Source organism: Corynebacterium sp. UMB4614 (assembly GCF_030217065.1).
Lineage (GTDB): Bacteria > Actinomycetota > Actinomycetes > Mycobacteriales > Mycobacteriaceae > Corynebacterium.
The window spans coordinates 1-56,536 of record NZ_JASONC010000005.1; the positions used below are offsets into that span (position 1 = coordinate 1).

Genomic DNA, 56,536 nt, shown 5'->3' on the forward strand with positions numbered 1-56,536 from the left:
GACCACCAACGAAGAAGAAACAGCTGCCTAACTATGAGGTAGCTCCACTACGTGTCCACCATTTGCGGGCAACCCCAGGTGCGTCGCTAAAAACCGCTGTGCGCGAAAAACATAAAGGGTTTACGGACCCGGTCCCAGACCCCTCAATACTCTGAGCCGGAAGAATGGAAAGTGGAAGGTTGATGTATCCCCACTATTTATTTTTTCCGTTTTTCGGAGTACATCGGGAACTACAACTGCGGACCAGCTCTGTGTGAACTAGATGAGAAGGCGCAGCAGCGAATCATCGACGCTGGACAGTTGGTGCTGCGGGCACGCGAGCGGCACCCCCAGCGGTCACTCGCGGAGCACTACAACCCGTTATCGATGGACCCAATTCTGCTCAAGGCTCACAACAACTTGGACCGGGAAGTCGATAAGGCTTTCGATGTGGCACGCAAACTCACCAACGAGCGCCAGCGCCAGGAGCTACTGTTCGCCAGCTACGGGGAGTTGGCGAGGGGCTATGTCTCCTCGCTTTCATCAAAATCGAAACCACCAGCAGGGTCGTTCCCCGTGCGGGTGATTTTGATCGGTCCCGCTGCTGGGTGTAGAACCCTGTCGCTGGCAACGCCGGGAACTATGACTGTGCCCGACGAGAACACGTCACTGCCATAACGCGGCTCACGGTAGACGAACATGGGTCGTTCACTACTACTGGTGGATTTCGGTTTTGGCGGTGGGGGGATTACCGCCGCCGGCCTCGATTTTTCCGTTGAGGAGGGCGTTGACTACTTCCCGATTGTGAAATGGGCCGATGGCGCGGTGAAGAGGAACCAGTCACCTGGAAGAGATCGATCCAGTCGCTGGTGTGCAATCTGGGAGGTAGGGTTGCGGGGTCGATTCCTCGCGAGCGCAACCATGATTGTGTCTCTGAACGTGATGAAAACAACCCTGCCCTTCGGAGAATTTCCCCTATCCCGCGTCCCCGGGCGGTGAAAACGGTGTGCACCATCGCCTGAAAGGCTTTGCGTTGCTCTATCGGGATCTTCGGGTCACCCACCCGGCGGATCACTAAGATCCCCCCGTCAACGTTTGGCTGTGGCCGGAAAGCAGACCTTGGTACTCGGGAACCAAGGTGAAACGTGAACCATGGGGACCACTGAGCCGTCATCATCGTGCTTGCACCTACCCCGGCCCGGCGGCGAGCGACTTCCCACTGCATGAGGAGTACAGCGTCAGTCCATGCCGGCGCATGCAACAACTTTCGAAGAATGGCAGTGGTGAGGTGAAAGGGAATGTTTCCCACAATGACGCAGGGAGTGGCGGGTAACCGGAAGTTAAGGAAATCATCATGGACCACTTCGACCGCCGCCGAGGCGGTCTTTTTTGTGAGTTTGGCAGCTAGTTTTGCGTCTACCTCAACTGCCGTTATCGCCCTCCCCAAGTGGGCCATCGGGTGAGTGAGGGCACCGCTTCCTGGCCCGATCTCAATGATGGGGCCGGAGGTTTGTTTCACAAGATCGACGATGGAGTTGATGATCTTGTGGTCTGTGAGAAAATTTTGGCCATGCTCGTGACGGCCGTATCCGTATGCAGACATCAGGTGTGCTCCTTGGAGTTGAAACGGAGCCGGGCATGACAAATAGCCGCCCGGCTAAAGGACCGGAGCGGTTTCTAACCTGCGGGAGGGAGAAAACCGCCTTAGCGGCTGGTGAGCGGCCGCATGAAAACGGAACCTGAAATCAACATGGGCCTATCGTATCCAATTAATTTCGCAGGGTCCAATACGGTGAGAAAGAAGACAACCGCACCGCAACAGTGCAAGACCTCTCTGGATTGGAATTTGTCCTACCTTCGGCTCGTCGTACAGACGCCACTGGCGTATTTTGTCTCTGGGCAACGAGGGGGAGTTACCCCCACCTCCGGATGTTTTTAAGGTGCACCCCTTATTACGCTGTGGTGCGGGAGTAGTTTTGTCCGACTGATCGGACTACCCACCGACGTGGGGCGGGTAGTTCGAGGTCCCAGCAGATGATCGCGTCGATTTCGCCGCGTTCAAAGGATGCCACCATGGCGTCGTAGTCGGGGCGAGCCACATTCTTCTTTGACGCGGAAATGGACTGATCGGCGTAGTTATGTCCTATGTCCAACGTCCAAGCCACGCTGCTTTGCAATGGCTTCACAGTCCTGACGCTGCCGGTCGATGGTGAGGCCATCCACGTCAGCGTCTCGCGAGATACGAAGGTAAATAGGAGCGCGTGTTGCCAAACGCTTTTAATAAGGCCCTTAGCTAACATTGAACTTAAACTCGACCACGTTCCGTAGCCGAATAACCTTTGGAGCCGCGCCGTCAGTTAGCAGAGATGTGGCACCGCAGCGCCTAGGCAAGAGGAGGCAGATGAGTATCGACGATATCGCGGACCACGTCGATGTCGACGCCGAAATACTGGTGCACCAGGATGTTGCGGAAATCCCGAATCTGAGGCCAGACGATCTCAGGGTGCGCGCCGGTGATCTCATCGGGAAGATGGTTCACGGCTTCGCCGGACTGCGACTCACAGCGGCACCGCCTCGGCGAGCGTCGAAGCGGATACCGGGTGCCTGAGCAACTGGGCAGGAAACACGTCGATGCCATCGCGCCCGAACAGAGCGCGACTCTCCTCGAGCAGACCAGACGCACGCATCAGGAGACGTCCCTCCGCAGGGTCCATCCCGACGAGGATGTCGATGTCCGATCCTGCAGACGCGGTGCCGCGCGCGACGGACCCGAACAACTTCGGGTTGGTCGCGCCGTACCGATCGATGAGCACCTGGAACTAGTCAAGACGCGCAACGAGAATCCCGCGTAGGGCAAGCGTCTCAGGCGTCATGACGGTCTCAGACATGCTTCCGGGGGAAACGGGCCCGGCAGCACGTCGACATGGAGCTTTGACATTGAAGCGGAACTCCACCGCGTTCTTAAGGGCCGACGACATTCTCCCGTCTCACCGCCGCACCAGGCGGCACTGACGCGCTGCCACCACTTACAGCCGGTCGTCTCGCCCGCCCGCCATGACGCACTCAACGAACGAGCGATAGAGCAGGCTTACACGCGTCTCGCACTAAACGACCGGGCAGCAGCGTCACGGAGGTTCCGAAGTAGCGGCTATCGCAGTGCACCTAAGGGTTTGGTGAGGGAACCAGCCATTCGGCAGCGGTACGGAACGTAGCCCTCAGTTGCGGGTGCTCCCGCACGATCTCTCGCTGCCGCTCCGCCGGCAACCCGAGCTCGTGCAAGACGTTGAGGATTACGACCGCGGTCGTCACCTCGACGACGGCGATCAGCTCCTCGATGGAATGGTTGGGCGTTCTGCCCTCGTGCGCGAGGTCATTGCGGGCGCGCGTCGTCCACTTCGCCCAATGGTCGACATCCGGTAAGAGCTGTGCGATCGCTTCCTGATCGGGTCGCGCGGCGAGGGCATGGAGCCGATCACGGAGGGTCGGGTCGTTGCGGATCGCCCCCTTGAACCTGTTTCGGTGCTCATCGGGAACCTGCGCCAGCATCGCCTCTCGCATCGCCCTGAACTCCGCGTTGGGGAACGGTTTCTCGTCGATGCGGAGGTTGCGGTGCAACACCTCGGCAGCATCGACTGCCGTCAGAAGATTGTTCTCAACAAAACGGGCCGGTGCGTAGCGCAAGCCCAAGATCATGTTTGTCGCTGCCTCCAGGCGGCCATGGGCCTCGCACCATCGGGGCATGACCTCCTCAAATGGGATCGAGCCGCAGGTGAAGAACATTCGGTGGTGATCGACGACTTTCGCGTCGTGTTTTCCAAGCGCGGCCGGTGAGTAGAGCACATCGGCACGTCGGCGCGGCAGCGGGCGGCCATCAGGGAAGTGCGACTCGGTCCCGGCAACTTCCAGTCGGAGCCAGATCACTCCGGCCGCGCGATGCGTCGCCAGGGAGATCAGGTCCTGCACCAGGCTCGCCTCCTGCAGAGCAACACTCAGAGAGAATGGTTCGGCTGGCACGACGCAGATGGACACCGTGTCCCGCATACGTCCGACGCTTCCTCCCTTGCGCTGGTCGAAGAATGGAAGCGTGTGCGTGTGCTGAAGGCGATACTCAGTGTCGTCGACCACGACCGATTGCGCCTCGACCGGCTTCACCGAGATACGCCCGGTCCCATCGATCTTGCCGTCGGGAGCCCCGAGGGATCCTTCGAACACAGAAGACGCCGCCCAGAGACTCAGATCCTCGACTGAGACTTCTGCCCTAGCGAACGCCGGATCCGCGTCACCGCTGACATGCGCGCCGATGATGGCGACCGTCGCGGTCACGGTCTGCTTATCAGGGCTCGCCACTCGCGCACCCATGGTCCTTCTGGTGCTCCTAGGAACACAGCCAAGCAGTGTGATCTCCCTGAGCTCGGCCACACCGTGCATGACTTCCCAGGTGCGGGTTCCTTCGTGAACAGCAGTCCATCCAGACGAGTCCGTCGTCAAGATCCGATCCTCGAAGGTGCCGATCAGCGACAGAGAGAGACCATCTTCCGGGTCGTACCGTAGGACACCCGGGACCTTCTCGCTAGGGGCTTCCGGCAGCCACCACACGCCAGCCCACTCGCCGGCCTTGTCGAGGTTGAGAGGATCATTAGGCATCGTACTCCCGGTCCCGGGCTCCTTCCTGTCTTGCGGCCAGATGTCAGGTCGAAAATCTTTACTCCACCACATGCCCCCCACGTAGGACAATCTACAGCGAGATCATGGTCAACTGAGATCGGATGCGGCGACTGGCACACAATCGCAGTTCGACGCGACGGCACAGCCCTCGCAACTGGCAACAATCAGCGAGGGCAGACCGACGTCGCCCGGTGGACACACGTGTCCGGGGTCTCTGCCGGCTACCTGCACACCGTCGGCTTACACGAAGACGGCACCGTCGTCGCCGTCAGCGACGACAGCAGAGGCCAGTGCGAGGTGTCATCGTGGAGAAGCATCACCTCAGTGGCGGCCGGCTCCGTCCATACGCTCGCGCTGAGCCAGACCGGAAGGGTCTTCGGAACGGGCGACAACCAGTTCGGCCAGTGCGATGTCCAGTCATGGACCGGCATCACAGCGATCGCAGCCGGAGCGAGACACTCGCTCGGGCTGCGCGCCGACGGAACAGTCGTGGCTGCGGGCGACCACACCGAGCAGCAATGCAATGTCAACGCCTGGGCCGCTCGACCACAGATGAACTGAAGTCCAGCGTGCCCGATAATCGGCCGTCGATCACACGTTGAATCTAAACTCCACCGAGTTCCGGCACATAGGTACATCTGAACACGGGGTTCACGTGCTCCCCCTCCCCACGGTCAGTGCTCGCTACTGATCAGGGGACACAGGCTCACCCTCGACGTGGGTCAGCCTGCAGGACGCCACGAAGGAGGTACCGCGCCATCACGCCGGCAGGGAACCCGGCTGAGACGCCACATACTAGGGATCTGAAGAGGGCTCAACCATGCCAGCGGTCGGCCCCTATTCCTTCGCGAGCACGGCGTTATCCGTCAGGCAGAAGTCATCGTTGATCTTGATGACCAGCGCAACGAGTAGGCGGAGCGCTGTTAGATACGTGTGGCGGTGAACGCGGTCGTCGTCACCGTCTCCCTGTGATCCATGGAGGTAGCGGTTGCGCAGGCTAGGTCCGTTGCTGAACTCCTTATCGTTAAGGAAGTAGTTGAAGTAGCTGACCTCCGCGGCGCTGAGCAGCGTTGATCGATGCACCAGCCATCCGGCGCTCACCATCTCGTCAATGGCTTTCTGGCCGGCCGCCGAATGATGGAGACAGCTCGTCACCTCGTACTCCCAGAGTTCCTTGAGCACATGCAATTGTGGCGCGCTTGCAAACGCAATTCGGTCACGATCTCCGGTCAGGATGCCCTTCTCGACCAGGAAGTCGATGTTGCGCTGTTGGTACTCGTGGAACTGGTCGTAGGCGATGTCATTGGCGATGACCAAGTGGAGGAAGCTCTCTGCCTCCAGATCGCTGCTGATGTGCACCAATCCGGATTGGTCCGAGAAGAGCAGGTGCTGAATTCCTTGGATGTCCGCGTTGTTGGCAACGTAGGCGTACTTATCCACAACCTGACTCGGGATGTCGCCGTAGGAAAGCTGCTCCGATGTGATTGTCAGCAGCTCCGGGTCAACCTCGCCGTAGTCGACATGCAGCGTGAACTGCTTGAGGACGCTCTCCATCTCTGAGAACAGATGGCGGCTCTTCTCAAGGTAGGTAGCGGTCGGGCTGGAGGCGCGGTACTTCAGCCCCTTGGCACCGAACTCCTGCTCAAGGTAGTCCGTGAAGAACCAAGCGATGACCGACTCGAGCTCTATACCTTCGGAGCTGAGGAAGCGCTCGTACATCAAGGTCTGAAGCAAGGACGCCTGATCCTTGAGCCTGAACACCGCCCCCGTCCGGTAGTCGCCCTTGCCCGGCGTACCCATGAACCGCTCGAAGACGCCAAGTTGCGCTCCGTAGGAAGGGAGTTCCAGGAGCATATGGTCGTTGGCGAACTGGAACAGGTGAACAAAGTTATTCAGAATAGTCGGGTGGTCGAGGTTCTCCGTGAGCCAGGTTCGACTGTAGGAGTACTTGCCAACCATGCCGTCCAAAGACTGGACGACCTCTTCGACCTGATCGGCCGAGATGCCCACTTCGCAGCCGGTCTTGATCCCCTCCGTGGACTCGAACATCTTCTTCGTGAGCGCATCTACCTTGCGACGAGCCTTTAGCTTCAGTCGTGCATCGACGCCGGTGTTCTTGTCAGCTCGTGCGGATGCGATCAGCTTGACGAAGTTGAGGTTGGGCTCTTCCTCATCGAGGTAGCGGTCAAACAGACCACGCTGATCCGCGGGAGTGAAGCTCTTCGGAAGATGGATTGGATCCCGCCCCTCGGACTGGAGGAACTCCCGCGCAAGCAGCTCAGCATTGCGCGGCTCATCGAGTAGCAGGGCCCGAATCTCCTGGTCGTAGGCACGCACGAGTGCCTGGCATGAGAGCAGATCGTGCGGGTGGAAACTCTGCTCTTGAAGTGCAGCAAGCACGATCGAGTCAGTGCAGCGCTCGAAGACCTTGTTTTTTTCCGAGAAGATCGAGGACGTCTGTGCGGTACTGAAAGTCAACGTCCTGAACGAGCGTTGAGAAGGTGGCGTCAGTCACTTTGCCGAAAAACCTGCCGATGACTTCCCGGATCTCGGGGACGTGTGCCAGAGGCGCGTCTCGCTCTGCTTCGGCCAGGTCCTTCGGGAGAACTTTGTGTTCTAGGAACAACGCGAGATGATGCAACTCAACGATGTCGTTTATGCCCTGATCGCCACGAGTAGCATCGAATTCACGGACGAGCTCTAGGAGGCGGTCGGCCTGCCAGAAGGTTCCGTAGTCGCTGAGGCCGAAGAACTTCAGTCTCTTCTCTGGTCCGCTTTCCGACACTCGAATCTCCCTCCCGGTAGGCGTCACTCTATACAGTTCGGGGGCGCCTAGTGGCACGAATTTGAAGCTGTTGTCTGATCGTGCAGCAGTCCCCTTGGCGGAGCCGTCGTCCACGTCGATCGTCGCGCCGGCTCCTCGTTCTGTCGTGGAAGCGAGCCGAACTAGCGGCGCATCACCCCGAGGCGGACACGACCTACGTCTTCATGGGCATAGTCCCGCGCCCCATCGGACTCCTCCCCACCGCGGAGCGGCGCACGACGGACGAACGGACCGCGCTTCAACCTACTCCCCCAATAACGCGAAGCGTCATTAACGACCGGCGTTAGACGTTGAACTTGAAGTCCACGACGTGTCGGCGCAAAGAAACCTTCCCGCTAAAGACAGCAAGTAAATCCAGAGAAGTACCGCAGGATGCGGTCATGGCGCTATCGCTCCCGGAACATCTAGCAACTCGGGAAGCAGTAGGGCACGGGAAGATGCGCGTCAAATGTACACCGCCCACCAGGTCGAGTTGGGCACCAAGGTGCGCAAGCTGCTGGCGGACAAAGGCTACGTCTCCGTCGCCGTCCCCGGCTTCGAGGCCACCTCCATCGTGGTCATGTACGCCACCGCCCCGGAGCAGGCCAACGGATCCGCGTTCAAGCAGGCCGGCGTCCAGATCGCCAGCGGTGTTCCGCTGCAGGTCGGCGAGCCGGAGGGCTTTTCCACCTTCCGCATCGGTCTGTTCGGCTTGGACAAGTGGGGCGATGTCGACGGCACCGTCGCGCGGTTCGCCGAGACGCTGGACAAGGTTGTCTCTGCCTAGCCGAAGGTCAACGAATACAGTTTCACGCCTGCCGTGGGCCGGATGTGCAGCACTCCCTCAGTGGGCGTGTCGCCTTTCACAAGGTCGAGGGTTCCATCTGTGACCGGGAACGACTTTGTCGCACCGTCCGGATACTCGACCTCGATCTCGCCTTCACCCGAAACCACGAGCTGGACCCACTTGGCGAAGACGTTGATGTCCAGGAGTCCTCCACTGGTGCTCTGTACTGATTCCTCCTCGAGAATCCACGTCCCGTTCAAAGTGAACATGCCGCGCTCCGGAGCGGCCGGTTCACCGAAGTCGTGCTCACCGTCGGTGTAACCGGGCTGCTTGGTGTACTCGGCGCGCGCAGTACCGAGATAAGTTTCCGGGTTGCGGCCCTTTGTACCGCCTGCTGCTTCGCCGCCTTCGACCGGTTCGGGGAGGTTGACTTCGGTGTTGGCGTCGACAAGCAATTCACGCACGAGCTTTTCTGTCTCGGCGTAGCTTCCCTCCCCTTCCACGATCTGCCGGACGTTGCCGTGCTTGTCCACCAGGTAGCGGGCTGGCCAGTAGCGGTTGTTGAAATTCCTCCACGTAGCAAAGTCATTGTGGGCCAGTCATCAGATGGACTAATCAATGTTGACGAACGGTTGAAGAAGTTGAAGGCGGGTTCGCTGACGATGATGCGCACGGACGATTTGACACCTACGGATGAATTGTTAGGAGTAATTGGTGTTGATTAAGCATGTTGCAACCCGTGCTTACAGCATGGTTTGTTCGACGTATCCTGGCAAAGATTGGGACGTAGAGGTATGTGTACACCCAGACGGAACCGTTGCAGTGTTTCCAGGGGAGAACGCAGATGATGGGGATAGCGCCGCGCTGGTGAAGTCCGACGGCACGGTGGAGCTACTAGGAAGTTCCCCTGTTGATTTAACAGCTTTTGTTGAAGCTGGGGACTGGGTAACCACTCAATAAAACTGACCGCCAACCAATATGTCTCATACTCACCTCCGTTACCACCAAGGCGTGGAACACACCCAACACCCCACGGAGGAGACAAACCACATGTCGGATGAAAACACCACCCCCGCAGACCTCGCATGGGGTAACCTCAATTTAACCGTCTCTGTGACCATGAGAACGCGGGTGTGAACGTGAACTGACCCGGCTTATCAACTGGGCTACATCCGCTGTGTTGAAGTACACAGCTGTGCGGGCGTTCACTAAGACGATGATTGAGAAGTGGGTCAGAGTTAAGGCAGCAGGGTGTGTTCGATGCCGTCTAGGATCACATCGATGACGAGGTCGTAGTATTCCTCGGACATCGCTTCTTCTTCATCAGGGTGTGAGAGAGGCTCCAGGTAAGAGTTGACAATACTGGTCAGTCCAACAGATTGAGCCATCATAGGCTCAAGCCTGACAAGCATTTCGTGCAGGTTGTGGCGAGGCTGGATTTGATTGGATGCGCGCAGGTTTCTCGCTCCGATCGTGTGGATGATCGAGTTCGCGATAATTGTGTAGGCCACAGGCGAATTGTCACCAAACCCAGCTTCTTGTAGTTTGGCCCAGGCTCCATCGATCATCGGCAAAAACTGTTCGGTGAACTTGCCCCGCGCGAACCTGTCGGTAATCCCCGGATATGCTAACAATGCGGGGCGTAGATTGTGAGCCATAGCTCGAAACCAGGCTTTCCATTCAAGGTCCGGGTCGGGAACTTCAATCCCGACACATACCCGGTCTACAACAGCATCACAAATGGCTTCCTTGTTTGGAAAATAATGATAAATCACTGAGGGAACCACGCCCAGTTCACGGGCAATGTCCCGTACTGACCATCCCTCAACGCCACTGATCGCGCTTAACTGTACAGCTTGTTTGACAATCAGCTCGCGTGATAGCCCAGCCCTTCGCCCCGTTAGCACAGTGTTCATAAGGTGACCCTAACTTATTCCTTGACCCTTACTAGAACACCATTCTACAATATCCCTAAGTGAAACAGTGTTCTAGTAATGGAGTGTAGTGATGCCCGACCCTCATAGTAATAAGCCGACACAGAGCTCTATTGATCCAGCAGCGCAAGCGAACCTGGTAGTGGGAATCGTTTTTCTCGCCTTTATGGGGCAAATGATTCTCAATCCGATCATCGCGCCACTGTCACGACAGATGGGATTGCGGGAATGGCATATTGGCGCCACTATCTCTTTGGCAGCGATTGTACTAGCGAGCTTGAGTGCTTATTGGGGGCGAGCTTCCCAACGTGTCGGCGCTAAACGTGTACTCGCTGCTGGGCTTGTGATCGCGATCATCGCTTTGAGCGCCTTCGGTATTGTCTCCTACCTGGGGATGAACCAGGTAGTTGGCGGTGTCGGACTAGTTTTTGGTGTTGTGATCACTCGTGGTTTGCTCTATGGTGGAGGGATTTCAGCGATCGCCCCGACCGCGCAAGCCCACCTGGTCACGCATGCTGCCAGCGAGAACGGGCGGGTAAAAGCACTGGGCATGATTGGAGCGGCTCAAGGGATGGCCTCCATTGTTGGAGGTGTTACTGGAGGTGTGTTAGCCGCTGCTGGTGGCCTGCTCTTGCCCTTGGTGGTCATGCCCGTTGTGATGGTGATTGGTCTGGTTGTTCTCTTGGTGAGTTTCGCACCTCAAAGCCGAGGGCAACTTTTTGCAAAGCCTCAACGGATTCGCTTCACTGATCCGCGTGTAGCTCCCTGGCTAGCAACTGGTCTGGTGATGTTTCTTGTGTTTTCTTCTGTTGCTACGATTTTTGGATTCACTGTCCAAGACCGCTTCGCCCTGTCGGCAACTGCGACCGCAGGTATTTCCGCGATTTACCTGACCATCATGGGCGTGACCATGATCATTGCCCAAGCGGTGATTGCTCCAAAGACAGGGTGGGGAGCAGCGAAGCTTTTACGTACTGGTCTGGCCATTACACTAGTTGCAACTGTGCTCATTTGGCCTACCTCCTCGCACGCTTTACTGGTTGTCGGGTGTATCGTGCTGGGGGTAGGTATGGGACTGGCGATGCCCGGGTACAACACTGGCCCAACCTTGAAGATGAGTGCAGATGAGCAAGGCGCAGTGGCTGGCGTCATCAACGCTAATAATGGGTTGGCGTACGCGATTGCCCCGCTGGCTTCGACCGCCCTTTACGGGTGGAACCCGCTGGCACCCTTCGCCGTCTGTATCGCCTTGATTGCAGTGGTCGTCATCTACGCCCACACCGTACCCGCACTACGCCAATAACTATGAGCGTGCCTGAAGTAGCCGTTCCATCACGTTATCCGCAGGAGTCGGCCCCGAGTAGTCCACCAGCGAGTTGTCTTTGACGACATCGAAAATCTCGTACCAGAGCGTATTCGCCTGCTTGCTAAACGACTGAGACATGGCCACGAATGGGGACGCGATAGCTGTTAGGACCACGGATTTAGTAACGCTGTGGTGAGTATCCAGTAATGGTTTATTGTCCTGCGCCACCGGGTAGTGGATACCTTCCTTTTCTACGGCGTTGCGGACATTGCCCAGGTCGTGCTCGAAAGCGTACTCAGGGGAATGGACGCCGACGACGGTGAGGCCGGAATCTCGATAAGTGTCGTAAAGCTTCGTGATGTGCTCCCCCGCACGCTGACAGTTGATGCAGGCGTACGCCCAGAAATCAACGAGCATGACACCACCGTCCTGCGGGCTCGGCGGCTGGTCGGCGTTGATCCAGTTCGTCAGCCCCGCGAATTCCGGTGCCGGGCCACAATCCTGCAGCTGCGCGGGGTCGGCGCGGCGGCACGACTGCAGTGAACCGCTCCCAGTTGGTCCGACCTTGTTGAGAGCGTCATTGGCCAAGTCTGAATTCTCAAAACGGTTCGACAGCGACGACGTCCAATTCGGCAGCGCACGCTGGATCGCCGCCGGCGCGTCGAGAGCAAACGCCGCAGTGAAGACCAGGATGAGCACGCCGATGGCCTTACGGTGGCGCCGCACCGCGTCTACCTTGTCACCGATCTTGTTGCTCGCCAGGGCGAACACTAACAGCGGCAGCGCGGGCCCAATCGCGAACGCAACAGTGAGCACCACCGTGTTCCAGCCGATATGCCCAGTCGGGCCCGCCACCGTCACCGCTGCAAGCACCGGGCCCGCGCACGGAACGTACACCGCGCCAAGGGCCAGACCGATGAGAAAACCTCCCTTGCCGCGCGTTTTCTCCTGCAATGCCGTGGGGCGCGGAAGCGCGTCAAAGGGCTTCTGCAACACCTCCCCCACCGGCGGGAAAATCATTCCCAGCCCCACCCATGCCAGCAACACCACTCCCGCCCAGCGCAATACTGACTGTGGCAAATGCAGCGCACTAAGCAGAATCGTACCCAGCAGCGCGATCGCGGCGAAGCTCACGACCAAACCTGTCACCACGTGCGACGGTTTACGCCCGACGCTGACACCCAGCACCACCGGCAACACCGGCAAAATGCACGGCGACAATGCCGTGATCAGACCTCCGATGAATCCGACAAGAATCACGCTGATCATGAGTTTCCTCTACTTTCCGGTTGCCTTTCCTACACCCAGCACTACGGAGTGAGCACCCGCACCGGATTGGTCCAATCCGCATCAGCCCCCGGCTCCGTAGTACTCAGTGACGGGCCAGAAATACTGCGCCTGCGAACCGACAAAGTGAAGGAGACAAAATGTCTATCAACCGCGCAATCGCCGGCGTCAGCGCCATCGTCATCGCCGCCGTCGGCCTCGTTGCATGCAACGACTCCGGGGAGAAGATGGAGGACAAGATGGACGGCTCCATGGCCCCGTCTTCCGAGGCGATGATGAGCGACTCCATGGCCCCGTCTTCCGAGGCGATGATGAGCGACTCCATGGCACCGTCCTCCGATGCCATGATGAGCGAAGACAAAATGATGGAAGAATCCAAGTAGCACATGACCCAGGTGTTAGATTTGGAATCTGTGGATCCTGACCGTCTCTTAGAAAGCGTGCGCGCGGGCGATAAAGTCGCTTTCGCCGAGCTTTACGACGTTCTGGCCCCACAGGTTCTCGGTCTCACCACCCACATCTTGCGCGACCGGGCCCAAGCGGAAGAGGTCACCCAAGAAGTCTTCGTGGAGGTATGGCTAAGCGCCCACACCTTCGACCCACACCGCGGCAGCGCCAAGTCATGGGTACTGCGGCTAGCCAAATCGCGAGCCATCGATCGGCTGCGGAGCTGGCGCAGCTCCCAAGCCCGCGACACCGACGATTTCAACAGTCAACTGACCACGTGGGTCGCTGCCGCTGAGGACGAAGCTCAACAGCAACTAGAGTCTGAGGAGCTACAAGAACTCATTGATTCAATCGGAGAGCCCCATCGAAGTGCGCTCATGCTCGCGTATTTTGGGGAACTCACCCACCAAGAAATCGCCGATGCCACTGGCGTCGCTCTCGGAACAGCCAACACCCGGGTACGCGACGGGTTGCAAAAGCTTCGCAAGGCCGTGTCGTTGAAAGGGGGCCTGTGATGGATAAAGATATCGAGGACCTCTTCAATTCCGCGGCCACGCCGGTCACCCCGCCACCGGAGCTCAAACGCTCAATCATGGAGCGTATCGACGCCACCGACCAGGTCGCTGACTTCGACACCGCGCGGAAGAACCGCTCCGGGCGACGTCTCGCAACCGCCGCAGCAGCCGCCGTTGTGCTCATCGCCGGTGGCGGGTTCGCGGTCACCCAATTCACTGTCGACGAGTCACGCGAATCCGTGACAGCCCAGGGCGTCGACGAAATGCACGCAGTCATGGAGGCCGACGACGCCCGTCAAGGTCAGGCCGACGCGATGGGCGCGAGCCTCGACATCGTGATCAGCTCTGACATGGGCAAGGGCGGCGCCATGGTCAACGGCCAGCCAGCTCTCGACGACGGCATGGGGGCACAAGTGTGGGCAGTCATGGACGACGGAGCAATGGAATCCGCCGGCGTCATCGGCCAAGAACCCCACGACGACGTGTGGATGCCGCTGCCCGGTGGAACTGCTTCAGTCCTCGTCACCGAGGAAGTCGCCGCCGGCGCGGCGCAACCCACCGGTGCGGTGCTAGCCAAGGTGACGCTCTAGTCCCAGTTCCGTCCCTTGGCGCGCTTCAGGCCATTCGCGTTCTAAAAACCACAAAGCCCCGACCCAAAGTGGATGAGACGAGGTGGCAGGCCTAGCGTTAGTCCTATGACGTTGCCAAAGTTCGGTCCCGCTTGGGCCGGCGCTTTAATGGGAACCTCGATTGCGTCGAGTTTGACTGGGTTACATGGATTTCATGTAGCCCAGCTCGTGTTTGCGCTCATCGCGGCGGGGCTCCTTGTTGTGTTCACGGTCGGCGTGCGCAATGAGCCGCCGCGACGCCAGAACATGGCGGCGTGGGGCATGTACGCGATGGGGCTGCTCGCGTGCGGCTCGGCGTGGACGGCACTCACGGGCAACGATGCGTTCCAGCTGGTCAGCTGGTGGATCGGCGCGCCACTGGCCATCATCGTGTGCTTGTGGCAACTCTGGGGTTTGTGGAAGCAGTCCGCTCACTACACCGAGCCTGCGTTCCCGTGGGGCTTGGCGCTGGTGTCCCCGATGGTCGCCGCGACATCCGCCGGGCAGCTGGCCACCCATCACGGCGAGTTTTATCACTACGCGGGTGAGCTGTGCTTCTTCCTCACGTTCTTCACCGCGATCCCGCTCTTCCTCTACTGCTACTGGTCCCGCACGCGCCCACGTGGCGCAGCCGCGGGTACAGCGTGGATTCCCCTCGGTGTTGTCGGCCAGTCGACGGCAGCATCGACATTGCTTTTCGACACTCACCTGTACGGCCTCATCATGTTCACCCTCGCCGTACCGTGTGTCCTCTATGCCATGTACTGCTTCTACGAGGCTGTCCTCCACTGGGCGCCCTACGGGCCCTGGTTGGTGGGGCTCTACCTTCCCCGTGGGCACTCTGTGCTTGGGTGCTTGGGACGAAGGCTGGCACGCACTTTCCTTGGCGCTCCTCGTGCTCTTGCTCCTCCACTGGGGTGTCTGCGCGGTGCGCTTTGGCTCCTGGGAACTAAGCCAATCTGGTGCGAGATGAACTAGCTATCCGCGCTTCTCCGATGCCGTCGTCGTGGTGGTCCACGACGAGCTGGATCTGGATCCCGGGGAACTCCCCGTCCGGCACGCCCAAGACTCGGCGTAGCGGCCGCCCTTCGCCAGCAATTCATCGTGCGTGCCCCGTTCTGCGACCGTCCCGTCCTCCGAAAGCACGACGATGAGGTCGGCATCGCGGATGGTGTGCAGGCGATGGGCGACGACGATCACGGTGTGATCGCCGCGCAACGCCTCAATCGTGCCGACGATCGCCCGCTCAGTGGCCGCATCCAGCGAGGACGTCGGCTCGTCGAGAAGCACCACCGGGGAATCCTTCAGAAGCGCTCGGGCGATGGCGAGGCGCTGCCGCTCACCTCCCGACAGCAGCGTCCCCTCCTCCCCCACCGGGGTATCCCACCCGGAAGGCAGCAGCTCCACGATGCGGTCCACCCCGGAACGCCGGGCAGCCTCGCGCAAGCGGTCCCCGTCACCGGGCCTGGAACCGAAGCCGGGGTCGGCGAAGACCAGGTTGTCCCGCACGGACGCGTCGAAAAGGAACGTCTCCTGGAACACCGGGGTCACCAGCGAGTTCACGCCGTCGGTGCCGATCCGAGGCAAGGGCACCCCGCCGATGAGGATCTCCCCCGAGTCCGGATCATGAAAACGCGACAACAGCCGCATGACTGTCGTCTTGCCCGCCCCCGACGGTCCCACTACGGCAACCAGCGCTCCCTGAGGTGCACGGAAGCTGACGCCGTCGAGGACCTTCTTCTCCCCGTACCCGAAGCTCACGCCGCGGAACTCCACGTCATGCCCGTCGGGCAGCTCCGGTGCGGCAGGTTCAGGAAGGACGGGGATTGCCCGCAGGTCACGCAACGCAGCTAACGTGTTGCGGCCCGCGCCGAAACCGCCGGACAACGCTCCCGCCGTGGTGATCGGTCCGGTGAACTGGACGAGCACGATGAGTATCGGCGCCAAATGCGCCGGCGCCATCCCGCCCGTCGCGACGACTGCCACGGCGACGATCACCGCCGCCGTGAACACCGCATGGACGATCGAACCCAACCGTCCGATGGCTGCCCCCTGCGTCGACGTCGCCTTCGCGAACGCATCGTGCTGGGCCTGGATAGCCTCATCCACCATCGCGTCCGCCGCCGAACCGTCGCCCGCGGCGCGAATCGCCTGCTGGCCGCGGGTGAACTCGATCAGCCTGCCGGAGACGGCAGCGACGGCCTCAGCATGCGCTTCGTCCGACTCCCCGCCGACCCGGCCAATGGCCCGGTAGGCGAAGAAGAGCACCGGCGCTGACGCGACAAGAACCAAACCGACGCGCCAATCCACCGCCAGAATTCCGAAGGCGATGACGGTCGGCGTAACCACCGCGGCGATGACGGGCCGCAGGATCACGTGCGGCACGGACGCCGCGAACGCGATACCCGACGACGCCATCTCCGAAAAGCGGCCGGCCGTGGACTTGGTGACGTACCCGAGTGGCAACGTCAGCACGCGTTCGCCCAGGGAACGCAGCAGGGACGACAGCACCGCTGCGGAATTCGCCCTGCCGACCGTCCCCGCGGCGAGGGACAGCACCGCATGGGCGGCCGCGAGGTCGGCGATGACGCCGGTGAAACGCCACGCCGTCGCATCATCTCCCTCGGCCAGAGCCGACAGCAGCGGCAGCAGCGCGACGAACGCCGCTCCCTGGGCCAGCGCGGCAAGCGTGGCCAACGCAATGAGCCACACCAGCGTCATTCTCGAGCGCCGATCCGTCATCGACCACAAGTCCCGAATCATCGGTTTGCCGCCTTTTCATCGTCTGATTCAGTGCCCCGCGGGGCGGATGGTTCGTCGTCGAGCACGAACGCGCGCCACAAATCCCGGTAGCGGCCACCGCGCGCAAGCAACTCGTCGTGGGTACCCGCCTCCGCGACCGCTCCCCCATCGAGAACGAGGATGCGGTCGGCGTTGCGGATCGTGCTCAACCTGTGCGCGATCACAATCACCGTCCGCGAACGGGCCAAACGCTCGATTGCGGACTGGATGAGGGCCTCGGAAGCCGGATCCGCGTAAGCGGTTGCCTCGTCGAAGATGAGCACCGGCGCGTCCGTGACGATCGACCTCGCGATGGCCACGCGCTGCGCCTCACCACCGGAAAAGGTCACGTCGACGTTGACCACCGAATCCAGGCGCTTCGGCAGCGCCGCGATGACCGCATCGAGGTTCGCGAGCTTCGCGGCCGCCATGATTTCGTCGTCGGTGGCGTCTCTCCTGGCCAGCCGGATGTTCTCCCGCAACGGCAGCGTGAACAACTGCGGATCTTGGAACACCACCGACACCGAGCGGTGCACGTCGCGCACGGCGATGTCGCGAAGATCGACGCCGCCCAGTAGCACCGAGCCTTCAACGGGGTCGTGGAAACGCGCCAACAGCCGGGCGACGGTGGACTTTCCGGAACCGGAGGACCCCACCAGCGCAGTGAGGGTCCCTGGTTCGAACGTCGCGCACATCCCGTCGAGGACCCGCGGCCCATCCCCGTAGGAGAAGACCAGGTTCCGGACCTCGAGCGCGCCTCCGCGCGCGGGCACCGGCTCGGCGGGCTCGGCGATCGGCGGCGTGCCCAGCACCTCCGCGATGGACTTCAGAGCGGCGATCCCCGCGATGATGGGTTCGGAGTTCATGGCCACCCGCACGATCGCCGCGGAGAGTCCAAGGCTGAGAACCAGCCCGGCGACGAGACCCTCCGGTATGCCGCCCGCGGCGTCCCTCAGTGCGAGGCCGGCCCCGCACACCACTGCGAGGACTGTGGTCGGGGACGTCACCACGTCGATGAGCCCGAGATAGATGTTCGACTGCCGGGACCAGGCGGACCACGCGCGGACGAACGACAACGCCGCGGCATCGTAGCGACCCGCGCCCTGGTTGGCGCGTCCGAAGGACTTCATCACCGGGATACCGCGCACCAACTCGATGACCGCGGCCGTCACTTTTTCGGAGGCTCGCTCGTAGTCGCGCTGAAGACCGGCTCCGCGCGAAATCATCACGCCCATCAGGGCGAAGGTGACCAGCACCGGGACGACCGCCACCGCCGCGATCCGCCAATCCACCGCGACGAGCGCGATGAGGGAAAGCAGGGGAACCAGCACCGCCACCACGGTCTCACCGACGGTGTGGCCCATGAGCTGGTGGACAGCCGCGACGTCCTTCTCAACCGACTCGATGATTCCCGACGAGCGCCGGGCGTCCAGCCAGCCCAGCGGTAACTTCCGGATTTGGGCGACCAGCCGGCGCCGGAGGTGGAGCTGCAGGTCGTTATCCGCCCGGTGCGAGAGCATGCCGGCGGCGCCGTCCGCGGCCATGCGCACCGTTGCGGCGACGACGATGACAGCCACGGCCAACCACGTCCGATGCTCCGGGGCCTCCGGGTACGTCATCGCGATGTCGATGATGCCGACCAGCGAAGCGACGGTAGCCACCGACGACAGGACGGATAACGCGACCACCGCACGCATCCGGGTCCGAATCGGGGCGAGCAGCGACCACGGGCCTACGGTCCCGTCCACGGCGCTCACTTGCCCGCCTCCCCGATCGCGCTTTTCTTCGTGAGAGTGCAGAAGTACACCATGCCGGCGTGTGAGGCTCCGCCCAGCTTCAGCCCGTTGGCTTCGGCGAGGTCCTCGACCTCGCTGCCCCGGAACACCCGGTGGCCCATCTTCGCAACGACGGCCATGTCCACATGCTCGTTCACGTCGGGATCCTCGACGAACGTCTGCACGTAAGCGATGCCTCCATCGGCGAGCAGCCCGGCGACCCTGCCGAGCGCGGCTCCCGCATCCTTCATTTGGTGGAGCGCGCCACACACCCAGATTTCACAGGCCCCGCCGGGCTCTCCCGCGAGCGGCGTGAGGATGTCGGCAACGTGGAATTCCGTCCGGGCCCCAAGCCCGTCGGCGGCGGCGCGTTCGCGGGCGATGCGGATCGCATTGGGCGACAGGTCGTAGCCGACGATGTTCGCCCTGCGATAGCGAGACTCAGCGGCGAGCGTGCGGGCGAGCCACCCGGTTCCGCAACCGAGGTCGAGGACCCGGGCCGGCGCATCCGGCCCGGGATCCAGCGCACGGAGCTTCCGGTACACGGCGGCGTCCATCGGTTCGCGCGCATAGCGGCTGAGGAACCTCGGCTGGACCTTGTCCTCGTAGGCCGCGAGGAGCCTGCGGTTGTTCTGGACGATCTGGGCAATCGACTTCATCTGGTTCTGTCTCCGGGTGTGTGGGCCGCATCCACGCGGCGGTTTCGGGTTAGATGCTCGGATTCGCGGGCCGTCATGCAGACTCCCCCGGCCTCGTTTTCACGGCGATGCCCCACGCCGCGAGCACGGCGATGCCTAAGAACCAGGCCGCGCAGACCACCAGACCCGCAGCCCCGGTGCCGTTGACGGCCTCGCCGGCCGCGGATACGGGGGTGTGCCCGGCGATTCCGCGCAGGAGGGGACGGAAGTGGTCGGCGGGCATGAGCACCGTGTTGACGAACATCGCAACGATGATTAACGGGATGAGGGCCACGGAACCCTGGGGGCTGGTGATGGAGAACGCGATGTACGTGCCGGTGCATGCGGCCGCCGCGGCAACCATCGCGCCGGTCACCGCGATCCTCCACCACCAGGACACCTCCGGTGGGCCGTCGGAAAGCAAGGCGGCCACCGCCGCGACGACGGCCGTCATCGCCATGATCCGGATGAACTCGGCAATGATCCGTGCGGCCGGCACGGCCGCGTACGGTGCCGGCATGGTGATCAACCGCTCGTGGAAGCCATTGCTGCGTTCAACGAACACGGTGGATGATCCCGTGATGGCCAGGATGAACGCCCACGCCGTCACGACCAGGATGACCGCGTTCCGGAGTTCGAACTCTCCGGTGAGCTGCCTGACCAGGCCACCGAACATGCGGTTGACGATGAACAGGTACACGAGCGGAGCAATGAACGTCATGAACCAGAAGTCGGGGCGCCGCAGCCAAATGTGGGCGATGCGCCGCAGATGCACGAAGATGGCGCCAATCATGATTCGCTCCTCGAGGTGAACCGGCGGATGAACAGGACGATTCCGGCGACCGCCGCGACACCGAGCCATAGGGCGGCCTCTTCCCCGGCGCGATCCGGGAAGGCGTCCGGGGACGCCGCCCTAATCACCTCGATCACCGGCGAAAAAGGCATGTGGCGCACGACGTCGCGAAGGGAGCCGTCCAAAGCGGTCGCCGGAATGAACGCGGTGGAGAACATGAGCAGCAGCATTTCCAGCGCCTGGATCGATGAGGCCGTCGACACCGGGGCGGGCACCATCAGGATCACCCCGTCCGTGACCAGGGACAGGACCGCCGCGGCGAGCAGCGACCACAGGACAGTCCACGCGACGTCACCGACAGCCATGTCGAGGCCGCAGGCCCACGCGACGACCAGCAGCGCCGCGATCGACGCGGACATCCGCAGCACATCGGTGACGAGCCTGCCGGCGACATAGCCGCCTGTGGCCCCGGGCAACACGCGCACGCGGTCAACGAGCCCGGATTCGACGTCCTGTCCCACCGCCATCGCCGACGCCGCGGCGGTGAACATCGCCGCCTGGAACAGGCAGCCGCCGAGCACGAAACGCAGGTACCCGAAGCCGGATTGCTCCGCCGAGTACCCGAACACCGCGTACAGGCACAGCAGGAAGAGGGGCGGAACCACGAACATGGAGATCAGCGACGCGGTGTTGCGTCGCAACAGCAGCAGATCCCGACGGAGAAACGCCGCGACCGACGTCGCACTCATCGCGCCGCACCCCCTGCGTTCATCGATATGAACACCTCGTTGAGGGTGGGTGGCGACACGCTCAGCGAATCCGGCAACGCTTCCGAGGCCTCCATCGCCTGCGCCACCGCCTCGAGGACCCGCGGTCCGGGGTCGACGTCGAGGGACACCGACTTCCCCGCGACGCGGGCGCCGTCCAGGCACGTTCCCCCGAGGCAGCGGGCGAACGCCTCCGCCTCGGCGGCGGTGGCGAAGGACACGCGGAGCACGTGCGACCCGAAGGCGCGGCGCAATTCCTCCGGCGTTCCGCTGGCGACGATGCGGCGATCCTTGAGCAGATGGACGTGGTCTGCCAGCGCCTCCGCCTCTTCCAGGTACTGGGTGGTCAGCACCAGGGTCATTCCGTCGTCCCGCAGTTGCCGGATGAAGCCCCACAGCTCTTCGCGGCTGACCGGGTCCAGCCCCGTCGTGGGTTCGTCGAGGAACAGCAGCCTGGGCACGACGCACAGCGACGCGGCGATGTCGAGGCGGCGCCGCATGCCACCCGAATAGGCCGACGCCAGCGTCGAGGCACTGTCTGCGAGCGAGAATTGCGCGAGCAGTTCCGTCGCGCGGGCGGCCGCGGCGGCGCGGTCGAGTCCGCGCAGCCGCCCGAAGAACTCCAGGTTCTCCCGGCCGGTGAGGTTCTCGTCGATCGCCGCGAATTGGCCGGTGGTGGCAATGTCAGCGCGCACGCCCGCCGGGTCCTCTTTCACGTCGCGCGAGAAGATGCTCACCTCGCCGGAGTCGGCGGTGATGAGCGTCGACAGGATTCGGATGAGGGTGGTCTTGCCTGCACCGTTGTGGCCGAGGAATGACACGATCGCCCCGGTGGGCACGGTGAAACTCACGCCGTCGAGCACATGCTTGCGCATCCGGGCACCGCGCTTTCCCTTGCGCCCGCCGTCCGGCGGGGCACCTGCCCCGCCTTCGGGCGGGGTGCCCGCTTTGCCCGCAATCGGGTAGCTCTTCGTGAGGTCGCGGACGACGATCGCCGCACCTCGTTCAGCTTGATCCGTCATCGTTTCCCCTTTTCTTTGGTATCGCAGTGGGCCGCTGTCGGCAGCGGCCCCGTGGTCGGGTTGTCATGTGGCACCTCGATATGGATGCCCGCATCGCGGGCGAAGGCGAGGACCGGTTCGAGGAGCCGGGGGTGGCCGACGAGATCCCGGCACCCCGGCGCGACCGGCTTCCCCGCGACCGCCACAACGGTGGCGGCAGCAATCGCCGCGGTCATTTTGTAGGAACCCGGGCCGGTCGCCCGGACGACGGTCGTCTCGGCCGCCGGCCCCGCATCGCCCGCGCCGGCGGAGGACAGTGCGACGACCAGCTCGGCGGGTTGCGGAGTGCCCTTCGCCCGCGCCTTCCGCGATGTCACGGCCGCCCCGAGACGGGCGAGCAGACCGGAGACAACGGGCATCGAGTACAGTCTCGACGTGCGGATTTTCTCCACCGACTCATCGGGGAGGGCATCGAAGGCGACGTGGTAGGAATATCCACGGATCGAGGGGCACACCTCGCGTACGACGTCGATGTCCGGGCATTCGCAGCTGATTCCGCTTTGCGACGACACCGGGTTGCGCCGCACCTCGACGATGGTGCCGCCGAGCATCGTGCGGTACCCGCCGCGGATAGTCCGGAACATCGACTCGACCGACGCGGCCCCGGATTCCTGGTCGGCGCCAATTTGCAGATCGACCCGCACATCGCGGACCTCTTCGGCCCCCGCAGCGCGGGCCCCGAGCATCAACAGGGCCGTCGACAAGCCCGGGCACAGGCCGAACCCGGTGAGCACGGGAACCCCCTCCCGCCGAGCATCCCCGTCGAGGGCCATGATCGCGCGGCGGGCGTCGATCGAATCGTTGACGTCGATGTACCCGGTGCCTGAGTCGATGCAAGCACGGGCGAGTGAGTCTGCATGCACCTCGAACGGGCCGGTGCAGTTGACCACCCAATCGTGTTTGCGGAAGACCCTGCAGATCTCGTTGTGGCCGGCGGCGATCCTCAGCGGGAAGTGCCGCCCCGGGCCATCGTCCGGTTTCTGCCGGGAAGTGTAGGCCAGCTCAATCCCATCGACGACGCCGAGCATCCCCCGGACGAGCCGTCCGGTGACGCCGGTACCTCCGGCCACCAGCACTTTCACGGGTTCGCCCGCGTCGCGGTCCCGTGCTTCCCCGCCGTTTCGTCGGTCAGTCATGTTCCATTTCGTTTCCCCGGTCCCGCGACCGGTCGATTCCTTCGGACGACGGGTCCGCTGCCCTGTCGTCCGTTTCCGGCGCCTGGCGCCGGCGTTCGATGTACTCCCCGATGAGGGCCCCGGTCAGCGCGGCATCCTCTCCGAGGACGAACGAATAGTGGTTTCCCGCGACGCCGGCGACGCAGAGGTCATCGACGAGGTGGTCCCGCCACTGGTCGTGGTTGTGAGCCTCGCCGTCATCGGGGAGAACGAACAACGCCTCCCTCACCCGACCCTCGGGCCGGTACCGGGTGCGGGCATCGATGAGCGAGCGCAGCGAGTTGAACTCCGTCGCCGTCACCCGGTCGCCGGAAAGCCCAAGGTCCTCCAGGAGCGTCGGTGCGACTGCTGCGGCCAGGGCACGCAGACGGGCCCCCCGTTCCCCGTCGGTCTCATCGACCCCGCCGAACTCCGCCCAGAGGCGGGCAACCGGCGTTCCGTGCGGGAGATCGGCGATCGAGGGCGCCACCCGGGACAGCAGCCCCTTTTCGGATTCCGCGCCGAAATCCCCGACGTCGACCGCGATCCCCGGAGCCAGGCTGTCGAGAAACACCAGCGCGGGATCAAGATCGGCCCCCTTTTTCATCTCATCGGCCTTGTCCCGAAGCACGTCGCTGATGGTCCGGATCGTGTTCATTGGTACCTCTTTCGGTTGTCGGCGCCATGCCGGTGCCGGGCGGACCGGGCCCGCATGGCGTGACCCGGAGGATGTGTCTGAAGGGTTGAAAGGGTGAAGCAACTGGGTGGGGCGCGTCTCCGCACAAGCTCGGAAACGCTCGCGGGCCCGGGACCCGCCGGTTCCGGGCGTCCGTCAAGTCACTGCGGACACCAGGGCGGCGACGAAGGCCGCGGCGGACGCTGCGGCCGCGAATCCGTCACGCACTCGCCAGGGGTGATCGGTGCGGAAGGTGCGCCGCGGATGGCGGCCGAAGTTGCGCATCGCCAGGGTCAAGGACAGCTTTTCGGCGCAGCGCACGGCGCTGACGAACAAGGGAAAGGCGATGCGCGCGGGCGTCGTCGCGCGAATGAAGCCGGAGCGGAAAGACTGCCCCGGTCGCATCGAGCGCAATCTAATCGCCCATGTCAGATGGGGGATTTCGCTGCGCAGGAACGCCGCGATGCTCACCCCGGAAATCGCTATGGTGCACCATGTGTAGGGCACCCGGAAGCGTTGCACCATGGTGTCGAAAAGCTCCTCGACGCGCATGCACGCGGAGACCAGGACCGTCCCCGCGAACACGGCCGTCAGCAGCAGTCCGTGATGGATGCCGTGGCGGACGGCCTCCGCCGGATCCCCACCGCCGTAGAACTCGGAGCGCCACCCGAGCAGGCCGAAGAACACCCCGATCAACAGGACGAGGAGGACCTTCCCCGCCGTCGCCCGAACGTCGCGCTCCGCGATTGCAGCGAGTGCGAGGAACGCGACCCCCGTCAGCGCGAGAACGGCGTCTCCGCCGGAGAGCAGCCCGGCGACGAGGACGAGCATCACCGCCGCGACGATCGTGATGGCGTTCAACCCCGCGCGCCTCCGAGCGGCGGATTCACCGGTCCAGGGGCTTTCGTCCCCGGACGTCCGTGCGCCGGCCGCGGGCAGTGCGCGATCCCGCCGGGACGACTCCGGGGCAGCCGGCACGTCGGCCGCGGGACCGGACCAGGCGACCTTCCCTTCGGCGACGATGCTCGCCCGATCCGCCCACGTTCGCGCGACACGGCGATCGTGGCACGTGAACACAACGGTTCCGCCGGCCCCGGCGTATTCCGCCAGCGCATCCAGCACGATGCGCGCGCTCGGCGAATCCAGGTGCGCCAACGGCTCGTCGAGAAGCAGCAAACGGCGATTGGCCGCCACCGCCAGGAAGATGCCCAACCGTCTTTTCTGTCCGCCCGACAGGACGAACGGCGAGACGGGGTCAAGTGCCCGGGGGAACAGGGCTTCCCGCAGTTTCCGCAGCTCATCGGTGCCGAGTGGCCCGTGCGGGTCCGTGCCGGCCAGCGCGGAGTCGATTTCCGCGGCGACGGTCGCGCGGGTGAACTGGTGCTCGGGGTTCTGGAACGCCCACGACGCGAAGGCGTCGGGGACGCGCCAGGCGGACGCGCCGTCGATCCGGAGGTCCGCTCCCGCCTTCATCTGGCCCGACAGCACCGCCAGCAAGGTGGACTTACCGGCTCCGTTGGCGCCGACTAGGGTATGAATCTCGCCCCGTTCCAGTGTCAGATCGGCCCCGTTCAGGATCTTCTCCCCGCCTCGGGCCACGTGGGTTCCGGTCAAGGCCAGCAGTGGAACGGCATCCGCCTCCGATTCCGGATCGGTGCCATTCCCGGCCCTCCGGGACTTTCGCCGCCGGTCCGGACCGGGACGGTCCGGTGCCCCCGTGCCCTGCGTACTGGCGTCCGGCGTTCCGGCGGTCGCGGCCGTCGTCGCAATGCCCTTCACCGCGATGCTATCCGGCGCTCCGTGGGCGGCGACGCTCCCGTCCGCATCGAGGATCGTCACCGTGTCGACCCACCCGTCGAACGGGCGGAGGTCGTGCTCGATGAGCAGGATGACGCGCCCCGGGGCCCGCAAGTCACGGATGGCGGCGAACAGCGACCGGCGACCGTCCTCGTCGACGTGGGCCGCGGGCTCGTCGAAGATCATGACCTCCGGCGCCCTGGCCACCGCACCGGCGATGGCCATCCGCTGGCGTTGCCCGCCCGACAAAGCCCACGGATCCTTCTCTGCGAGCTCTGACAGCCCGAGCTCCGCTAGGGCCTCGGCTGATCGCTTGGCGACGATGCCGGCTTCCACGAGGGAAAACTCGAGGGCCATGGACACGTCATCGACGACTCGGAGCGTGAGCACCTGCGTCGCCGGGTCTTGCCCGACGAAGGTGACCCGGTCCCGGTCCACGGGGCATTCGGTGCCGTCGGCATCGACGATGTGCACGGATCCGGCATGGTCGATGGGGATGTGCGAGGGTATCAGTCCAGCGATGAGGTGGGCCAGGCTCGTCTTTCCGCATCCCACGGGCCCCGTGATGGCGTTGATCGTGCCGAAATCGAAGGAGAGGTCCACCATGTCGGGTGCCCATCGCCCATCGGCGTGCCGCACTCCCGCGCCACTGACCCGCAACCGGGCCGGGGCCGTCCCGCGTGTCGCACCGGCGCACGCGGGCGCTCCGCCGGTCATCGGGTGACCCCGCGGCTGCGGAGCCCCTTTGCGACGGCAAAGCCCAGGACCAAAAACACCAGGCTCGATGCCAAGGCTACGGCGAAGCTGATCAGGGCCATGGGCGTGGTCGGCGAGTCGACGCCGACGGCACGCGGGGCCATCGTTCCCATCAGCGCGGAGAATAACATCGCCGACGCCACGAACTGGGGACGCGTCCACCGCCGGTACAGGGTGACCATGAACGGAAGCTCGATGAGCAATCCTTCCATGATCAGCGCCCCGATCGCGGCGACGCCGAACGGGGTGGTCGCCGCGGACACGACGCCCATGGCAAGGCACGCGATGAGGCTCGCGCCAGGCTTGCGGACGACGATGAGGGGAACGACGCACGGCAGGAACCACAACCCGAGCGTCGCCGCGACGAGATAAACGTGGGCGATGCCGGCGAACACCTGCAGGTAGGTCAGGGGCACGACGATGAGAGACCCCGCGACGCCGATCGCGGCGGCGACGAGCATGTCGCGGGTGGATGGTCGGCCACCCACTGCGACCGGTGCGACGTGTACCAACCGCCCGTCGCCCGTCCCGTCCGGGCCCGCGTCCCCGACTCCCCCTCCGGAGAGGGGTTCTCTGGTCGATCCACGTTTTCTGTTCATCGTCGCCGCCTCGCTTCCGTTGCCGATTCCCGATCGGGACCATAACTTGAAACAGCATTAGGTTAGGCAATCCTTATCAACTTATGCCAGACTCAAATTATTGACTTTGCCCCCGTTCCCCCCCATTTCGTTGTTAGCAGTTCCACCTCAGGGCACCGAAGATTCATAGCCTGTCCACCCGATTGGGCGGGTTATGTTTATTTCCGTTCCCTCCGTCTGAAAGGACAGTAGAACTAGTCGCTGGCTTCGGTATGGCTTATTCCCGCCCCTGTCTGAAAATGATCCGGGGGTGATGCCGCCGAAGACAGTGACATACTCAAACTGCTAATAGGAACCTGACCCAGCCCAGGTGGTATGAGGTCTCACAGTAATGTAGATGCCAGTACTAAGTATGTCCGACCACCCCCAGCGATGAAGCTCGAATAGTCCAACTTCTAATTCATCGCTAGGAGGAACACACCCATGGCCTATGACTTCGTCATTGGCGTGGACGTCGGCAAATACTTCCACCACGCCTGCGTCCTCGATCCCCAAGGCAGACGCGCGTCAAGGTCAGGCCGACGCGATGGGCGCGAGCCTCGACATCGTGATCAGCTCTGACATGGGCAAGGGCGGCGCCATGGTCAACGGCCAGCCAGCTCTCGACGACGGCATGGGGGGGGGCACAAGTGTGGGCAGTCATGGATGACGGCGCCATGGAATCGGCTGGAGTCATCGGCCAAGAACCCCACGACGACGTGTGGATGCCGCTGCCCGGTGGAACTGCTTCAGCCCTCGTCACCGAGGAAGTCGCCGCCGGCGCGGCGCAACCCACCGGTGCGGTGCTGGCCAACGTGACGCTCTAGTCCCGGTTCCCTCCCTTGGCGCGCTTCAGCGCCGAGCACCGGACGAGAGCGAAGTTCACAGCACAATCCAGCCGACCAGGGCCGCGCCGATGACGACCGCCCAGGGCGGGACCTTCCACGAGGTGGGCGCGGCGTAGCAGACCACGGTGATGGACAGAGTGATCACGCCGGAAACCCCGGCGGTGAACACCGGGGTGTACAGCGCTGCACCGAGAATGCCGACCACCGCGGCATTCGCTCCAGCCAGGGCCGCACCTGCGCGTGGTGTCTGGCACCGAGGAAGGACGCGAACGTGAACAGCGGGCCTGGCATCGCCTGCGTTGCGCCGTAGCCGGCGAGGACGGTGTCTGCCCTCGCTCTCCACGCTGCTGTTGGGCGCGTGACTGCCTAGCCCCTTTACGCTCGACTTCACCGCGTGCTACGGCCGCCTTGATGCGCGCGAACATCCGGCCTCCGTCAGTACTGAGGTCCGCATCACCATTCGCGGTAAAAAGCTTCAACCCGTGCTGTTCCGCTCTGTCGATCCACCCTTCGAGCTGCGCGGGCTGCCGCGTTAGACGATCCAAGTCCCAGCAGATAATCGCGTCTAGCTCGCCTCACTGAAGACTAGCCACCATCGCGTCGTAATCGGGACGTTCCACGTCTTTCTTAGAGGCCGAGATCGACTAATCCACATAGGTGTACACGACCATCCAGCCACGCTGCTTTGCAATGGCTTCACAGTCTTCGCGCTGACGCTCGATGGCAAGACCGTCCATTGCAGCATCGAGCGAGATGCGAAGGTAAATGGCAGCACGTGTTGTCATACGACTAACACTGGCGCGCCTTAAGTTACATTGAACTTGAACTCGACGACGTCGCCGTCGACCATGACGTACTCCTTACCCTCCTGACGGACCTTGCCTGCCGCGCGGGCCTCAGCCATGGAGCCCAGCGCGTCGAGATCCTCGAAGCTGACGATCTCAGCCTTAATGAAACCGCGCTCGAAATCGGAGTGGATCACGCCAGCGGCCTTCGGTGCGGTATCGCCCTGGTGGATCGTCCACGCACGGGCCTCCTTCGGGCCGGCGGTCAGGTAGGTCTGCAGGCCGAGGGTCTCAAAGCCAGCCTTGGCCAGGGTCTGCAGGCCCGGCTCGTTCTGGCCGACAGCGGCGAGCAGCTCCGCGGCGTCCTCCTCGTCCAGCTCCAGCAGGTCGGTCTCACTCTGGGCGTCCAGGAAGACGGCCTCGGCCGGGGCGACCAGCTTGCGCAGCTCGTCCTTCTTCGCGTCATCCGTGAGGACATCCTCGTCGGAGTTGAACACGTAGAGGAAAGGCTTGGCGGTCATCAGGTGCAGCTCGCGGAGCAGATCCAGGTCAACCTCGCCGGTCTTCGATGCGGCGAAGAGCGTGCGGTCGTCCTCCAAGACAGCCTGGGCCTTCTTGACCTCCTCGACGGTGTCGGCGACGTCCTTGTCCTTGCGCGCTTCCTTCTCCAGGCGCGGCAGAGCCTTCTCCAGGGTCTGCAGGTCGGCGAGGATCAGCTCGGTGTTGATGACCGAGATGTCGCTGGCCGGGTCAACCTTACCGTCGACGTGAATGACGTTGTCGTCAGTGAAAGCGCGCACCACCTGGCAGATCGCGTCGGCCTCGCGAATGTTGGCCAGGAAGGCGTTGCCCATGCCCTCGCCCTCGGATGCGCCCTTAACGATGCCGGCGATGTCCACGAAGGTGACGGTGGCCGGGAGGATGCGCTCAGAGCCGTAGATTTCCGCCAGGCGATCCAGGCGCGGGTCCGGCAGCTCCACCAGGCCCTCGTTCGGCTCGATCGTGGCGAAGGGGTAGTTCGCCGCCAGCACGTCATTGCGGGTCAGCGCGTTAAAAAGGGTGGACTTGCCGACGTTCGGCAGGCCAACAATTCCAAGGGTGAGAGACACTCAACAAGTCCTTACAGATGCGATCGAATAGTGCCTTCTAGCTTGCCTGAAGTACTCCCCTTGGTTCAAACGCGCCACCCTACCCAATGTTGATCGAGAAAGTACGTCAAAAATCACTTGGAATTCGCTGTGTGTTGCTAATATCCCCTTTTCAAGAGCGTGAGGTAGATCACTGGACCCGCCGGTGGCCTCCCGCTACTATCTTTTCGATAGGACGCACCACATTATGAGCTCCACAACGCCCGGTGGCTCCACAACCTCACCCGGAGCATTCACCGACGACTCGGGCTCCCAGGCCCGCGAAACCTTCAACACCCGCCTGGTATTCCTCATGGCGGCGATTGGCTCGGCCGTGGGCCTGGGCAATATTTGGCGTTCCCCTACGTCGCCTACGACTCCGGCGGCGGTGCCTTCCTCATCCCTTATCTGATCGCCCTGCTGACGGCGGGTGTCCCGCTGCTGTGGTTCTTCTTCAGCATCGGCCACCGTTTCCGTGCCTCAGCACCGTTGGCTTACCGCCGCATGGACCGCCGCGCGGAGCCGATCGGCTGGCTGCAGGTGGGCGTGGCTTTCTTCATCACCATCTACTACGCCGCCATCATCGGCTGGGCAGGCCTCTACGCATGGAAGTCGCTCTCCCTGGGCTGGGGCACGGACACCGAGTCCTACTTCTTCAACGACTTCCTGCACCTGGACGCCGAGTCCACTCACTCGGGTAAGTTCATTATCCCTATTCTGCTGATGATGATCGCAGTGTGGGTGATCACCACCATCGTGCTGGCGGCAGATGTCAACAAGGGTATCGGTAAGCTCACCACTATCTTCGTCCCCCTGCTGATCATCCTGTTCGTTCTCATGGTCGTTCGCGCACTATTCCTCGACGGCGCGCTCGATGGCCTGAATGCCTTCTTCACCCCGGACTGGGGCGCACTGACGGACTCGGGCGTGTGGATCGCCGCCTACGGCCAGATCTTCTTCTCCCTGTCTATCGGCTTCGGAATCATGACCACCTACGCGTCCTACCTGAAGCCACGCACCAACCTGACGAACACCGGCATGGTGACTGCCTTCGCGAACTCCTCCTTCGAGCTGCTGGCCGGTATCGGTGTCTTCGCAGCCCTGGGTTTCATGGCTCACCAGACGCAGACCGACGTCTCTGAGGTTGTCAGCGGTGGCATCGGCCTAGCCTTCGTTGCCTTCCCGACGATCATTAACGAAATGCCTTTCGGTGAGGTCTTCGGCATCCTGTTCTTCGTCTCGCTGTTCATCGCCGGCCTGACCTCTCTGATTTCCCTGATGGAGGTCGTGGTCTCCGCTGTGAAGGACAAGTTCAACCTGGAGCGCAAGACCGCCGCGATCATCATCGGCGCGGTCATGGGCACCATCTCCACCCTGCTGTTCTCCGCGACCACCGGACTGATCGCCCTGGACATCATGGATAAGTGGACGAACAACATCGGCATCATCTTCTGTGCCTCGCTGTCCCTCATTCTCACCGCGTGGGTGTTCAAGCGCCGTGTGGAGATGACTCAGCACCTCAACGCCGTGTCCTCCGTGAAGGTTGGTCCGGTCTGGCAGTTCTTCGCCTTCGTCCTGACCCCGATCGTCCTGTTGTACACGATGATCTCGGAGATCCTCGGCCTGATTAAGGAGCCCTACGAGGGCTACGGCACCGCTCAGATCACCACGTATGGCTGGTTAGTGCTTGTGGTCATCGCAATCGCAGCCGTCACCATGACGACCGCTCCGTTCCGCCAGGGAGTCCACGTCAATGGCATCCCGGGCTCGGACTACGGCGTGCCGAAGTTCGGCCGCAAGAAGAACGAACCAAACACCCTGGCCGTAGCCGCACAGGGCTCGGCTGCCACCACGGCCACCCCGAACCCCGCCAAGAAGGGAGACAACTAACATGACCGCAATCGCGCTGATCATGATGGTGCTTTTCATCCTCGTCATCTGGGGTGGCCTCGTCGGATCTGTCATCATGCTGACCAACAGCACCGATGAGGAATCCGGTGAGCTGGGAACTGCCCCAGGCACTCACGACGAGGCGCTCGCCGCCGTGCGGGTGTCCTAGCCCCCTCCCCGCCTTAACAACTAACCCCACCGGCAAATCCATGATTTGCGGTGGGGTTAAGCATTGTTTTGGCGCACCTTTCAGGCATGATGGATACATGAATTCTTCCAAGGAACCCCGCAACAGTGGCCGTGGCGAGGGCGCGCATCTCCCCGACCACGACGGCGAGCGCGACTTCGCCGACTTCCTCGCTGGTTCTCGGCGTGCTGATCACGAGTCCACCCTGCCCCTGCCCGAAGATCAGGGTCGCAGCCGTAGCAGCACGGACAACCAGTCCATGCAGAACGATGAGAGCGGCGCCAAGGGCGTCAACGTCGACGGTGCTGCGCCCGCTATCCCAGAAGGAATGGCGGATAACGAAAGCGATGGCAACGAGCACGCCGACGGCAAGAATAAGCTCGCCGAGAAGTTGAGCGAGAAGTCTCGCGAATTCCACAAGAAGCATCCTCACCTCCACGACGGGTCGCTGGATAAGTACACCAGCCTTGATGAGGCCGAGGATCTCAACCCCGAAGTGCGGGATCGTGCCGAGGTGCTGGGCACCTCCGTGCGCTGGTTCGCGGGCTGGTGCCTGCGCCTGCTGATCATCGCCCTGGCCGCCTTCGTGGCGTCCAAGGCTTTCGGCAAGCTGTGGGTGGGCATCCTGCCGGTTCTGCTGGCGCTCATCGTCTGTACCGTGTTGTGGCCGGTCGTCCGCGTGCTGCGTGAGAAGCTACACTTCCCGAACGCACTGGCGGTCGCCACGACCATCATCGGCTTCTTCGTAGTAATCGCTGGCCTGTTCGCACTGATCATTCCACCGGCGGTGGATCAGTCCCGAGAGCTGGCAAGCCAGGCCAACGCCGGTATTCGCACGATTCAGCGCTGGCTGCAGGGCCCGCCGGTCAATCTCCAGGAGAGCCAGTTCAACGATGCATTGAACCAGGCGACGAGCTGGCTGCAGAACCAGTCGGGACGTATCGCCTCTGAGGTCGCCGCGGGCGCTTCCGCCACCCTGTCAGCACTGATGACGCTGTTCATCATGCTGGTGCTGACTTTCTTCTTCCTCAAGGACGGCGAGAAATTCTTGCCGATGATCCGCCGCATCACCGGTCGCCGTGTCGGTTGGCACCTCACCGAGGCTCTGACCCGTTGCTGGCAGACTCTCGGCGGGTTCATCCGCACCCAGGCGCTGGTCTCCTTCATCGACGCCGTATTTATCGGCGGTGGCCTCTTCCTCATGGGTGTTCCGCTGGCCGGCCCGCTCGCGGTTCTGACCTTCTTCGCGGGCTTCATCCCGATCGTCGGTGCCACGGTCGCCGGTGTTCTCTCGGTCCTGATCGCACTGGTGGGCGTTGGTTTCAAGACCGCGATCTTCACCCTGATCCTGGTGCTGGCTGTTCAGCAGCTGGAGGGCAATGTCCTGTCGCCGTGGCTGCAGGCCAAGGCGATGGACCTCCACCCGGTCATCGTGCTGCTGGCAGTGACGCTGGGTGGCACGCTCTTCGGCATCATCGGCGCGTTCCTGGCGGTGCCGGCTGCCGCAATGATCGCCGTCGTGCTGCGCTACATGGGCGATCTGACGGATCTCGCGACGGGCGAGAAGTCCATGGAGGATATCGAGTTCGCCACCACCGCGGGTTCTCTGTCCGGTGCGCAATCCCAGCGCAAGGCGGAGCAGTGGCTGGAGGGCCAGCGTCATGCGATGAAGGTCACTAAGGAAAAGCTGACGTTCAGCAACCTGCTTAACCCGCTACGCAAGGGCGATAAGTAACATCAATGGCCGTGTCTGATACCTCACCGCATAACTCAAGTTCCCGCTTCCCCGTCTGGTCTCCCCTGCTGGTGATGACCGCGGTGTTGCTCACTGGGCTTGTCATCGGCTGGGGCAGCACAACGTTGCCCACGAGGTATTTCGTGCTCTTCGCCGCCGCCATGGTGGTCTCCACCCTGTTCGTGGAGCCGCGTGGCCTGTTCCTGACGGTGGCCTCGTTCCCACTCTGGTTCGTCGTGGGGACGTTCATCATCGCCCGCATCGCAGCCCCCTCCGGCGGTTCGGCCAAGGCGAAGTTGGCGACGTCCGCCTACCCAATCGTCCAGCATTACCTGTGGCTCGCTGTCACGATGCTGATCTGCGTGCTGATCGCTGCGGTGCGGTGGTGGCTGTACCGGGAGAGCGTCGACCGTGCGCGGGCCAGGGCCACGCAGCGCCGGCGCCGCCAGTCCGACGCCAACCGCTCCAACGAGGAGCTCTCCCAGCGTGCTCGTTCTCGTGCCGCGCACCGGCGTTCGGCTACCAGCGGGAAGAATGTGCCCTTCGACCCGGCGCGATTCCAACAGCGCCGTACTGAGGGCGCCCGCAGCTATAGCCGGGAGGATTTGCGGGCATCCTCCGAGCGCCGTCGTGGTGTCCCGGGCCGGGCTGATGAGCGCTCGGCTCAGCGGTATCGCTCCTCTGGGTCTTCATCCCGATACTCCACTGGCTACCCCTCCCCCGCCGATGGCGAGTCGCGCTTTGGTTCTTCGGATTACGACAACCGCCGCAGCCCCCTGCCGCGGAGCCGAGACACCGGCACCGGGCGGGCATCCGCTGAGGACCGCGACTACTAGCGGGGAGCGGGGCGTCACCTGCGGGATAACCGAATTGGTCCGCGCACAGGGACACGCCAGCTGACACAGCTTTCAGCCTCGATCCCTAGCAAGAGCAAAACCCACCACGACGATGCTCGTGGTGGGTTTTCGCATCAAACCAGGCGGATCATTCCCCTATCCTGGCTTCACTGTACGGGCGCCTAAGCCTTCCGGCCGGCGGTGCGGGACGGGCGCAGCTCGCGTGGCAGGGAGAAGATCAAGTCCTCCGTGGCGGTGGTGACCTCTTCGACGTCGGCGTAGCCCCGCTCGGCGAGCAGCTCGAGCACACCGCGGACGAGGATCTCAGGCACGGAGGCGCCCGAGGTCACTCCGACGTTCTCAACGCCCTCGAACCACTCCGGCTTGACCTGCTCGGCGTAGTCGACGAGGTGGGCATCCTTCGCCCCGTTCTGCAGTGCGACCTCGACGAGGCGCACCGAGTTGGAAGAGTTCTGGGAACCGACGACGATCATCAGGTCAACCTTCGGAGCAATGGCCTTCACCGCGACCTGGCGGTTCTGCGTGGCGTAGCAGATGTCGTCGGACGGCGGATCCTGGATGTGCGGGAACTTTTCCCGCAGCATCTTCACAGTGCGCATCGTCTCGTCGACGGAGAGGGTGGTCTGAGACAGCCAGACGAGCTTCTCGTCATCCGCGAACTCCAGCTTGTCGACATCCTCCTGGTCCTCGACAAGGTGGACGACGTCCGGCGCCTCGCCTGCGGTGCCTTCGACCTCCTCGTGACCGTGGTGGCCGATGAGGATGATCTGGTAGCCCTGCTTCGCGAAGCGAGTGACCTCGTGGTGCACCTTGGTGACCAGCGGGCAGGTCGCGTCGAAGGTCTTCAGCTCCAGCTGGCGGGCCTGGTCGCGGACGGCCGGGGACACGCCGTGGGCGGAGAAGACGACGTTGGATCCGCGGGGCACCTCGTCGGCTTCATCGACGAAGATCACGCCGCGTTCCTCGAAGGTCTTGACGACGTGCTTGTTGTGCACGATCTCCTTGCGGACATAAAGCGGCTCGCCATGCTTTTCGAGCGCCTTTTCTACGGTCTCAACGGCACGATCCACGCCGGCGCAGTAGCCGCGCGGTGCGGCGAGGTAAACCTTCTTCTTCCCCGCGGTGTCCGCTGGGGTGGCCGCAGAGGTGTCGTCGTTTGGTCGGGTGTCGGTAGTACCAGGCAGAGTCATGCTCCCCACCTTAGCCCAGCTGCCAAATCATGGGCTTTTCCGCGGTTCCGCCGCGGCCGTTGGGGCGGACGTCGAACCGTGTTCGCCGGTAAGCAAGCGCGCATTGTCTGCGAGGCCTCCCTGGCTTGTCTGCAGCGATCTCTACAATGACTCGCATGAACGCGAACTCACCGGAGCAGCCGTGGCCCGTATCCATGGTCAACCAGAAGATCAAGGGGTGGATCGAACGCCTTGGCTTCTTGTGGGTGGAGGGCCAGATCACGCAGGTCAACATGAAGCCGACGTGGAAGCTGTCCTACATCACCCTGCGTGATGTGGAAAAGGACCTCTCCATTCCACTGACCATGAACACCCGCACTCTGCAGAACCTGCCGACCCCGTTGCGTGATGGCGACCGAGTGGTGGTCTACGGCAAACCCGCCTTCTACGCGGGCCGGGGTTCCTTCTCCCTATGGGTGACCCAAGTGCGACAGGTTGGTGTAGGCGAGCTGCTGGCACGCATTGAGCAGTTGAAGCGGGCGCTGAGCGCCGAGGGGCTCTTCGACCCTCGTTTGAAGTCCGCTCCCCCGTTTCTGCCGAAGAAGATCGGGCTGGTGACCGGGCGGGGTTCTGCCGCGGAACGCGACGTGCTGAGTGTCGCCCAGCAGCGGTGGCCAGCCGTGCGCTTCGAAGTGATTAATACCGCGGTGCAGGGCCCGAATACCGTGCCCGAGGTGGTCGCCGCGCTGCAGCGGCTCGAAGCTGACGAGGACGTGGACGTCATCATCGTCGCTCGCGGCGGTGGCTCGGTGGAAGACCTGCTGCCGTTTTCCGAGGAAGCGCTCGTCCGCGCGGTGGCACGGATGCGTACTCCCGTGGTCTCGGCAATTGGGCACGAGCCGGATAATCCAGTGCTTGATCTGGTTGCCGATGTGCGCGCCGCAACACCGACCGATGCGGCGAAGAAGGTGGTTCCGGATGTGCTCGGCGAGCAGCAGGCTATCGCGGAACTGCGCCAACGGGCCGTTGGTGCCCTCCGCAGTTGGGTGCGTTCGGAGCGACGGCAGCTTGAGGGGGTCCGTTCCCGACCAGTGCTGGCTGACCCATTGCTCCCCTTACGCAGGCAGCGGGAGATCATCGAAGAGGCGGTGGGCCGAAAAGACCGCGCGCTGGGCTTACTCGTTCGCGACATGCGCTCCCGCATCAGCTCGCTGCGCGCCCAGGTCAACGCCTTGGGGCCCTCCCAGACTCTAGCCCGTGGCTATTCGATCATGCAGGTCATCCCCCGAGATGGGTCGGGACCTGCCGTGGTCACCACGGTGGCGGATGTCAGCCCTGGCTCGCAGCTGCGCATCCGGGTGGCGGATGGTTCCGTGACCGCAGCCGCCATGGCGGTCGAGCGAGCCCCCGGCGCGGAGGCTTCCGATACGGCGCGGGATAATGCGGCGACGAAGACCGACGAAGAATAGTTTTTAAAGATCAGTACAAGGAGCACCCATGAGTGAACAGCAGAAGTTTCGCCCAATCGAGGAACTGAACTATGAGCAGGCCCGCGACGAGCTGGTAGAGGTCGTTCGCATCCTCGAGCTTGGCCAGATGAGCCTCGACGAATCGCTGAATTACTGGGAGCGGGGCGAGGAGCTAGCAGCGTACTGCGAGAAGTATCTCGATGGAGCAAGCACGCGCATCGAAAAAGCCCTGGCCGCGCGGGAAAACGCAGGCCAGGGCGGTTCGCCGCAGGGCAATGCGAGCCAGGGCTCTTCAGCACAGGACGGGGCCGGGGCCCAAGCCGGTACTCCGAGCAGCTCTTAGCCTCTTACCGTGCGTCGCTGGATGCTCCGCCGGCAACTCCGGAGTCTGACGCACCATCGCTTGCGGGAGCTCCCCCGGTGGTCTGAGATTCAGCTGCCACCTCCATCGGCTCGGTCTTCGCCGTGATCTCAGCGGCGGTGGCCATGTCCTCGTGGCTGGCCATCCCCTCCAGAATCAAGCGCGTCTCGCCGGCGTCGGCGACCCAAATTGGGCGGGCGTCCTCCCCCTTGTAGACGTGCCAGGTCAGCCCGCCGGCTTCCTCGGTCCCCGCGGCCTCGCGGAAGTGCTGATCCGGCTGGGTTGCCGCCTTAAAGTCCGCAGATGTCTGGCGCAGCGAGATGTATCGCTCTCCGTCGATCACCCAACCCACCAGCGGCGCCGGCTCGGCCCCAACCTGGGATCGGCGAGCGGAGTTCGGCACCCACCCCTCTGGCATCTTGGGTTCCCGCAGCGGGAAACTCATACCCCGAGCCTCCAAGGTCAGGAAGGAATGGGCGTCCACCTCACGAACCGGGCCAGACTTATCCGGCCCGCCTGGGTTGAAAGAACACAGGCCGGTAAAACCCACCGTGAAGAACGTCACGAGGAGGAGGACACCCAGGGTCAGCAGGATGTCCTTCGTGGACTGAAATAGACGGGGCTTTTCGATACGCACGCCGGTCATTATCCCAAAAGCAGGGGGAATTGGTAATTCCCCACCCTCACGAGCAATCAAGGGTGCGACCCCAGTTAGGGCAGTCCCCACGTCGCTGCCGACCTCTGTGTGTGGAGAGATATAAAATGAGTGCCGTACAGGGCTGCACTCTGCCGAAACGAGAAAACCGTGGTGGAGTCGATCAGCACGCTCAGCCCGCACGATTCAATCGAGTGAAAGAGTTGGTTTAACACCATGTCCGCCGATAATTCCAGCGCCACCCCGCAGTCGACCAAGCAGGCCCCAGATCGCAACCTCGCCATGGAGCTCGTGCGCGTGACGGAGGCTGCTGCTCTCGCATCCGGAAAGTGGGTCGGTCGCGGCCAGAAGGAGTCCGGCGACGGCGCCGCTGTGGACGCGATGCGCATGATGATCAACTCCGTCGCGATGGACGGCGTCGTCGTCATCGGTGAGGGTGAGAAGGACGAAGCGCCGATGCTGTTCAACGGCGAGTCCGTCGGCACGGGCAAGGGTCCAGCGGTGGACATCGCCGTCGACCCGGTGGACGGCACCACCCTGATGGCAGAGGGCCGCCCGAACGCGATCTCCGTTATCGCGGCTGCCGAGCGCGGCAGCATGTACGACCCATCCGCCGTGTTCTACATGAAGAAGATCGCCGTCGGCCCGGAGGCTAAGGGCCTGATCGAGCTGGACGCACCGGCATCCCACAACATCCAGGTCGTCGCAAAGGCCAAGGGCATCGCCCCTGAGGAGGTCACCGTCGTGGTTCTGGACCGCCCACGCCACCACGACCTGATCCGCGAGATCCGCGAGGCCGGCGCGAAGGTCCGACTGATCGGTGACGGCGATGTCGCCGGCGCGGTCGCCGCTGCCCAGGACTACTCCACCAACTCCGTGGACATCATGATGGGTATCGGTGGCACCCCGGAGGGTGTCATCACCGCCGCCGCGATGAAGTGCATGGGTGGCGAGATCCTGGGGCAGCTGTGGCCAAAGGACGACGCCGAGCGCGAGAAGGCCATCGACGCCGGCCACGACCTGTCCAAGATCCTCACCACCGACGACCTGGTGAACTCCGAGCACTGCTACTTCGTCGCCACCGGCGTGACCGACGGTGACATGCTGCGCGGCGTGTCTTACCGCAACCGCTCCGCGGTGACCCGTTCCCTGGTCATGCGCTCGAAGTCCGGCACGATCCGCTTCCTGGAGTCCCAGCACCAGCTGGGCAAGCTGCAGGAGTACTCGGTGCTCGACTATATCTAAAGCGAACGCCAAGCGCTCCCCACTCGCATGAAAACCGCCGCGCAACCCGCTTGCCGCAAAGCTCGGTAGAATGTTCTGTGGCATGGGGAGCGCCTGGAGCTCCCCGCCCCAGCTGGGGCGCGCGATAATCCGAACTATTAATTCTTCAGAAAAGAAGGTAGCGATTATGACCGATCAAGAGTTCCGCATCGAACACGACACGATGGGCGAGGTTAAGGTCCCGGCGAAGGCCCTGTGGCGCGCCCAGACCCAGCGCGCAGTGGAGAACTTCCCAATCTCCGGCCGCCCGCTGGAGAGCGCACAGATCCGCGCGATGGGCCTGCTGAAGGCAGCCTGCGCCAAGGTCAACATCGAGCGTGGCCTGCTCCCGGAGGAGAAGGGCCAGGCCATCGTCGACGCCGCCCTGCGTATCGCCGATAACGAGTTCGACGCCGAGTTCCCGATCGACGTCTTCCAGACCGGCTCCGGTACCTCCTCGAACATGAACACCAACGAGGTCATCGCATCCCTGGCTAAGCAGGCGGGCGTCGAGGTCCACCCGAACGACGACGTCAACATGGGCCAGTCCTCCAACGACACCTTCCCGACCGCCACCCACGTCGCCACCACCGAGGCTGCCGTCAAGGACCTCATTCCGGCCCTGGAGAAGCTTGAGGCTTCCCTCCTGAACAAGGCCAAGGAGTACAAGAACGTCGTGAAGTCCGGCCGCACCCACCTGATGGACGCGGTTCCGGTCACCTTGGGCCAGGAGTTTGGCGGTTACGCCCGCCAGATCGAGCTCGGCATCGAGCGCGTGAAGGCTACCCTGCCGCGTGTCGGCGAGCTGCCGATCGGCGGCACCGCAACCGGCACCGGCCTGAACACCCCGGCTGACTTCGGCGCGAAGGTCACCGAGGAGCTCAAGAACCTCACCGGCCTAGACGTCCTGAAGGAGGCCGAGGATCACTTCGAGGCTCAGGCCAACCGCGACGGTCTGGTCGAGATGTCCGGCGCGCTGCGCAGCGTCGCCGTCTCCTTCTACAAGATCGCCAACGACATCCGCCTGATGGGCTCCGGCCCACTGACCGGCCTGGGTGAGCTGCACCTGCCGGACCTGCAGCCGGGCTCCTCCATCATGCCGGGCAAGGTCAACCCGGTTCTGTGTGAGACTGCAACCCAGGTCTCCGCGCAGGTCATCGGCAACGACGCCGCGATCGCTTTCGGTGGCACCCAGGGTCAGTTCGAGCTGAATGTCTTCATCCCGATGATGGCCCGCAACGTGCTCGAGTCCATCAAGCTGCTGGCGAACACCGCAACCGTCTTCGCTGAGCGCCTCGTCGATGGTCTTGAGGCCAACGAGGAGCACATGAAGCTGGAGGCTGAGAAGTCCCCATCCATCGTGACCCCGCTGAACTCCGCGATCGGTTACGAGAACGCAGCTAAGGTCGCGAAGACCGCGCTGGCTGAGGGTAAGACCATCCGCCAGACCGTCATCGACCTGGGCTTCGTCCCGGAGAAGCTCTCTGAGGAGGAGCTCGACAAGCGCCTCGACGTGCTGGCTATGGCCAACACCGACCGCGATCGCTTCTAAAGAGCATTCCGCCGCGATGAACTGGCATTAGAGCAGTTCACGCGCCGCGTCGCCGGCCGGGCTACGGATCACCGTGGCCCGGCCGGTTTTCTTGTGCGCAATGTACGGCCGAAGTATCGGCCATCTCACACATTTTTGCATTGCATGCAATAGTGCACCGAGTGTAATCTTTTTTAGGTGACACAGCACCGAGATTCCGAATATTCGCCCGACCACAGCGGTCCGCCGACTGGTCGGCGTGAGCGAAACCGACTCCAAACCACCCTCGCCATTGAGGATGTAGCTACCCGCCTCTTTCTCGAGCACGGCGTGGATGCGGTGACCGTGGAGCAGATTTGCGAAGGCGCGGGCATTAGCCGCCGGAGCTTTTTCAATTACTTCGAGTCCAAGGATCAGCTGCTGAGCGGCCCTTCAGCCAGCGTCAACACCCCGGCCCTACTCGCAGAGATCACCGAATTGCCTGCCGAAGAGGGGCTTCCCTTCCCGGCGCGGGTGGTGGAGCTGGTCGGCCGGGCGCATATCGAGGTCAGGGAACGGCGCCACGCCCGTTCGATCGATCCAGCGCTCTCCCGAGAGATCACCCGGCGCCGTGCTGTACTGCTACGCACCTCCCCCGAGCTGCTCTACGCCCGCCATCACTCGCTCGATTTGGCTAAAGAGAGGCTCCAAAAGGCCATTATTGCCAATCTGACCGAGCACCCCGCCAATCGATGCTTGCGGGATCTAGCACTCGAGCAGGAAGCGCTTCTGCTGGTCAACATGGTGACCTCCACAGTGTGGTCCGCGCTGGCCCTGGCACATAGTTCTGGTAGCGGCATCGCCGATGCCGAGGTTTTCGATGCCGCTACCCACGCTCTCGGCACGCTCCATGCTGGTTTCGACCGGCTGAGCTTTGAGTAGCAAGCCTGAAGGCGGGGACGTGGCGTCCTCAACTGGAAAACATTTCGACAATCACCCCCAACAGTAAGAAAAAGTTCATGACAGAATCTGATCCTGCCTCCACGACGGAGGACTACCGCAAGCAAAATAACGTCCCGCTGGTCTTCGCCTCGCTGATGATCGGCATGCTCATGTCCTCGCTGGGACAGATGATCTTCGCCACCGCGCTGCCGACGCTGGTCGGCGAGCTGGGCGGGGCGGACAAGATGAGCTGGGTCATCACCGCATTTTTGGTGACGATGACCATTGGCATGCCGATCTACGGCAAGCTCGGCGATCAGCTCGGGCGCAAGCCGCTGTATCTGTTCGCGATTGCGGTTTTCCTGCTCGGCTCGATTATCGGCGCGAATGCGCAGTCCATGGGCATGATGATCCTCGCCCGCGCGGTGCAGGGCGTGGGCGGCGGCGGCCTGATGGTTCTCTCGCAGGCGATCATCGCCGACGTAGTCCCGGCTCGCGAGCGTGGCAAGTACATGGGGCTCATGGGCGCAGTCTTTGGCCTATCGAGTGTGCTCGGCCCGCTGCTGGGTGGATTCTTTACCGACGGCCCAGGCTGGCGGTGGGCGCTGTGGTTCAACGTGCCGCTGGCGGTCATCGCCTTCACTCTTTCGGCGTTCGCGCTGAAGCTGCCGCGGCGCGGAGAGCGTGCACCTTTCGACTGGTTCGGCTCCCTGCTGTTGGCTGCTGCAACGAGCACGTTGATCCTGGCGTTGACGTGGGGCGGCCGGGATTACGGCTGGACCGACCCGGTCATCTTGGGGCTGCTGGGTACCACCATCGTGGCCACCGCATTGTTCCTGGTGGTTGAACCACGGGTGTCGAACCCGGTGCTGCCGACGAATCTCTTTGGGGTGCGCAACTTCGCGCTGACCACGATCTCCAGCATCATCGTTGGTGTGGCGATGTTCGGCGCCATGGCTTATCTGCCGACGTATATCCAGATGATTCATGGCCTGTCCCCCACTGCTGCGGGCCTCATGATGATCCCGATGATGGCCGGGATGCTCATCTCCTCGACGACGTCGGGCCGCTACATCTCCAGCACAGGCAAGTACAAGTACTTCCCCATTGTGGGGCTGGGGATCGCGACGGTCGCGTTGGTGATGGTGGGACGGCTGACCCCGGATTCCTCCATGAAGTACCTCGGGCTATGCCTCGCGGTGTTTGGTGTGGGGTTGGGCTTGACGGTGCCGATCTTGACGCTGGTGGTGCAGAACACCTTCCCCATCAAGATTGTTGGTACCGCGACGGCGGCGAATAACTTCTTCCGTCAGATCGGCGGTTCGGTGGGTGCCGCGGTGGTGGGCAGTTTGTTCAGCCACCGGGCCGGTGAGTTTATGTCGCAGCGGCTGCCGAAGGCGCTGGCTGCGATGGGGCCTGAGGCGGCGCCGTACGCGGAGAAGTTCGCCCACGGCGGTCAGCACAGTTTGACGCCACATGCGGTGCACGAGCTGCCGACTCCGGTGCGGGATGCTGTGGTGGGCGCGTATAACGATGCGCTGGTGCCGGTGTTGGGATGGTTGGCGCCGGCGATGCTGGTGGCGGGGTTAGTGCTGGTCTTTATTCGGCCCCAGCGCCTCAGCGAGACGCTATCCTAGCGAAGCGGCTCAGCTGGGCGCGACATCAAACCCAGCGCCTCAGCTGGGGCGGGGGAATTATTCGCCGTTGCGGGCGGGCCCTTCTTCGAGGACGAGTTCGTAGACCTGGTTATCGCGCCAGACGTCCTTCTTGGGCCCGTAGCTCATCTTCGCCATGGAGTGGAACGTCCCGACGAGCTCAAAGCCACGGGAGACGTGCAGGCGCACGGAGCCTTCGTTCTCCGGGAAGATGTGGGAGTGGATGGACCAGCGACCTGCCTTGGTGGCCTCGGCGATGAGGGTGTCGAGGAGCTTGCCGCCTACGCCGCGCCCCTTGGCGTCGCTGGACATGTAGATCGAGTCTTCGATCACGCCGTGGAAGACTTCGCGCTGGCTCGCTGGGGATGCTGCGATCCAGCCGAGGATCTTGCCGGTGGTTTCGTCCTCGGCGATGAAGGTCAGCTCCAGTAGGCGGGCTGCCCGGAAGTCTTCCCATTCGGGGGCTTCAGCCTCGAAGGTGGCCTCGCCGGTATTCATTCCTTCTTGCAAGATGGCGCGCACTTCCGGGTAGTCTTCTTCACGGAGGTTGCGGATGATGACGCTATCTTCTGCGCGCTTCGGGCTTTCGACGTCCTGGATCTTCTGCTCGGATCCGCCCGTCGTCTCTGGAGTGTTCTTACCCACGGTCGTCATGGCACAGATTCTGCCTTAGTGCCGGCGACCTTTCCAACTTTTCTTTCCGCTTTTCTTGCGCGCACCTGCGGGTCCGCGGGATCGTCGTGAGGCGCTTGTCGACGACGTCGCGTTTCTTTGCGCTCGACCAGCGCGTTTCTGTTCCGCGCCGCTGAGTTCCCCTCGGCTGCTTCCGGCCTTTCGGCCGCGGCAGATGCCGACGAATTCCTGTATTTCCTCGGCGTCCCGTTCTTTCAGCCATACGACGGCGACGACGGTTGTGCCGGGCAGCTCCGGCACGGGTGCGGTGCCCTCCGCCTCGCTGCTCCCCGCCGCGCTATCGGCTGAGCCTGCTTCCGGATCTTCGCCTCGTGGGGTCGGGAGCAGGAGCTCGCGGTTGACCACTCCCCTGACTCTTAGGGCCCGTAGGAGGGGGCGGGGCGCGACGGCGATGCCGACGTTGGCTGCGACAACTCCCAGCATCTCGCGGAGTTGAGGCAGATCGTCGATGCCGTCGGCGGGCGTGGTGTACATGAACATCTCGTCGGAGAGTTCGGCCCACTTGACTCGGTCAAGCACCTCGATCGGGTGTTCCTTGGGGGCGGCCACACCCATTTGTTCCTCGTAGAGGGTCACGGCGTGGAATTTTTCCTTCGGCACACCACCCTGGCCGAGGCGGGCGATCGCAACGTCTGCTTCTCCATTGGTGATGTATGCCAGCGGGGCGTCCGTAGCGGCGCCAGCACTGCGCCAACCGGGGACGCGGTCGTCGAAGCGAGCGAACCACTTGTCCGGGTTGATGCCGGGACTAAAGACGACGCGGAGGTATCGCGGGGCGAGCTGTGCCATGGAAACATCCTATCGCGAGGCTCCACGGGTACTTAAGGAACTTAAGGAGCGGGCTGTCGCGAGGCGGGGTTAGCGAGTACTTGGCTCTAGGATGGGTGGCGGAAAAGTTGAGCATGCGGGCGCTGCGTCTGGCGGCGCGCGGACGAGAGAATCATCGGCTCGGCACAGAATGTCTGAACGTTCAGGAGAAGCAATGACAGATAAGAAGGTCTCCAAGGGGCCAAAGATGAAGCCAATGACGGCGGCGAAGAAGTTGGGGATCTATCTCCCGGCCGCCCCGGAGGACTTCCAGAACACCCCGCTGGCTCACGAGGAGTTCGTCGAGCTGCAGCAGAACCCGCCAGAATGGCTGCAGCAGCTGCGCCTCGAGGGTCCCCACCCACGCCCGGAAGTGGCACGGAAGCTGGGCATTACGATCACTGCGCTGCGCAAGAATGAGCTGGATAAGCCGCTGACCACCGCTGAGATCAAGGAGCTGCTGGAGAATCAGCCAGAGTGGCTGCGAGAGGCTCGGAAGTCGCTGGCGGAAAATCGCCCAGGCGGTAAGAACTAGCTCGTCCCCGCTGGGGGCATGAAGATTTGAGAGAGACCTCAGGCGGGGCTTAAGCATCACAGTGCTTAAGCCCCGCCTGAGTTTTTGGTACCCGTGCGACGACACCGGGTGTACCCCATTGACCGCCGTGGGTGACTAGGCCACGGCAGCTTTTCAACCCATCGCTTTCCTTCGCGCCGTGACAAGTTGCCCGGCAAGGCGAGAAGAGGGTCCTTCCCGAGCGGCGCGGCGGAAAACGACTATCCACTACTGGCGCACCTCGTGAGATGATCCCCCGTGGGCGCTGACTTGAGGTTAGCATTACCTAAGTTCGTACACAAGGGTTTAAAAAATATTTCTTCATAAATAGGTGACTGAGGCCACAAAGCGTTACTATGAACATAAGCATTAAGAGTTCTGGGTCACAGTGCGAACTGTGCCGGCTCTTTCACCGAACATCCCCCGACTTCCGGAGAGGACAACATGAAGAACTACCTTCCGCGCACCCTGTTCAACGAAGAGCACGAGATGTTCCGCGAGGCCGTCCGTGGCTTCGTGGAGACCGAAATCCGCCCGAACGTGGAGCGCTGGCACGACCAGGGCTACGTCGACCGCGAGATGTTCAAGAAGGCCGGCGACATGGGCCTGCTGGGCATGGAGGTCGACGAGCAGTGGGGCGGCGGCGGAATGAATGACTACCGCTTCAACGCCGTGCTGACCGAGGAGCTTGCCAAGGCAGACTCCGGCTCCATCATCGTGGGCATCCAGACCATCAACGACCTGGTCATCCCATACCTGCAGCGCTTCGCCAACGACGAGCAGAAGGAGCGCTTCCTCAAGCCGCTGTGCTCCGGTGAGAAGATCGCCGCGATCGCCATGACCGAGCCGGAGGCCGGCGCCGACCTGGCTGGCATCCGCACCCTGGCCCGCGACAACGGCGACGGCTCCTTCACCGTCAATGGTGCGAAGACCTTCATCTCCAACGGTGTTCAGGCAGACTTCACCATCATCGTCGCCATCACCGATCCGGAGAAGGGCCGCGCCGGCATCTCCCTGCTCATCGTCGAGGACGGCATGGAGGGCTACACCAAGACCGGCCCGCTGAAGAAGGTCGGCCTGAAGTCCCAGGACACCGCCGAGCTCTCCTTCGAGAACGTCCAGGTCCCGGCCGAGAACCTGCTGGGCGAGCGCGGCGCTGGCTTTGGCTACCTGCGCCACAACCTGGCTCAGGAGCGCCTGTCCATCGCCGTGGGCTCTGTCGCGACCTCCCGTCGCGCCTTCGACCTGGTGTACCAGCACTCCCAGGACCGCAAGACCTTCGGCAACCGTCTGGTCGACCACCAGGCCTACCGCTGGGAGCTGGCCAAGATGGTCCAGGGCCTGCAGGCTGCACAGTCCTTCGTCGATGCCTGCATCGAGGCCAAGGTCAAGGGCGAGCTGGACGAGACCACCGCTGCGATGGCGAAATACCACACCACCGAGCTGCAGATCGAGGTCGTGAACCAGGCACTGCAGATGCACGGCGGCTACGGCTTCATGATGGAGTACCCGATCGCTACCCACTACCTGGACTCTCGCGTCCAGCCAATCTACGGTGGCCCGAACGAGATCATGCTGGAGATCATCTCCCGCAAGCTGGCTAAGGGCGAGTAAGCCACTCCCCCTGTTTCTCACCCGGTGGGCGCAGCTTGAGCGCCCCGCCCGCGCCCGGTGAGCAACACAACAAAGAACCCGATGGTGGAAACCATCGGGTTCTTTCGGCTTTGAGTCACGACTGCGACTACTTCACCTCGATACCGGCCTCACGCAGTTCGGCGAGGGTCGCTTCCTCCCCCGCTGCTGACACCGGCGCGCACAGACGCGGGATCACATTGACGTCGAAGCCCTCGGCCTTCGCATCCAGCGCGGTGGCGCGCACGCAGAAGTCGGTCGCGATACCAACCACGGTCACCTGACCAATGCGGCGGGAACGCAGCCATTCCGCGAGGACTACCTTCGGACGGGCCTCTTCGGCAGCAGCGCTCTTCGCTTCCGCGACCGCAAGAGAGTCCGCGAGGTGGCCTTCAAAGCCCGAGTAGGCGGGCTCGTACTCACCCTTATGGAACCACGCCTCGACCTGATCGGTCGCAAGCGCCGGGTGCGACTGTGCGCCGGTGGTTCCGGCAACGCAGTGCACCGGCCAGGTGTCCTGGTAGTCCGGCTCCGTACCCTCCGGGGCGAAATGCCCGGCTGGGTCGATGTGCCAATCCTTCGTCCCCACGATGACGTCATAACGGTGCAGGCCGGCGATGTGCTTGCTGATCGCTTCGGCGGCCTGCGCGCCACGTTCGGTAGCCAGGCTGCCGTCGACGAAGTCATTCTGCACGTCAACGATGATCAGCGCGTGCCCCGCCCCAGAGGGCTGGGATGCGGCTCCGGCCCCACCGCCCTGCGGATTCACAGCGGACTGAGCCATTCTTAGACCAGCTTCCAGTCCTCGAGGCCCTCGTACAGCGGGAAGTCCTCGGCAACCTTGGAAACACGAGCACGCAGCGCGTCGACGTCGGCGTTCTTACCCTGTGCCAGCGCGGTACCGATGACGTCCGCGACCTCGGTGAAGGCAGCGGTGTCCAGGCCGCGGGAAGCCAGGGCCGGGGTACCGATGCGCAGGCCGGAGGTGACCATCGGCGGGCGTGGGTCGAAAGGAACGGCGTTTCGGTTGACGGTGATGCCAACCTCGTGCAGCAGATCCTCAGCCTGCTGGCCATCCAGCTCGGAGTGACGCAGATCAGCCAGCACCAGGTGGACGTCGGTGCCGCCGGTGAGCACCTCGACGCCAGCACCCTTGGTGTCAGCAGCGGACAGGCGCTCAGCCAGGATCTTCGCGCCCTCGAGGGTGCGGGCCTGGCGGTCACGGAACTCCTCGGTCTGGGCCACCTTCATGGCAACGGCCTTCGCAGCAACGGCGTGCATCAGCGGGCCGCCCTGCTGGCCTGGGAAGACTGCGGAGTTGAGCTTCTTCGCCCACTCCTGCTTCGCCAGGATCAGGCCGGAACGCGGGCCGCCGAGGGTCTTGTGGACGGTGGTGGACACGACGTCAGCGTGCGGGACCGGGGACGGGTGCAGACCAGCAGCGACCAGACCTGCGAAGTGGGCCATATCGACCCACAGCTTCGCGCCGACCTCGTCCGCGATGGAGCGGAAGGCAGCGAAGTCCTGGTGGCGCGGGTAGGCGGACCAACCGGCGATGATGACGGTCGGCTTCTCCTTGAGGGCCTGCTCGCGGACCTTATCCATGTCGATGCGCATGGTCTCCGGGTCCACCTCGTAGGCGATGGCCTCGTAGAGCTTGCCGGAGAAATTCAGGTGCATGCCGTGGGTCAGGTGACCACCGTGAGCCAGGGACAGGCCCAGGATCTTATCCCGTGGGCTCGCCAGCGCCATAAGGACGGCGGCGTTAGCCTGCGCACCAGCGTGCGGCTGCACGTTGGCGAACTCTGCGCCGAAGACCTGCTTCGCGCGGTCGCGGGCCAGGTCCTCGATGACGTCGACGTGCTCGCAGCCGCCGTAGTAACGGCGTCCCGGGTAACCCTCGGCGTACTTGTTGGTCAGGACGGAGCCCTGCGCCTGCAGCACTGCACGCGGCACAAAGTTCTCACTCGCGATCATTTCGAGAGTGTTGCGCTGGCGGGCCAGCTCACCGTCGATCGCGCGGGCGACATCCGGGTCGAGTTCGGCCAGCGGCACGTTGTGCTGGATGGTCTGTGGAGAATCGGACATAAGTTTCCGTCGGCCTTCCTTCAAAAAGGTGTATACCGCCAAGAATGCAGACCGATTCTTGGGGGTAGAAGGTGTTGTTGCGTTGCGCCCCACATCTTAGCGTCTGCCCCGGACGCAGGTCACAGCACACCTAGCACATTTGGGTTATCTCCCCCCACACAGGCACAATGAGGCCATGAATCGTACGCCCCAGCGCGCCTCCGCGGACGCGACTGAATCGCCCTTTATCGAACTCAAAAGGAGCCAGTGGCGCGAACTCCGCAAGTCCATGCCGCAGGTCTTGAGCGAATCGGAGCTCGACCAGCTGCGCGGCATCGGCGACGAGATTGACTTGGACGAGGTCAGCGAGGTCTACCTGCCGCTGTCCCGCCTCATTAACCTGCGGGTCGAGGCCCAGCGCAGCCTGAATCAGGCCACCGAGACCTTCATCGGCGAACCGATGCCTCCCACGCCGTACATCATCGGTGTGTCCGGCTCCGTGGCCGTCGGGAAGTCCACCACCGCGCGTGTGCTCCAGGTGCTGCTGCAGCGTTGGGACTCCAGCCCCCGGGTGGACCTGATCACCACGGACGGGTTCCTCTTCCCCACCGCCGAGCTGGAACGCCGTCGTCTGCTGCACCGCAAGGGCTTTCCCGAGTCTTATGATCAGCAAGCGCTGCTGAATTTTGTGACCAAGGTGAAATCAGGCGCCCGCAACGTCAAGGCACCGGTCTACTCGCACGAGGCCTACGACCGAATTGCCGGTGAGTTCGAGGTCGTTGACCAGCCGGACATCCTCATCGTCGAGGGCCTCAACGTGCTGCAGACCGGCCCCACCCTCATGGTCAGCGATCTCTTCGACTTCTCCGTGTACGTCGACGCCCGGGTTGAAGACATTGAGGACTGGTACATCTCCCGATTCCTGCGTCTGAAAAACACCGCCTTCAAGGACCCGGAAGCGCACTTCCACCACCTCGCGGGATTGAGCGACGAACAGGCCGCCCAGGTCGCCCGGGAGATCTGGCAGACAGTGAACCTGCCCAACCTCATGGAGAACATCTTGCCGACCCGGATCCGCGCCAGCCTGGTGATGCGCAAGGGTGCAGATCACCTCGTCGACCGGGTGCGGATGCGCAAGATTTAGCCCCGCCCTCCCACAGCTGACGCTGCCACCAGGCCGCCCATGGCGGCTCAGAGCAACCAGTACAGCACTGGCCTAAAGCCCGAAGCGGCGGTGACGCTGGGAGTATTCCCGCAGCGCTCGGAGGAAGTCTACCCGCCGGAACGCCGGCCAGTAGGTGTCCGTAAACCAAATCTCGGAGTAGGCCGACTGCCACAGCAGAAAGCCAGAGAGCCGCTGCTCCCCCGAGGTCCGAATCACCAGATCCGGGTCTGGCTGCCCCTTGGTGTACATGTGATTGCCCAGGGAATCGACGGTAATTTTCTCGGCGATCTTTTCCGCCGGCGTGCCGTCCGCAGCGAGTTCCGCGACGGTGTCTCGCACCGCGTCGACGATCTCCTGCCGTCCGCCGTAGCCGACCGCGACGTTGACGCACACGCCCGTGTTATTGGCGGTGAGCTTCTCGTTGCGTTCCAGTCGCTCCCGCAGCTGCTGTGGCAGCAGCTCGAGGTGCCCCACGGAGTGCACTCGGAAGCCAGCTTTCGCCTGCCCAAGCTCGTCGGCGACGTCCCCAATGATTTTGATCAGCAGCTCGAGTTCCTCCGGCTCACGCTTGAGGTTCTCGGTGCTGAGCAGGTACACGGTCACCGAAGCGATGCCCATCTCGTCGCACCAATTGCACATCTCGGCGATTTTACGAGCGCCCACGCGGTGCCCATGAGAGACGTCGGTGAAGCCGTTCTCCCTGGCCCAGCGTCGGTTGCCGTCGGCCATGATGGCGATGTGGGCCGGGCGCGGCAGATCCCGCAGAGAGCGAGCCAGCCGCGCCTCGTAGGCGGGATAGAGCAGGCTGGCGAGCCTCTTCAGTGGCTCGGTTCGCCCGATCGCTGCCGCAAGCTTTGGTAGACGCACGATAATTAACCCTCTCGCTTAGCGTGCAGGATTCTCGTCTTCGTCTTCTTCCTCGGCCTTCGCACGCTCCACGTCGATCGCGTCGGGCCCGGTGAGCTGCGTTCCAATCCCGGAGGCCGGCTCGAAACGAGCATCGGTCTGCGGCACCTCGGTGCGGGCGAACATCGCTCCGCCCTTCGCGTACTCCTCGTAGCCGCTCTCCTCCATGGCCTTGTTGAGCCGCTCCTCATCGAACACGTCGATGCCGTGCTGCTCGGCGAAGGCGCGGCGGCGTTCCAAACGGCGCAGCCTGCGATTCATGCCGAATCCGATGACGATGACCACGAAGAGCAGCCCCAGGATGACGAACAGCCCGACCGGCGAGGCCTTGCCGAATTCCTCGCCGCGCGGGCCCGTATTGGGGGTTGGGCCCTGGGCGATAACAGTGGTCGTGTACGCCGCCCCTGTGGTCACCAGATCCGCTGCTGGCAGAGCAGGGGTCGAAAGAGCTGCGAACATGTCATCCATTCCCTTCGGCGGCGGTCAAGCCGTGTGTGAGTACTGGGCTAAAAATTCTCTAGCGGAAATCCTACTGCTCGGGGCGCACCGGCACCTCTGGCGGCTGGCTCTGGCTGAGCTCATCGGCGCTGCCCACCGGCGGCAAGCCCGCGGTGAGTTCTCTCTCTGGCAGTGTAGTGGCCACCCGGGTCTTCGCTAATTCGAACTCCTCCGTGGGCCACGTCTCGCGCTGCACGTCCACATCCACGCCGAAGAACGGCCCGTCCGGATCGATCTGGGTGGCATGTGCGGTCAGCGCGGCATCGCGACGTTCGAACCAATCCGCGGCGTTCACGCGGGTGGTTACACGGGGATAGACGTCCTGCTTCGCGCGCCAGAAGGCCAGCTGGGTCATCGTGCGCTGGTACTCGCGCAGGGTCATCTCACCGTTAGCCTGCCGCTGTGCCACCGCCTCGGCGAGCATGTTGAAACGGGTCACCACGAATCCGTGTGTGTAATACAACTTCAGCGGCGCCCAAGCCTCGCCCAGATCGGGTCGATACTCGGGGTCTCCGGCCAGCTCCCAGGCGCGCATAGACACCGCATGGACCATCAGGTGATCCGGGTGCGGGTAGCCACCGTTTTCGTCATAGGTAATGATCACGTGCGGCTGGAATTCGCGGATCTGCGCAACCACGTCGCCGGCCACCTCGTCGACGTCCTGCAGCGCAAAGCAGCCTTCTGGGAGATCCTCCCGCTTTCCAGATTCCGGCAGGCCGGAATCAACATAGCCCAGCCAGCGGTGCTCCACCCCCAAGATCTCCGCGGCGCGGGCCATTTCTTCCCTTCGCACAGCCGCTAGGTTCTCGTGCACCTCGGGGCGGTCCATCCTGGGGTTGAGGATGCTGCCCTCTTCGCCGCCCGTGCAGGTCAGCACGCGGACACGGTGGCCTTCGTCAATATAGCGAGCCATCGTCGCCGCGCCCTTGCTGGATTCATCATCCGGATGGGCGTGAATCGCCAGCACGCGGTAGCCACCCTGGGCACCGCTCGTCGTCGAATCAGTCATACTTCCATATTGTTCCACGCCCGATGAAGAGAAGTCACACGGCACCTCCCCACCGCAGCAACGGGTCGGCTGGGGAGAGAAAATCTGCTTTTACGGGCGCATTGCCTAGAATGTAAACCACCATGACCTCTGATGCTTCCCCTTCGGTTTCCAACTCCCGCCCGGGTAATACGCACATGCCCGCGGACGATGCCTTGAAGGCCCGCTACGGCGCTGAGCGCAACCGCCCCTTTGCCGGCAAGGTGCTGGTCATTGCGTTGGTTGTTCTCATCGCTGGGGCGATGGCCTATGCGGTCAACCAGTTCATGAATGCGTCCTCTGCGGACGTCACCGCAGTCGAGTCCGGCGGTTCCGTGGTGTCCGACAACCGGCTGAACATGCGCGTCGACGTCACCCGGGAAGATCCATCCAAGCCGGCTTATTGCGTCGTCACCGCGATGGACTACGACAAGAACGAGGTCGGCCGCCGCGAGTTCTACATCCCGGCCGGTGGGCCAGAAACGTCCCGACACTCGGTGGATATCAACACCCGCGTGCAGGGCTACGCCGGGAAGATCTACGGCTGTTCTTCGATCATCCCCTCCCACCTGAAGCAGTAGCCCACCAAAAAGCGGGCCACCAACGACGCGTCCACTGAAGTTTTCGTGTCTATTCGGTGCTAGAATACGCCCGGACAAGCGAGAACCGGCAGGCGTCGGCGAAACCGTGGGACATTTCCTGCAAAGCTATCGCCGCCCACGGCACTACCGCCGGGGACGGTGCGTGGACCGTGATTGCCCGGATCAGCTGAAAATTACTGAAATAATTTCCAAGGAGGATGGCGCAGATGGCAGACAATCAGACCACCTGGCTCACCCAAGAATCCTACGACCGACTCAACGCGGAGCTGTTCGCCCTGAAGGAGAACCGCCCGGTCCTGGCCGCCGAAATCAATGAGCGCCGCGAAGAGGGTGACCTCAAGGAGAACGGCGGCTACCACGCCGCCCGCGAGCAGCAGGGCCAGGAAGAGGCCCGCATCGCCTACCTCGAGGAGCTGCTTGAGAACGCCACCATCGGTGAGGCTCCACAGGAGTCCGGCGTCGCCCTGGTCGGCACCGTCGTGCACGTCTACTACGACGACGATGAGGAAGACAAGGAGACCTTCCTGATCGGTACCCGTGGCCTGGAGTCCTCCAACCCGGAGCTGGAGACTTACTCCACCGATGCCCCACTGGGCGCAGCACTGGTCGGCGCGAAGGTCGGCGAGACCCGTGAGTACGAGACCCCGACCGGCGACACGGTCCGGGTGACCCTCGTGGAGGCAGAGCCGTATAACCCGGATCTGGACATCCCGCGCGCAATGCAGAAGTAGTTCTGGCGCGGCACTGCCCCACTCTGGCAACGCGAAAACCCTCGGCCCGTTAAATTCCAGGGCCGAGGGTTTCTTTGTGCCTAGTTGTCACGGACAGAGTCTGCTGGCGGTGTTAACGCTCCGGGTGCTCCGGCGAGCGCTCATCAGCAGCGGGTGACGCGGTGTCTATGGACTCCGCCGGCGCATCCGCTGCGCTATCTTCCTGGTCCGCCCACCGCTTGGTTTCGTGGTCGTAGGCGATCTCTTCGCCCTCCTCATCCACGCGCTGGTACCAGTCGGTGACGTTCTCAGAGGAGGAGTCGAAGTGGGCGCCCGCTCCCCTGCCCTCCGGCGCAGAAGCGACGCTGAGTTCGAAGTCATCGCCGTGCTCTTCCAGGCCACGAACCACCGCATTTTCCACCGCGGTGCTGGCGTAGTCTTTACGGATCGCTGCAGGGTCGGTGCGGAGATCCTTGAGGAAGGCCACGGTCATCACCAGCAGGACAATCGAGAACGGCAGCGCAATAAGGATCGTGAGGTTCTGCAGCGCGGTCAGCGCGGTTTCCCCGCCGGCCAGCAGCATCACCGTGGCAATCCCCATCATGCATGCACCCCAGAACACGACGACCAGCTTGTTCGGCGCAGGGTTGCCCTGGGAGGACATGGTTCCCATCACCACAGACGCCGAGTCCGCGGAGGTGACGAAGAAGATCGTGAGCACCGTGATCAGCAGGAACGGGGTGATCGCGTTCAGGGGCAACTGGTCGAAGAGCGCGAAGAGGACCTGCTCGGAATTCGCGGAGCCGTCGAACATCTCGCGGCCCTCCCGGCTGAAGGTGATGGAGGCACCACCAAAGATGCTGAAGGCCAGGACCAGGATGGCGGTCGGGCCGGCGATCGTTGCGAGCGCGAATTCACGGATGGTGCGGCCACGGGAAATCCGGGCGATGAACATGCCAACGAACGGGGTCCAGGCGATCCACCAAGCCCAGTAGAATGCCGTCCACGCGCCCTGGAACTCAAGGGTCTCCTGGCCCCAGGACAGGGACTTGCCCATCATCGGCAGCAGCTGATCGATATAGGTCGCAACTCCGGATGGCACCAGGTTCAGCAGAAAGAGGCTCGGACCAAAGAGAAATACGAAGGCCACGAGCAGCAGCGTCAGCGCGATGTTGATATTCGACAGGTAGCGGATGCCCCGCGCTACGCCGGAGACCGCGCTGATGATGAAAGCAACTCCGAGCACACCGATGATGGCGATCACCGCATTATTGGCCAATGGGCCTGCCCCGGAAATGATCTCCACACCCTGGGCGATCTGTAAGGCAGATAGCCCGAGTGTGGCGGCGGTGCCGAAGAGGGTGGCGACGATCGCCATCATGTCGATCACCCTGCCCGCGATCCCCTCATTCGGCTGAGTACCCAGCAGTGGCCGGAACACGGAGCTCAGCAGCGAGGGGCGCCCGCGGCGATAGGTAGAATAGGCCAGTGCGCCGCCCACCAGCGCATAGAGACCCCAGATGGATAGTCCCCAGTGGAAGTGGGACTGGGCCAACGCCTGGTGCAGGGCCGCCGGGGTTTCCGCGGCTACGGTCTCCGGCGGCGGCGAGAGGTAGTAGGCCAGGGGCTCGGAGGGACCGAAGAAGAACACGCCCACGCCAATGCCGGCGCCAAACATCATCGCGATCCAGGAGTATCGGGAGAACTCCGGCTCCTCATCGTCCCGGCCCAGTGGGATCTGGCCATAACGGGAGAACGCCAGGTAGAGCATGACGATGATCCCCATACTCATGACGAGGTTGAGCAGCCACGCGGCATTGTTCATAGCCCAGTCGTACGCGGCGGCCGACGCAGTGGACACCGACTCTGGGGAGGCGATTCCCCAGGCGATAAACGCCACGATGAGGGTGGCGGTGACGAAGAAGACGATGCGGTCCAGCGCGAAGCTCTTGTTCTGGTCTTCGACGCTCAAGCCCGGGACCAACCCGGGGTGCAGGTCGTGCGGATACAAGCCGACTTGGGAACTTCTTCCGGCCTTGAGCAGCTCTGCCGCGGGTTGGGCCTTAGTGGGACGGGGGTTTTCGCCGAGACTCATCGGCGCTCCTTGCTAGCTGGGTCGGCACTTCTGCGCCCAGCTGTTTTACAGTCTGTTGACCTGATCACGCTACCAAGATCTACAGACACGCGGGGGCGGCGCGGGAAAGTGCCCCTCCCCGGGGCATGAAAAAGCCCCTGGGG

At 63.1% G+C, this 56,536-nt stretch carries 53 protein-coding genes and 6 pseudogenes; 25 read left to right on the top strand and 34 right to left on the bottom strand.

The window, feature by feature from the left end:
• Positions 1-303: 303 nt before the first annotated feature.
• Positions 304-657 carry a type IIL restriction-modification enzyme MmeI gene (locus tag QP413_RS10270; RefSeq protein WP_016423158.1) on the top strand — a complete coding sequence of 118 codons (354 nt, stop codon included), beginning with the start codon at positions 304-306 and terminating at the stop codon, positions 655-657.
• Between the two features lie 70 nt (positions 658-727).
• Here QP413_RS10270 and erm read toward each other — a convergent pair whose 3' ends face one another.
• The 5 genes from erm to QP413_RS03405 form a co-directional block, all read right to left on the bottom strand.
• Positions 728-1,582 (bottom strand): 23S ribosomal RNA methyltransferase Erm, encoded by an 855-nt coding sequence (gene erm / locus QP413_RS03385; protein ID WP_284780619.1) that lies wholly within the window; start codon positions 1,580-1,582, stop codon positions 728-730.
• Positions 1,583-1,931: 349 nt separating this feature from the next.
• Positions 1,932-2,144, bottom strand: a complete 213-nt coding sequence (locus QP413_RS03390) for a recombinase family protein (RefSeq protein ID WP_246821248.1) — start codon at positions 2,142-2,144, stop codon at positions 1,932-1,934.
• 218 nt (positions 2,145-2,362) lie between these two features.
• A complete protein-coding gene (locus QP413_RS03395) occupies positions 2,363-2,617 on the bottom strand; it encodes a DUF86 domain-containing protein (RefSeq protein ID WP_081636726.1) in 255 nt (84 codons plus the stop codon).
• Complete coding sequence (locus QP413_RS03400) at positions 2,538-2,792, bottom strand: nucleotidyltransferase family protein (RefSeq protein WP_232745419.1); 255 nt, start codon at positions 2,790-2,792, stop codon at positions 2,538-2,540. Before QP413_RS03400 ends, QP413_RS03395 begins: the two co-directional genes overlap by 80 nt.
• Before the next feature lie 349 nt (positions 2,793-3,141).
• Positions 3,142-4,623 (bottom strand): HEPN domain-containing protein, encoded by a 1,482-nt coding sequence (locus QP413_RS03405; RefSeq protein WP_070512995.1) that lies wholly within the window; start codon positions 4,621-4,623, stop codon positions 3,142-3,144.
• 30 nt (positions 4,624-4,653) lie between these two features.
• Here QP413_RS03405 and QP413_RS03410 point away from each other — a divergent pair.
• Together QP413_RS03410 and QP413_RS03415 are read left to right on the top strand one after the other, a co-directional pair.
• Positions 4,654-4,809, top strand: a pseudogene (locus tag QP413_RS03410) (RCC1 domain-containing protein); the annotation flags it as partial.
• A 36-nt stretch (positions 4,810-4,845) separates the two neighbouring features.
• Entirely contained in the window at positions 4,846-5,205 is a 360-nt protein-coding gene (locus QP413_RS03415; protein WP_246821256.1) for a hypothetical protein, read from the top strand.
• Positions 5,206-5,481: 276 nt separating this feature from the next.
• Here the strand turns inward: QP413_RS03415 and QP413_RS03420 are convergent, their stop codons facing one another.
• A complete protein-coding gene (locus QP413_RS03420; RefSeq protein WP_284780623.1) occupies positions 5,482-7,122 on the bottom strand; it encodes a hypothetical protein in 1,641 nt (546 codons plus the stop codon).
• Positions 7,052-7,543 (bottom strand): hypothetical protein, encoded by a 492-nt coding sequence (locus QP413_RS03425; protein WP_284780625.1) that lies wholly within the window; start codon positions 7,541-7,543, stop codon positions 7,052-7,054. Before QP413_RS03425 ends, QP413_RS03420 begins: the two co-directional genes overlap by 71 nt.
• A 373-nt stretch (positions 7,544-7,916) precedes the next feature.
• Here QP413_RS03425 and QP413_RS03430 point away from each other — a divergent pair, with 373 nt between their 5' ends.
• Positions 7,917-8,234 carry a hypothetical protein gene (locus QP413_RS03430; RefSeq protein ID WP_284780626.1) on the top strand — a complete coding sequence of 106 codons (318 nt, stop codon included), beginning with the start codon at positions 7,917-7,919 and terminating at the stop codon, positions 8,232-8,234.
• Here QP413_RS03430 and QP413_RS03435 read toward each other — a convergent pair.
• Positions 8,231-8,767, bottom strand: coding sequence for a hypothetical protein (locus QP413_RS03435; RefSeq protein ID WP_284780627.1), 537 nt, complete (start codon positions 8,765-8,767; stop codon positions 8,231-8,233). The genes QP413_RS03430 and QP413_RS03435 overlap by 4 nt on opposite strands.
• Before the next feature lie 705 nt (positions 8,768-9,472).
• Positions 9,473-10,150 carry a TetR/AcrR family transcriptional regulator gene (locus QP413_RS03440; RefSeq protein WP_070462451.1) on the bottom strand — a complete coding sequence of 226 codons (678 nt, stop codon included), beginning with the start codon at positions 10,148-10,150 and terminating at the stop codon, positions 9,473-9,475.
• Between the two features lie 91 nt (positions 10,151-10,241).
• Between QP413_RS03440 and QP413_RS03445 the strand changes: the two genes are divergently transcribed.
• On the top strand, positions 10,242-11,471 hold the full coding sequence (locus QP413_RS03445; protein WP_284780628.1) for an MFS transporter: 1,230 nt from the start codon (positions 10,242-10,244) through the stop codon (positions 11,469-11,471).
• On the opposite strand, the pseudogene QP413_RS10320 reads toward QP413_RS03445, so the two are convergent.
• Both QP413_RS10320 and QP413_RS03450 read right to left on the bottom strand, forming a co-directional pair.
• Positions 11,472-11,636, bottom strand: a pseudogene (locus QP413_RS10320) (terminase); the annotation flags it as partial.
• Between the two features lie 51 nt (positions 11,637-11,687).
• Positions 11,688-12,743, bottom strand: a pseudogene (locus QP413_RS03450) (cytochrome c biogenesis protein/redoxin); the annotation flags it as partial.
• Positions 12,744-12,901: 158 nt separating this feature from the next.
• On the opposite strand from QP413_RS03450, the gene QP413_RS03455 reads away from it, so the two are divergent.
• The 4 genes from QP413_RS03455 (at position 12,902) to QP413_RS03470 (ending at position 15,309) form a co-directional block, all read left to right on the top strand.
• Positions 12,902-13,144, top strand: a complete 243-nt coding sequence (locus tag QP413_RS03455; RefSeq protein WP_187401026.1) for a hypothetical protein — start codon at positions 12,902-12,904, stop codon at positions 13,142-13,144.
• A 3-nt stretch (positions 13,145-13,147) separates the two neighbouring features.
• Positions 13,148-13,723 carry a sigma-70 family RNA polymerase sigma factor gene (locus QP413_RS03460; protein WP_284780633.1) on the top strand — a complete coding sequence of 192 codons (576 nt, stop codon included), beginning with the start codon at positions 13,148-13,150 and terminating at the stop codon, positions 13,721-13,723.
• A complete protein-coding gene (locus QP413_RS03465; protein WP_284780635.1) occupies positions 13,723-14,313 on the top strand; it encodes an anti-sigma factor in 591 nt (196 codons plus the stop codon). The genes QP413_RS03460 and QP413_RS03465 overlap by 1 nt, the downstream gene beginning before the upstream one ends.
• Positions 14,314-14,460: 147 nt before the next feature.
• Positions 14,461-15,309, top strand: a complete 849-nt coding sequence (locus QP413_RS03470; protein ID WP_284780636.1) for a hypothetical protein — start codon at positions 14,461-14,463, stop codon at positions 15,307-15,309.
• Here the strand turns inward: QP413_RS03470 and QP413_RS03475 are convergent, their stop codons facing one another.
• The 10 genes from QP413_RS03475 to QP413_RS03520 all read right to left on the bottom strand — a co-directional run bounded on the left by QP413_RS03475 (position 15,310) and on the right by QP413_RS03520 (position 27,167).
• Entirely contained in the window at positions 15,310-17,094 is a 1,785-nt protein-coding gene (locus QP413_RS03475; RefSeq protein WP_284780637.1) for an ABC transporter ATP-binding protein, read from the bottom strand. It lies immediately after the preceding gene.
• Entirely contained in the window at positions 17,091-18,869 is a 1,779-nt protein-coding gene (locus tag QP413_RS03480) for an ABC transporter ATP-binding protein (RefSeq protein WP_284780638.1), read from the bottom strand. The genes QP413_RS03475 and QP413_RS03480 overlap by 4 nt, the downstream gene beginning before the upstream one ends.
• Positions 18,866-19,546: a trans-aconitate 2-methyltransferase gene (locus QP413_RS03485; RefSeq protein WP_068538777.1), complete on the bottom strand. Its 681-nt coding sequence runs from the start codon at positions 19,544-19,546 to the stop codon at positions 18,866-18,868. Before QP413_RS03485 ends, QP413_RS03480 begins: the two co-directional genes overlap by 4 nt.
• Before the next feature lie 73 nt (positions 19,547-19,619).
• Positions 19,620-20,357 carry an ABC transporter permease gene (locus tag QP413_RS03490; protein WP_052205195.1) on the bottom strand — a complete coding sequence of 246 codons (738 nt, stop codon included), beginning with the start codon at positions 20,355-20,357 and terminating at the stop codon, positions 19,620-19,622.
• The gene (locus QP413_RS03495; protein ID WP_034666004.1) at positions 20,354-21,106 is read right to left on the bottom strand and encodes an ABC transporter permease; all 753 of its coding nucleotides are present in this window, start codon (positions 21,104-21,106) and stop codon (positions 20,354-20,356) included. Before QP413_RS03495 ends, QP413_RS03490 begins: the two co-directional genes overlap by 4 nt.
• Positions 21,103-22,146 carry an ATP-binding cassette domain-containing protein gene (locus QP413_RS03500; RefSeq protein ID WP_034666007.1) on the bottom strand — a complete coding sequence of 348 codons (1,044 nt, stop codon included), beginning with the start codon at positions 22,144-22,146 and terminating at the stop codon, positions 21,103-21,105. The genes QP413_RS03495 and QP413_RS03500 overlap by 4 nt, the downstream gene beginning before the upstream one ends.
• Complete coding sequence (locus QP413_RS03505; RefSeq protein WP_284780648.1) at positions 22,143-23,321, bottom strand: saccharopine dehydrogenase; 1,179 nt, start codon at positions 23,319-23,321, stop codon at positions 22,143-22,145. Before QP413_RS03505 ends, QP413_RS03500 begins: the two co-directional genes overlap by 4 nt.
• The gene (locus tag QP413_RS03510) at positions 23,314-23,997 is read right to left on the bottom strand and encodes a hypothetical protein (protein ID WP_284780649.1); all 684 of its coding nucleotides are present in this window, start codon (positions 23,995-23,997) and stop codon (positions 23,314-23,316) included. Before QP413_RS03510 ends, QP413_RS03505 begins: the two co-directional genes overlap by 8 nt.
• 174 nt (positions 23,998-24,171) lie before the next feature.
• A complete protein-coding gene (locus tag QP413_RS03515) occupies positions 24,172-26,418 on the bottom strand; it encodes an ATP-binding cassette domain-containing protein (protein ID WP_284780651.1) in 2,247 nt (748 codons plus the stop codon).
• Positions 26,419-26,525: 107 nt separating this feature from the next.
• Complete coding sequence (locus QP413_RS03520) at positions 26,526-27,167, bottom strand: ECF transporter S component (RefSeq protein ID WP_148812569.1); 642 nt, start codon at positions 27,165-27,167, stop codon at positions 26,526-26,528.
• Positions 27,168-27,717: 550 nt separating this feature from the next.
• Here QP413_RS03520 and QP413_RS10275 point away from each other — a divergent pair.
• Positions 27,718-28,012: pseudogene (locus QP413_RS10275) on the top strand (anti-sigma factor); the annotation flags it as partial.
• Positions 28,013-28,067: 55 nt separating this feature from the next.
• On the opposite strand, the gene QP413_RS03535 reads toward QP413_RS10275, so the two are convergent.
• From QP413_RS03535 to ychF, 3 genes and pseudogenes are all read right to left on the bottom strand, one after another.
• Entirely contained in the window at positions 28,068-28,238 is a 171-nt protein-coding gene (locus tag QP413_RS03535; protein ID WP_218079174.1) for a hypothetical protein, read from the bottom strand.
• A gap of 181 nt (positions 28,239-28,419) precedes the next feature.
• A pseudogene (locus QP413_RS03540) lies at positions 28,420-28,818 on the bottom strand (recombinase family protein); the annotation flags it as partial.
• Positions 28,819-28,838: 20 nt separating this feature from the next.
• Positions 28,839-29,927 (bottom strand): redox-regulated ATPase YchF, encoded by a 1,089-nt coding sequence (ychF, locus tag QP413_RS03545; RefSeq protein WP_284780654.1) that lies wholly within the window; start codon positions 29,925-29,927, stop codon positions 28,839-28,841.
• A 331-nt stretch (positions 29,928-30,258) separates the two neighbouring features.
• On the opposite strand from ychF, the pseudogene QP413_RS03550 reads away from it, so the two are divergent.
• The 4 genes and pseudogenes from QP413_RS03550 (at position 30,259) to QP413_RS03565 (ending at position 34,593) form a co-directional block, all read left to right on the top strand.
• Positions 30,259-31,835, top strand: a pseudogene (locus QP413_RS03550) (sodium-dependent transporter).
• A 1-nt stretch (position 31,836) separates the two neighbouring features.
• Complete coding sequence (gene metS / locus QP413_RS03555; protein WP_012359873.1) at positions 31,837-32,004, top strand: methionine/alanine import NSS transporter subunit MetS; 168 nt, start codon at positions 31,837-31,839, stop codon at positions 32,002-32,004.
• Between the two features lie 97 nt (positions 32,005-32,101).
• Positions 32,102-33,757: an AI-2E family transporter gene (locus QP413_RS03560; protein ID WP_284780657.1), complete on the top strand. Its 1,656-nt coding sequence runs from the start codon at positions 32,102-32,104 to the stop codon at positions 33,755-33,757.
• A gap of 5 nt (positions 33,758-33,762) precedes the next feature.
• Positions 33,763-34,593 (top strand): DUF6542 domain-containing protein, encoded by an 831-nt coding sequence (locus QP413_RS03565; RefSeq protein WP_200973637.1) that lies wholly within the window; start codon positions 33,763-33,765, stop codon positions 34,591-34,593.
• A 182-nt stretch (positions 34,594-34,775) separates the two neighbouring features.
• Here the strand turns inward: QP413_RS03565 and QP413_RS03570 are convergent, their stop codons facing one another.
• Positions 34,776-35,804: a 4-hydroxy-3-methylbut-2-enyl diphosphate reductase gene (locus QP413_RS03570; protein WP_012359870.1), complete on the bottom strand. Its 1,029-nt coding sequence runs from the start codon at positions 35,802-35,804 to the stop codon at positions 34,776-34,778.
• A 155-nt stretch (positions 35,805-35,959) separates the two neighbouring features.
• Here QP413_RS03570 and xseA point away from each other — a divergent pair, with 155 nt between their 5' ends.
• Together xseA and QP413_RS03580 are read left to right on the top strand one after the other, a co-directional pair.
• Complete coding sequence (gene xseA, locus QP413_RS03575) at positions 35,960-37,252, top strand: exodeoxyribonuclease VII large subunit (protein WP_284780659.1); 1,293 nt, start codon at positions 35,960-35,962, stop codon at positions 37,250-37,252.
• 28 nt (positions 37,253-37,280) lie between these two features.
• Positions 37,281-37,595, top strand: a complete 315-nt coding sequence (locus QP413_RS03580) for an exodeoxyribonuclease VII small subunit (protein ID WP_012359868.1) — start codon at positions 37,281-37,283, stop codon at positions 37,593-37,595.
• Between the two features lie 4 nt (positions 37,596-37,599).
• Here the strand turns inward: QP413_RS03580 and QP413_RS03585 are convergent, their stop codons facing one another.
• Positions 37,600-38,259, bottom strand: a complete 660-nt coding sequence (locus tag QP413_RS03585) for a DUF4245 domain-containing protein (protein ID WP_187289733.1) — start codon at positions 38,257-38,259, stop codon at positions 37,600-37,602.
• A gap of 225 nt (positions 38,260-38,484) precedes the next feature.
• Between QP413_RS03585 and glpX the strand changes: the two genes are divergently transcribed.
• The 4 genes from glpX (at position 38,485) to QP413_RS03605 (ending at position 43,620) form a co-directional block, all read left to right on the top strand.
• Complete coding sequence (glpX, locus tag QP413_RS03590; RefSeq protein ID WP_012359866.1) at positions 38,485-39,513, top strand: class II fructose-bisphosphatase; 1,029 nt, start codon at positions 38,485-38,487, stop codon at positions 39,511-39,513.
• 166 nt (positions 39,514-39,679) lie between these two features.
• Positions 39,680-41,083, top strand: coding sequence for a class II fumarate hydratase (locus QP413_RS03595; protein ID WP_012359865.1), 1,404 nt, complete (start codon positions 39,680-39,682; stop codon positions 41,081-41,083).
• 177 nt (positions 41,084-41,260) lie between these two features.
• Positions 41,261-41,983, top strand: a complete 723-nt coding sequence (locus QP413_RS03600; protein WP_284780662.1) for a helix-turn-helix domain-containing protein — start codon at positions 41,261-41,263, stop codon at positions 41,981-41,983.
• A 77-nt stretch (positions 41,984-42,060) separates the two neighbouring features.
• Positions 42,061-43,620, top strand: coding sequence for an MDR family MFS transporter (locus QP413_RS03605; RefSeq protein ID WP_284780663.1), 1,560 nt, complete (start codon positions 42,061-42,063; stop codon positions 43,618-43,620).
• A gap of 57 nt (positions 43,621-43,677) precedes the next feature.
• Here the strand turns inward: QP413_RS03605 and QP413_RS03610 are convergent, their stop codons facing one another.
• Positions 43,678-44,292: a GNAT family N-acetyltransferase gene (locus QP413_RS03610; RefSeq protein ID WP_012359861.1), complete on the bottom strand. Its 615-nt coding sequence runs from the start codon at positions 44,290-44,292 to the stop codon at positions 43,678-43,680.
• Positions 44,293-44,307: 15 nt separating this feature from the next.
• Positions 44,308-45,120 (bottom strand): LysR family transcriptional regulator substrate-binding protein, encoded by an 813-nt coding sequence (locus QP413_RS03615; RefSeq protein WP_284780664.1) that lies wholly within the window; start codon positions 45,118-45,120, stop codon positions 44,308-44,310.
• A 226-nt stretch (positions 45,121-45,346) separates the two neighbouring features.
• Between QP413_RS03615 and QP413_RS03620 the strand changes: the two genes are divergently transcribed.
• Together QP413_RS03620 and QP413_RS03625 are read left to right on the top strand one after the other, a co-directional pair.
• Positions 45,347-45,673: a DUF5997 family protein gene (locus QP413_RS03620; RefSeq protein ID WP_187289744.1), complete on the top strand. Its 327-nt coding sequence runs from the start codon at positions 45,347-45,349 to the stop codon at positions 45,671-45,673.
• 462 nt (positions 45,674-46,135) lie between these two features.
• Entirely contained in the window at positions 46,136-47,305 is a 1,170-nt protein-coding gene (locus tag QP413_RS03625; protein WP_012359858.1) for an acyl-CoA dehydrogenase family protein, read from the top strand.
• A gap of 127 nt (positions 47,306-47,432) precedes the next feature.
• On the opposite strand, the gene QP413_RS03630 is transcribed toward QP413_RS03625, so the two are convergent.
• Together QP413_RS03630 and glyA are read right to left on the bottom strand one after the other, a co-directional pair.
• Complete coding sequence (locus QP413_RS03630) at positions 47,433-48,107, bottom strand: isochorismatase family protein (RefSeq protein ID WP_284780666.1); 675 nt, start codon at positions 48,105-48,107, stop codon at positions 47,433-47,435.
• A 2-nt stretch (positions 48,108-48,109) separates the two neighbouring features.
• The gene (glyA, locus tag QP413_RS03635; protein ID WP_284780667.1) at positions 48,110-49,411 is read right to left on the bottom strand and encodes a serine hydroxymethyltransferase; all 1,302 of its coding nucleotides are present in this window, start codon (positions 49,409-49,411) and stop codon (positions 48,110-48,112) included.
• 175 nt (positions 49,412-49,586) lie between these two features.
• Between glyA and coaA the strand changes: the two genes are divergently transcribed.
• Positions 49,587-50,534, top strand: coding sequence for a type I pantothenate kinase (gene coaA / locus QP413_RS03640; protein ID WP_012359855.1), 948 nt, complete (start codon positions 49,587-49,589; stop codon positions 50,532-50,534).
• 72 nt (positions 50,535-50,606) lie between these two features.
• Here coaA and QP413_RS03645 read toward each other — a convergent pair whose 3' ends face one another.
• From QP413_RS03645 to mca, 3 genes are all read right to left on the bottom strand, one after another.
• Positions 50,607-51,395, bottom strand: a complete 789-nt coding sequence (locus QP413_RS03645) for an isoprenyl transferase (RefSeq protein WP_236251583.1) — start codon at positions 51,393-51,395, stop codon at positions 50,607-50,609.
• Between the two features lie 45 nt (positions 51,396-51,440).
• Positions 51,441-51,920, bottom strand: a complete 480-nt coding sequence (locus tag QP413_RS03650) for a hypothetical protein (RefSeq protein WP_284780670.1) — start codon at positions 51,918-51,920, stop codon at positions 51,441-51,443.
• 70 nt (positions 51,921-51,990) lie between these two features.
• Positions 51,991-52,968 (bottom strand): mycothiol conjugate amidase Mca, encoded by a 978-nt coding sequence (gene mca / locus QP413_RS03655; RefSeq protein ID WP_284780671.1) that lies wholly within the window; start codon positions 52,966-52,968, stop codon positions 51,991-51,993.
• A gap of 122 nt (positions 52,969-53,090) precedes the next feature.
• Here mca and QP413_RS03660 point away from each other — a divergent pair, with 122 nt between their 5' ends.
• Positions 53,091-53,567, top strand: a complete 477-nt coding sequence (locus tag QP413_RS03660) for a DUF4307 domain-containing protein (protein WP_284780673.1) — start codon at positions 53,091-53,093, stop codon at positions 53,565-53,567.
• Between the two features lie 227 nt (positions 53,568-53,794).
• The gene (gene greA, locus QP413_RS03665) at positions 53,795-54,319 is read left to right on the top strand and encodes a transcription elongation factor GreA (protein WP_284780674.1); all 525 of its coding nucleotides are present in this window, start codon (positions 53,795-53,797) and stop codon (positions 54,317-54,319) included.
• Positions 54,320-54,431: 112 nt separating this feature from the next.
• On the opposite strand, the gene QP413_RS03670 is transcribed toward greA, so the two are convergent.
• Complete coding sequence (locus QP413_RS03670; RefSeq protein WP_012359849.1) at positions 54,432-56,393, bottom strand: BCCT family transporter; 1,962 nt, start codon at positions 56,391-56,393, stop codon at positions 54,432-54,434.
• Positions 56,394-56,536 lie beyond the last annotated feature (143 nt).

What these genes read in the sequence shown, in the direction of transcription:
- erm (WP_284780619.1), bottom strand. Translation starts at nt 1,582, where the DNA reads ATGTCTGCATACGGATACGGCCGTCACGAGCATGGCCAAAATTTTCTC.
- QP413_RS03395 (WP_081636726.1), bottom strand. Translation starts at nt 2,617, where the DNA reads ATGGCATCGACGTGTTTCCTGCCCAGTTGCTCAGGCACCCGGTATCCG.
- QP413_RS03405 (WP_070512995.1), bottom strand. Translation starts at nt 4,623, where the DNA reads ATGCCTAATGATCCTCTCAACCTCGACAAGGCCGGCGAGTGGGCTGGC.
- QP413_RS03430 (WP_284780626.1), top strand. Translation starts at nt 7,917, where the DNA reads ATGTACACCGCCCACCAGGTCGAGTTGGGCACCAAGGTGCGCAAGCTG.
- QP413_RS03440 (WP_070462451.1), bottom strand. Translation starts at nt 10,150, where the DNA reads ATGAACACTGTGCTAACGGGGCGAAGGGCTGGGCTATCACGCGAGCTG.
- QP413_RS03445 (WP_284780628.1), top strand. Translation starts at nt 10,242, where the DNA reads ATGCCCGACCCTCATAGTAATAAGCCGACACAGAGCTCTATTGATCCA.
- QP413_RS03455 (WP_187401026.1), top strand. Translation starts at nt 12,902, where the DNA reads ATGTCTATCAACCGCGCAATCGCCGGCGTCAGCGCCATCGTCATCGCC.
- QP413_RS03460 (WP_284780633.1), top strand. Translation starts at nt 13,148, where the DNA reads ATGACCCAGGTGTTAGATTTGGAATCTGTGGATCCTGACCGTCTCTTA.
- QP413_RS03465 (WP_284780635.1), top strand. Translation starts at nt 13,723, where the DNA reads ATGGATAAAGATATCGAGGACCTCTTCAATTCCGCGGCCACGCCGGTC.
- QP413_RS03470 (WP_284780636.1), top strand. Translation starts at nt 14,461, where the DNA reads ATGGGAACCTCGATTGCGTCGAGTTTGACTGGGTTACATGGATTTCAT.
- QP413_RS03475 (WP_284780637.1), bottom strand. Translation starts at nt 17,094, where the DNA reads ATGATTCGGGACTTGTGGTCGATGACGGATCGGCGCTCGAGAATGACG.
- QP413_RS03485 (WP_068538777.1), bottom strand. Translation starts at nt 19,546, where the DNA reads ATGAAGTCGATTGCCCAGATCGTCCAGAACAACCGCAGGCTCCTCGCG.
- QP413_RS03490 (WP_052205195.1), bottom strand. Translation starts at nt 20,357, where the DNA reads ATGATTGGCGCCATCTTCGTGCATCTGCGGCGCATCGCCCACATTTGG.
- QP413_RS03495 (WP_034666004.1), bottom strand. Translation starts at nt 21,106, where the DNA reads ATGAGTGCGACGTCGGTCGCGGCGTTTCTCCGTCGGGATCTGCTGCTG.
- QP413_RS03500 (WP_034666007.1), bottom strand. Translation starts at nt 22,146, where the DNA reads ATGACGGATCAAGCTGAACGAGGTGCGGCGATCGTCGTCCGCGACCTC.
- QP413_RS03505 (WP_284780648.1), bottom strand. Translation starts at nt 23,321, where the DNA reads ATGACTGACCGACGAAACGGCGGGGAAGCACGGGACCGCGACGCGGGC.
- QP413_RS03510 (WP_284780649.1), bottom strand. Translation starts at nt 23,997, where the DNA reads ATGAACACGATCCGGACCATCAGCGACGTGCTTCGGGACAAGGCCGAT.
- QP413_RS03515 (WP_284780651.1), bottom strand. Translation starts at nt 26,418, where the DNA reads ATGGTGGACCTCTCCTTCGATTTCGGCACGATCAACGCCATCACGGGG.
- QP413_RS03520 (WP_148812569.1), bottom strand. Translation starts at nt 27,167, where the DNA reads ATGAACAGAAAACGTGGATCGACCAGAGAACCCCTCTCCGGAGGGGGA.
- metS (WP_012359873.1), top strand. Translation starts at nt 31,837, where the DNA reads ATGACCGCAATCGCGCTGATCATGATGGTGCTTTTCATCCTCGTCATC.
- QP413_RS03560 (WP_284780657.1), top strand. Translation starts at nt 32,102, where the DNA reads ATGAATTCTTCCAAGGAACCCCGCAACAGTGGCCGTGGCGAGGGCGCG.
- QP413_RS03565 (WP_200973637.1), top strand. Translation starts at nt 33,763, where the DNA reads ATGGCCGTGTCTGATACCTCACCGCATAACTCAAGTTCCCGCTTCCCC.
- QP413_RS03570 (WP_012359870.1), bottom strand. Translation starts at nt 35,804, where the DNA reads ATGACTCTGCCTGGTACTACCGACACCCGACCAAACGACGACACCTCT.
- xseA (WP_284780659.1), top strand. Translation starts at nt 35,960, where the DNA reads ATGAACGCGAACTCACCGGAGCAGCCGTGGCCCGTATCCATGGTCAAC.
- QP413_RS03580 (WP_012359868.1), top strand. Translation starts at nt 37,281, where the DNA reads ATGAGTGAACAGCAGAAGTTTCGCCCAATCGAGGAACTGAACTATGAG.
- QP413_RS03585 (WP_187289733.1), bottom strand. Translation starts at nt 38,259, where the DNA reads ATGACCGGCGTGCGTATCGAAAAGCCCCGTCTATTTCAGTCCACGAAG.
- glpX (WP_012359866.1), top strand. Translation starts at nt 38,485, where the DNA reads ATGTCCGCCGATAATTCCAGCGCCACCCCGCAGTCGACCAAGCAGGCC.
- QP413_RS03595 (WP_012359865.1), top strand. Translation starts at nt 39,680, where the DNA reads ATGACCGATCAAGAGTTCCGCATCGAACACGACACGATGGGCGAGGTT.
- QP413_RS03605 (WP_284780663.1), top strand. Translation starts at nt 42,061, where the DNA reads ATGACAGAATCTGATCCTGCCTCCACGACGGAGGACTACCGCAAGCAA.
- QP413_RS03610 (WP_012359861.1), bottom strand. Translation starts at nt 44,292, where the DNA reads ATGACGACCGTGGGTAAGAACACTCCAGAGACGACGGGCGGATCCGAG.
- QP413_RS03615 (WP_284780664.1), bottom strand. Translation starts at nt 45,120, where the DNA reads ATGGCACAGCTCGCCCCGCGATACCTCCGCGTCGTCTTTAGTCCCGGC.
- QP413_RS03620 (WP_187289744.1), top strand. Translation starts at nt 45,347, where the DNA reads ATGAAGCCAATGACGGCGGCGAAGAAGTTGGGGATCTATCTCCCGGCC.
- QP413_RS03625 (WP_012359858.1), top strand. Translation starts at nt 46,136, where the DNA reads ATGAAGAACTACCTTCCGCGCACCCTGTTCAACGAAGAGCACGAGATG.
- QP413_RS03630 (WP_284780666.1), bottom strand. Translation starts at nt 48,107, where the DNA reads ATGGCTCAGTCCGCTGTGAATCCGCAGGGCGGTGGGGCCGGAGCCGCA.
- glyA (WP_284780667.1), bottom strand. Translation starts at nt 49,411, where the DNA reads ATGTCCGATTCTCCACAGACCATCCAGCACAACGTGCCGCTGGCCGAA.
- coaA (WP_012359855.1), top strand. Translation starts at nt 49,587, where the DNA reads ATGAATCGTACGCCCCAGCGCGCCTCCGCGGACGCGACTGAATCGCCC.
- QP413_RS03650 (WP_284780670.1), bottom strand. Translation starts at nt 51,920, where the DNA reads ATGTTCGCAGCTCTTTCGACCCCTGCTCTGCCAGCAGCGGATCTGGTG.
- mca (WP_284780671.1), bottom strand. Translation starts at nt 52,968, where the DNA reads ATGACTGATTCGACGACGAGCGGTGCCCAGGGTGGCTACCGCGTGCTG.
- QP413_RS03660 (WP_284780673.1), top strand. Translation starts at nt 53,091, where the DNA reads ATGACCTCTGATGCTTCCCCTTCGGTTTCCAACTCCCGCCCGGGTAAT.
- greA (WP_284780674.1), top strand. Translation starts at nt 53,795, where the DNA reads ATGGCAGACAATCAGACCACCTGGCTCACCCAAGAATCCTACGACCGA.
- QP413_RS03670 (WP_012359849.1), bottom strand. Translation starts at nt 56,393, where the DNA reads ATGAGTCTCGGCGAAAACCCCCGTCCCACTAAGGCCCAACCCGCGGCA.